Consider the following 56104-nt stretch of genomic DNA (forward strand, 5'->3'; position numbering starts at 1 on the left):
ACCACGCCGGTCAGCGGCAGGGCCTCGGCAAAGGCGCGGGCGGTGTTGACCGCGTCCTGGCCTTGCATGGCGTCGACCACGAACAGCGTTTCGATCGGCTTGACCAGGTCATGCAGGGCGCGGATTTCGCGCATCATGGCTTCGTCGATGCCCAGGCGACCGGCCGTGTCCAGGATCAGGACGTCGTAGTGGTGGCGGCGGGCATGGTCGACCGCGTTGCGGGCGATGTCTTCGGGCTTCTGGCTGGGGTCGGACGGCAGGAAATCGACGCCGACCTGGGCCGCGACGCTTTTCAACTGGTCGATAGCGGCCGGACGATAGACGTCGGCGGACACCACCAGGACCTTTTTCTTGCCGGTCTTGCGGCCATGCTGGGTGTGCTGGCCTTCGGACAGCCAGCGAGCCAGCTTGCCGGTGGTGGTGGTTTTACCGGCGCCCTGCAGGCCGGCCATCAGGATGACGGCGGGCGGCTGCACAGCCAGCGACAGTTCGCCGGAATCGGCGCCCAGGTCGCCGCCCATGAGAGCGGTCAGTTCCTTGTGGACCACGCCCACCAGGGCCTGGCCGGGGCTGAGGCTGCCGGCGACTTCTTCGCCCAGCGCCTTTTCCTTGACCCGGGCGACGAATTCGCGCACCACGGGCAGCGCCACGTCGGCCTCAAGCAATGCCATGCGCACTTCGCGCAGCATCTCTTGCGTGTTGGCCTCGGTCAGGCGGGCTTCGCCGCGCAGCGTCTTGACGACGCGCGAAAGGCGTTGAGTTAGGTTATCGAGCATGAGAGGCGTTTCCGCTTAAACTAGCTGATTGAACGGTGGCCGCAGGCGCGGATTCTGCGCTTTCCGGTGGTATGCACCCCAAGGCCCCATCCAGACAACGGTTTCTATGTCACTAGGCATTGTATTTCACACAGCGGCTGCCTTGGCGTACGCAGTGCTGGGAGGCTCCCTTTGGGTGCGCCTGGCGGGCGCCGGAGAAGTCGAGCACACGGGCAAAATCGCCCGGGCGTGCCTGCTGGGGGCCCTGGTTTTGCATGGAATCGGGCTGCAACAATCCATGCTGGGGGCCCCGCACCTGTTCATAGGGTGGGCACTGGCGCTGTCCGCCGCCGTGTGGCTGGGCCTGGTGGTGTTTTGGCTGGAAAGCCTGCTGGTGCGCATCGACGGCCTGCAATTGCTGCTGTTGCCCGCCGCCACCCTGGCCAGCGGCCTGGCGGCCCTGTTTCCCCAGGGGCAGTTCGTGCCCCATGCCGACAACCCCTGGCTGCGCGTCCACCTGCTGATCGCCCTGGCGGCCTACGGCCTGATCACCATCGCCGCCCTGCACGCCATGATGATGGCCCTGCTCGACCGCCATCTGCACCGCCCCCTGGACGCCCCCGCCGAACGCAGCATCATCGGCCGGGTGCTCGATTCCCAGCCGCCGCTGCTGGTGCAGGAACAACTGCTGTTCCGCATCATCTGGATCGGTTTCGTGGTGCTGACGCTGGCCGTGGGGTCGGGGTCGGTGGCGTCCATGAAGCTGACCGGCATGATCCTGCCGTTCGACCATAAAACGGTGTTCACCCTGCTGTCCTGGCTGACCTTCGGGGTGCTGCTGGCCGGACGCCACATCTGGGGCTGGCGCGGCCGCGTGGCCCTGCGCTGGACCCTGACGGGTTTCGGGTTCCTTATCCTGGCCTATACCGGCAGCCGGTTTGTGCTGGAAGTCATTCTGCATCGAGGCTGACGTGGGCAAGCTGCTGTTCTGGATAGTCGTCATCATCCTGGTGCTGTTCGTGGCCCGCATCGCCGGCCGCATGGCCGCCGCCCGCCAGGCCCCGCCCCCAGGCGCCAAGCCGCGCCCCGCGGCCGGCCAACCCGCCCCCGGCGCCCCCGAATCCATGGTCCGCTGCGCCCACTGCGGCATCCACCTGCCGCGCTCGGAAGCGCTGCTGCAAGGCGGCCACACCTGGTGCAGCGCGGAACACGCGCGGCTGGGGCCGGCAGCGAAATAGGACGGAAGGGGCTGGTTGGGGTCTGTGTGCGCTGTTTACGCAGGACCAAAACCGCTCCAACCGACCCGCTGCGCCGCGCAGGCATAATGCATGTTGGATACAACATGCATGCTTCCTTCCCATGGCCCTGCTTCTGGATCGACATGGCTGGCTGGCGCCGGCCCCTGGTGTTTCCCGCCTGCCCTCCCCCAACTGCGACGCGCGCCCGCCGGGCACGCAGGTGTCGCTGCTGGTCCTGCACAACATCAGCCTGCCGCCGGGGCAGTTCGGCGGCCCCGAGGTTGCCGGGCTGTTCCTGAACACGCTGGACTACGGCTCGCATCCCTGGCTGGAACGGCTGCGCGGGCTGCGGGTATCGGCGCACTTCTTCATCCGGCGCGACGGCCGCATCGTGCAGTTCGTGTCCACCGACGCCCGCGCCTGGCATGCCGGCGTGTCCAAGTTCGCGGGGCGCGAGCGCTGCAATGATTTTTCGATCGGTATCGAGCTGGAAGGCACGGACACCCTGCCCTACACTGACGAGCAATACGTGGCGCTGCGCAAGCTGACACCAGTGCTGCGCACGCGCTATCCCCTGGCGGCCGCCTGGGGCCACGAGCACATCGCCCCGGGCCGCAAGACCGACCCGGGGCCCGTATTCAACTGGACGCGCTTTTCGCGCGACAGCGGCTTTGCGCGGCGGCAATTGCCGCCCGCCTGACCCTTACAAGGATTCGTTATGTTGAAGATCTGGGGACGCCTGACTTCCGTCAACGTGCAGAAAGTCATGCTGGCGGTGCGCGAACTGGCGCTGCCGCACACATTCATCCAGGCGGGCGGCCCGTTCGGCGTGGTCGACACGCCGGACTACGCCAAGATCAATCCCAACCGCACCGTGCCCGCCATCGACGACGGCGGCTTCGTGCTGTGGGAATCGAACGCCATCGTGCGCTACCTGGCCTCGCGTTACGGCGCCGGCACGCTGTGGCCTGAAGACGCCTGCATGCGGGCCGATTCCGACCGCTGGATGGATTGGCAGACGACCGAATGGCAAGGCGCCATGGGCCCGGCCTTCCTGGGCCTGATCCGTACGCCCGAAGACAAGCGCGACCGCGCCGCCATCGACCTGTCGGTCAAGCGCAGCAACGCCCGCGCCCAGATCCTGGACCAGGCGCTGCAAGGCCGCGAATTCATTGCCGGCCGCCAGCTGACCATCGGTGACATCGCCCTGGTCTGTTCGGCGCATCGCTGGCTGGCCCTGCCCATCGACCGCCCGGACACGCCGGCCCTGTCGGCCTGGTACCGCCGCGTGATGATGCGCCCCGCGCCGCAGGGCGTGCTGACGCTGCCGCTGGAATAAGCCCGCTTATTCGACCCAGGGCGTCTTGGCCCAGATGGCCCGCAGGCGGGTGTCGTCGCCTTTCAGGCGCTCTTGCCATGGCGGGCCGTCCAGGTAGTCCATCTCGGTGAACTGCTGCTTCATCTGGGCCTGGAATTGCGGGTTGGCGGCAACGTTGCCCAAGGCCTTGCGCAGCTTGTCGGCCACGTCCGCCGGCAGGCCCTTGGGCGCCACGATGCCGCGCTCGGATGCAAACACCAGGTTCACGCCCAATTCCTTGAAGGTCGGCACGTCCGGCCCCAGCGGCGACCGTTCGGCGCTGGCCTGCGCCAGTACCCGCATGTTCTTGCCGTGATAGGGCATCACTTCGCCCAGGTTCAACCCGCCGATCACCGTATGGCCGCCCAGCACCGAACTGCGCAGCGGCCCCGCGCCGTTGTAGGGCACGTGGTTCAACTGGGTACCCGTCAGGTTCTGGAACAACACCAGGGCCAGGTGGTCGTCGGTACCCACGCCGGTGGACCCGTAGCTGATGGCGCCGGGCTTGGCTTTCGCCGCGGCGATCAGCGCGTCCAGCGTCTGGTAGGGGCTGTCCGCCGCCACGCTGAAGGCGCTGGGATCGCGCACCAGGTTCGCCAGGTAGGTGAAGTCGTCAGTGGTAAAGCCCGCTTTGCGCTCGATGGGCAGGGACACCAGCCCGGGCATGTTGGTCATCGCCAGCGTATAGCCGTCGGGCTTGGCACGGGCCACGTACGACAGGGCGATGGCGCTGGACGCGCCCGGCTTGTTCTGCACCACCACCGTGGCGCCCAATTCCTTTTCCAGGAACACGGCCAGCGAGCGCGCGGTCAGGTCAGTGCCGCCGCCGGGCGCAAAGCCCACGATCAGTTCGATCGGATGATCCGGCCAGGCCCATGCGGGCAACGCGGCGCACAGCCCCGCAACGGAAAGCGCGGCGCGCGCGACGGTCTTGTTCGAAAAAAACATGCTTGTCTCCTGGGTACTTTCTTGTTTGTGTTTATGTATTGGGGGGATCGGCCGCCAGGACCTTGCCCGGATTCATCAGCCCCTGCGGATCCAGCGCCTGCTTGATGCGTTGCATCAGCGCCAGTTCCACCGCCCCCTTGTAGCGTTGCAGGTCGTCGACGCGGCGCTGGCCGATGCCTTGTTCGGCACTGATCGAGCCGCCCGCCTGGTGCACGCGGTCGTGCACCAGACGCTGGATGTCGGCTTCCCGCGCACCCGGCGGGGGCAACAGGTTGTAGTGCAGGTTGCCGTCGCCCAGGTGGCCGAACACGCGCATCGCGACGCCCGGAAACGCTTGCGCCAAAGCCTGGTCCGTGGCCCGCACGAAATCGGGAATGCGCGAGGCGGCAAGCGAGATATCGTGTTTGACGCACGCATCGGCCTGCGCCAACGCCAACGTGATGCTTTCGCGCAGGTGCCAGAAGGCGTCGCTCTGCGCCTGGGATACCGCCACGACGGCATCGAGCGCTTCGCCGGCCTCCAACGCCGTCGCCAGCACGGTTTCAAGCAGCGTCTGCGCATGCTGTTCGTCTTCGCTGTCGGAGATTTCCAGCAGCGCGCACCAGGCTTTATCGTGCAGCGCCGGAAAAGGCAGGCGTTGCGCTGGAAACGCCCGCACCACCTCGTGCAGGCAGGGCGCCGCCATGACTTCGAATGCGGTCAGCGCCGCGCCGAAGCCCCCGCGGGCGCGTTGCAGCAGGCGCAGCGCCGCGTGCAGGTCTGGCACGACGATCAGGGCGGTGCGCTGCGCCCGCGGCAACGGAAACAGCTTGAGCACCGCGGCAGTGATGATGCCCAGCGTGCCCTCGCTGCCGATATACAGGTCGCGCAAGTCGTAGCCGGTGTTGTCCTTGCGCAGTCCGCGCAGCCCATGCCAGATCTCGCCTTGTGGCGTGACGACTTCCAGCCCCAGCGCCAGTTCGCGCGCATTGCCATAGCGCAGCACCTGCGTGCCGCCGGCGTTGGTGGCCAGGTTGCCGCCGATGGTGCAGCTACCTTCCGCCCCCAGCGACAGCGGGAACAGGCGGCCGGCTTGCCGGGCGGCGTCCTGCACCGCCTGCAACACGCAGCCGGCTTCGACCGTGATGGTGTCGCCATCCAGGTCGACGGCGCGGATGCGATTCAGGCGCACGAGCGACAGCACCACCGCGCCACCGTCCGCGCTCGGCGTGGCGGCCGCCACCTGGCCGGTATTGCCGCCTTGGGGCACCACGGGCACGCCAGCGGCGGCGCACAGGCGCACCACGTGCGCCACCTCGTCGCAGGACCCCGGCCGCAGCACGGCCAGCGCGCGGCCCGTGACGGCCCGGCGCCAGTCGGTCAGGTAGGGTTCGGCATCCGCGCCCGTCAAGACCTGAGCGGCGCCCAGGCAGGCGACCAGATCGGCCAGCAACGTCGCATGGCTTGGCACGCCGGGCGCGGTCATGACTGCCATTCCCGCGCGGCCACCGGCGTCAGCAGCTTGCCGCCTTCCATGAAGGCCGCCACGTTGTCCAGCACCAGTTGTGCCATGGCGGCGCGTGTTTCGCGGGTGGCGCTGCCCACGTGGGGCATCAGGGACACCTGATCGAGATCGGCGAATTCCGTGGCGGGTGTGGGTTCGCGTTCCAGCACGTCCAGGCCGGCGCCGCCCAGTTCGCCCGCGCGCAATGCCGCCAACGCGGCGGCCTGGTCCACCACGCTGCCGCGCGCGATGTTGACCAGAATGCCCTGCGGGCCCAGCGCGCGGATGACGGCGGCGTCGACCAGATGGCGCGTGGCGGGGCCGCCGACGCAAGCGACCACCAGGAAATCCGCCCACTCGGCCAGATCGACCAGGCGAGCCTCGTAGCCGTATGGCGCCTGAGGGCGCGACGTACGGTTGTGATAGCGCACGTCCATGTCGAACCCCGCGCCGCGCCGTGCGATGGCTTCCCCAATGCGGCCCAGCCCCAGAATGCCCAGCCGTTTGCCGGACACCCGCGTGGTCACCGGGAACTGCCCCAGGGTGCGCCACTGGCCGCCCTTCACGTAGCGATCGCCCACGGCCGTGCGGCGGGCGGCAGACAAGAGCAGCGCCCAGGCCAGGTCGGCCACGCAGTCGTCCAGGACATCGGGGGTGACGCTGACGCCGATGCCGCGCCGCGCTGCCGCCTGCAAGTCCAGTGTGTCGTGACCGACGCCCCAGCTGCATACCGCCTGCAAGGCAGGCAGCGCGTCGAACATGGCCTGCGTGAAACCGTGGCGCACCGAAGTGACGGCCACGCGCAGATCGCGCAGCTCGTCGCCGAATGCGGCCAGCCCTTGCGGTTCGCGCCAGGCGGGCAGGACCCGGTAGCGCGACGCCAGTTGCTGGTCAAATTCCGGCCCCAGCGATGCCACCTGGACGATGTCGTAGGCGGCAGTCACGCAGGCGCTCCGGCACGGGCTGGGATGTAGTTCGCGGCAGCGGCGGCTTCGGCGAACGACAGGCCGTCGCGAATGCCTTGTTCCACCCGCGCGTCGGTGTCCTGCGCCTGCTGCGCCGTGGCCAGCACCGCTTCCAGCTGCGCCCGCGGCACCACCACCAGGCCGGTATCGTCGCCCACCACCAGGTCGCCCTCGGCCACCGTCACGCCGCCGATGGTGACGGGCTGGCCCATGGCTTGCAGGCGCAGCCGCGTCTTGCCCGTCAAGGGCGTGACATGGCGAGCCGCCAGCCACAAGCCGGTGGCTTCGATTTCGTCGACATCGCGGCAGGCGCCGTCGATCACCACGCCCGTGGCCTCGCGCCTGGATGCGGCCAGCGAGGCAATGCCGCCAAAGGTGGATATGCAGGCGCCGCCCGCGTCCACCATCAGCACGCGGCCGGGGCCGGTGGCGGCCACCAGGCGTCCCACCGCGAAATCGGCGCGGTCGAAGTCGCCCAGTCCGCCACTGACATGGCGGGCCGTGACGGCAAAGCCGGCAATGCGGCCGTGCCCGCCGCGCCGCGGGATGCCCTGCACCACCCCGGCGATGCCCAGGGTATCCATGGCGTCGGCCCAGGTGCTGGTGCCATAGGCGGCGCAACGCGCCAGCAAAGCGTGTTCGGTAGTGCTCATCTTGCGGGTCTCCTGTCGGGATGGCGCGCTGGCCATCTCGGGATGAACGGGCGTTAATCGATCTGTGCGCCGGAAAGCTTGACGCCCTCGGCCCAGCGCTGCGCTTCGGCGTTGATGAAAGACTGGAACTGCTGCGGCGAAGAGTTGTTCACCTCGCCGCCCATGTCCTGCAGTTTCTTGGTCATCTCGGGCGTGGCGACGATCTTGGCGACGTCGCGATAGATCTTCTCGCGCAGGTCCGCCGGCATGCTCGCGGGCGCGAACAGCCCGAACCAGGTCGCGGCTTCGAAGCCCTTCATGCCGGCTTCGTCCAGCGTGGGCACCTGGCCGATGGCCTGTACCCGCCGCGGATGCGCCAGCGCAATCGCGTGCAACTTGCCCGACTGGATGTACGGCAGCGCCGCCGACAGGGTCACGAACGCCATCTGCACCTGGCCGCCGATCAGGTCAGTCAGCATCGGCGCGTCGCCGCGATACGGCACGTGCACCAGTTTCATGCCCGTCTTGGCCTTGAACAGTTCGCCCGTCAGGTGCTGGGGCGTGCCGTTGCCGGTGGACGCCATGCTCAGGCCCTGCGGCGCGGCCTTGCCGTAGGCGATGAGTTCGGCCAGGTTCTTTACCGGCAGCGACGGCGCCGTCACCAGCACCAGCGGAATCGTCGAGGTCAGCGTCAGCGGCGCGAAGTCCTTGAGCGGGTCGTAGTTCAGCTTCTTGTACAGGCTGGCGCTGATGGTGTGCGCCGCCGTCGTCATGTACAGCGTGTAGCCATCGCCAGGCGCACGGGCCACGGCTTCGGCGGCCACGGTGGTGCCCGCGCCCGGGCGGTTGTTGACGATGACCTGCTGCCCCCAGGCCGCAGGCAGTTTCTCGGCGATCAGCCGCGCAATCACGTCGGTGGCCCCGCCTGGCGGATACGGCACCACCAGCGTCACCGGCTTGTCGGGAAAGCCCGCGGCCGATGCCACGGCGCTGCCCAACGCGAATCCCAGGGCCAGCAGCGCCCCGCCCATGCTTTTCAGCTTCCTCATTGCCTTGTCTCCTTGTGGTGTGCCTGATCGGCACTTTTTTTAAGTGCCCGCGCTCTATGGCGCGGTGCACGGGACTGCACGGGCGCGGCTGGCTCGTAACGTCAGCCGTCGCCTTGCTGCTCGCGCCAGGCCAGAAGGCGCGCCACGCCCTCGGCCATGCCGACCTTGGGCTGCCAGCCGATGTGCTGGCCCGCCAGGTCGTGCGGAATGTGGAACGCGCCGCCCGAGGTCAGGCGCACGGTGCCCGGGGGGTCGGGCTTGATCTCGGGCTGCAGGTCGCTCTTGCAGTAGTCGAGCACCAAGCGCACCAGCTCACCCGTGGTGATGGGCGCGGGACCGGACACGTTCACGGCCACGTCGGTGGCCGCGCTCTGGAACGCCGCGACGTTGGCGCGCGCCACGTCCGAAACGTGCACGAAATGCTTGGTGTCGGTGCCGTCGCCCGGCAGCACGGGGCGTTCGCCCTTGCGCACGCGGTCGTAGGTTTCCATGATGTACAGCGAATTGGCGGCGCGGTAGTGCTGCCGTTCGCCGTACACGGTGGAATAGCGCAGCACCACGTAGTCCAGTCCGGCCTTCTGGTAGTACTGGCGGCACAGCTGTTCGCCCATGATCTTGGACGCGCCGTACAGGATGGCGGCGGGCGGCGCCCCCACGGAATGGAAGGGGCCGTTTTCCACCAGCGCGCCCGCGATACCCGTGCCGTAGCCATACACGGCATTGGACGAGGCGAAGACGAGCTTCCTGACCTTGTTCACGCGGCAGGCTTCCAGCATGTTCTGCGCGCCGCGCACGTTCACGTCGACCGCCTGCCACGGCGTCTGCGCAAAACCCAGCGTCATGTAGGCGGCCAGGTGCAGCACGCCATCCACGCCTTCGGTGGCGGCCAGCAGGTCGGGCAGGCGCATCAGGTCGCCGCGCACCACTTTCACGCGCGGGTTGTCCTGCAGGTGGGCGATGGCTTCGGGCGTGCCGAAGGCGAAGTTGTCCAGCAGGATCACCTCGCGCACACCCGCGGCCAGCAACGCGTCGGCGGTGTGCGAGCCCACCAGGCTGGCGGCGCCGGCGATCAGGATGCGGGAATCGGCCAGCGTCAGGGCCGCATTTTTCTTTTCAGTCGTCATGGTGTTCAGAGTCCCATCGGTTTGTCGTGCATGCCCCAGTACAGGCTCTTGACCTGGCTGTACAGGCGCAGGCCATGCAGGCCTTTTTCGCGGCCGATGCCGCTGGCCTTGAAGCCGCCGAACGGCGTGGCAATGTGCGATTGCTTGTAGGTGTTGATCCAGACCGAGCCCGCTTCGATGTCGCGGGCCACGCGCCAGGCGCGGGCGTAGTCGCCCGTCCACATGCCGGCGCCCAGGCCGAAGGGGATGTCGTTGGCCTGGCGGATCACGTCGTCTTCGTCTTCGAAGGGCAACGCCACCAGCACCGGGCCGAAGATCTCTTCCTGGCAGACGCGCGCCTGGTTGCCCAGGCCGTCGATGATGGTGGGCAGGTAGAACCAGCCGTTGGCCAGCGCGGCCTGCGACGGCGCGGCCCCGCCCACCAGCACCCGGCCGCCTTCCGCGCGGCCGATATCCACGTAACCCGCGACCTTGTCGCGATGGGCGCGCGACACCAGCGGGCCCATCTGCGTGGCAGGGTCGTCCGGCAGGCCGACGCGCACCTGCTGCGTACGGGTCACGAGTTCGTCCATGAAACGCTTGTAGAGGGATTTCTGCACGAACAGGCGCGAGCCGGCCACGCAGCTCTGGCCGGCCGAACCGAAGATGCCCGAAATCACGCCCGCCACCGCGCGGTCCAGGTCGGCGTCGTCGAACACGATGTGGGGCGACTTGCCGCCCAGTTCCAGGCCCACCGGAATCAGGCGCTGGCCCGCGATGCCGCCGATGATGCGGCCGGTTTCGGTGCCACCGGTGAACGACACCATGCGTACGCCCGGATGCTTGACCAGCGCCGCGCCCACGTCTTCGCCATGGCCGGGCAGCACCGTCAACAACCCTTCGGGCAGGCCGGCTTCACTGCACAGGCGTGCCAGTTCCAGCGCCAGCTGCGGCGTTTCCTCGGAGGGCTTGAGCAGCACGGCATTGCCGGCAGCCAGTGCCGGGGCGGCCTTCTGGGCTTCGTTCATGATGGGCGAATTCCACGGCGTGATCGCCGCGATGACGCCGAACGGTTCGGCCAGGGCCATCGAGAAATATTCGCCGCGCGGCGAGGTCATCTCGTTCTGCCAGGTCTCGCACACGGCGGCGTAATAGCGGAAATGCCCCGCCGCGCTGTCGACCATGTTCAGGCATTCTTTCCAGGGCTTGCCACTGTCTTGCATCTGCAAGCGCGCCAGCGGCTCGCGCTCGGCGGACAGGCGCCGCCCGATCTCATACAGGGTGGCGGCGCGCTGGTCGGGGCGCAGCTTGCGCCAGGGCTTGTTCTGGAACGCGTCCCAGGCAATGGCGACGGCGGCGTCCACGTCCTGCGCCGTGGCGCGCGTGACGATGCCGGCAATGCTGCCGTCGGCCGGATTGATGGAGGTGATGACGGCGTCGCCGTCTTGGCTTTGGCGCCAGTTGGCGCCCAAGCGGAAGGGCTTGTGGCTCGATGCGTCCATAACGTCTTGGGTCCGGGAGTTCTTCGGTAGGCGTCATCATCGGCCGGTCGATTATTAGACACAAATAGATATTTTTCTAATATTCTTAGTCTATGGCTATAAATATTAAATACCGGCCGCTCAAGGCCTTTCTGCTGGCGGTGGACTCCGGTTCATTCACGCACGCGGCCAATCAGCTGGGCGTCACGCAGCCGTCGTTCACGGCCCTGATCCAGGACCTGGAAGAAGTGCTGGGCCTGCGCCTGTTCGAACGCACGACGCGCAGCATCAGCCTGACTTCTGCGGGCCAGGACTTCTATGCCCGGGTGCAACGGCCCATCGCCGACCTGGAAGAGGCCTACCGCAGCCTGGCGGACCTGGCGGCCGTGCGGCGCGGCAGCGTTGCGCTGGGCGCCCTGCCGTCAACCGCCCTGGCCTTGCTGCCCGCGGCCGTGGGCACGCTAAGCCGGGCGCATCCGGCCTTGAAAGTGCGCGTCGTGGAAGCGCACAACGATGAGCTGATGGCCATGCTGCGCACCAACCAGATCGAGTTCGCGGTGGGCGCCCTGCCCGAGCCGGTGTCGGACCTGTCTTTCACGCCGATGGCCGAAGACTGCTTCTGCGCCATCTTTCCCGCCGGCCATCCGCTGGGGGATGCGCCGGGGCTGCTGCATTGGCGCGATGTGCTGCGCTATGACCTGGTGCTGCTATCGCAGGGCTCGAACGCGCGGCAGCAGTTCGACCGCGCGGTGCGTGATGAAGTCGGTGCGCCGGTCACCGCGCTGCGCTATGACGTGACCAACATGGGCACCGCAGCCAGCATGGTGCGCCAGGGCCTGGGTGTGAGCGTGCTGCCGCGCCTGGCGTTGCCGGAATTGAATCTGGCGGGGCTGCGTGCCGCCCCGCTGTGCGATGCATCGGCGCGCCGCTACATTGGCCTGCTGCACCGGCGCGATCGCTCGCTGTCGCCTGCCGCGCAGGCGCTGGTCGCGGAATTGGAAAGCGCCATGGAGAACATTGCGCGGCAGCTGTTGCCGCTGCCACCGCTGGCAGGGGCCGCCTGACCCCCGCGCGGCCATCAGCCGCGCGCCACCTTCCAGCCCAGTTCCGCCGAGATATCGGCCGCCGCGCCCTGCACCACGGCGACCATTTCCTGCATGCGGTCCAGCGACATGTACGGCACCGTGCTGGACACGCTGATCGCGGCGACGATGCCGCTGGACGCATCGCGCACCGGCGCAGCCACGCAGCGGATCGACGGCTCGTTGTCTTCCAGGTCGAACGCATAGCCGCGGGCGGCGTAGTCGCGCATGCGGTCGCGGAAGGCTTCCCAGGTCTGACGGCCGCCGGGCGCGCGCGACGACACCGGCGCGCCCACGCGGTGCAGCGCCTTCCATTGCGGTTCGTCGGCATCCAGTAGCAGCGCCTTGCCCACGCCGGTGGCGGCCAGCGGCATGCGATGACCCACGCGCGACCGCATTTCCAGGCCTTTCTTGCCGGGAATCTTTTCCAGGTACAGCACTTCGTCGTTGTCGCGCACCGCCAGGTGGATGGTGTCGCCCGTCTGCGCGGCCAGGCTGTCCAGATAGGGCCGCGCCAGCGTCGCCATGGGAAAGGCTTCACGCGCCTGGAAGCCCAGTTCGATCAGCTTGGGGCCCAGCACGTAACCCACGCCCGCCAATGACCGCAGATAGCGTTCCTGCACCAGGCAGCTGGCCAGCCGGTGCGTGGTGCTGCGCGCCACGCCGATGCGGGCGCAGATTTCCTTCAGGTCGCGCGCGCCGCCCGCCACCGCCTGGATGACGGCCAGGCCGCGCATGAGCGTCTGCGTGCCGGCGGGGGCCGCGGCATCGGGATCGATCGGGGAAGAAGAGGCGGGGGACGGCGAAGCGGTCATGGATACGGCAGATTCAAGAGACGGGCGAAGCGGGATGGCTGCCCGGTATCTTGCCACAGGCGCCTTCCCTATATGTGGGATTTAATTCTATATTTTGAGATTTTTCAAGCGCTGATCTAGAATTTTTCGCACTGCCCGCCCGGCGCGCCAAGACGCCGCCCGCGGGCTCGACGACAACAAGGCCGGCGCGCGCCGCTCCGCATCCCACACGCGGACCGGGCCACGCGGCGGCCCGAGACGAGACAGACACCTGATGACTTCCGGATCGCCTGCCCGCGCGGCGCTGATAGCGCTGGACTGGGGCACCTCTTCGTTGCGCGCCTATCGCCTGGACGGCGCCGGCCGCACGCTGGATACCCGCCACCTGCCCTGGGGCATCATGCGGCTGCCCCAGCCGTTGCAGGATGGCGCAGCCACCGCCAGCACCCAGTCGGGTTTCGAACTGGCTTTCGAACAGGCTTGCGGCGACTGGCTTCGTGCCGAGCCGGCGCTGCCCGTGATTGCCTGCGGCATGGTGGGCAGCGCGCAAGGCTGGCAGGAAGCCGCCTACCTGGACGTGCCGGTCGACCTGCCCCGCATCGGCACGCTGCTGACCCGCATCGACCGCGCGGACGCGACGCCGGTGCATATCGTGCCGGGCCTGATCCAGCGCCACGGCCTGCCCAATGTGATGCGTGGCGAAGAGACCCAGGTGTTCGGCGTACTGTTCGACCAGGCGGGCGGCGGCGCGGACGATGTGCTGATCGGCCTGCCCGGCACGCATTCGAAATGGGTCAACGCGCGCCGCGGCCGCGTCACCCACTTCGATACCTTCATGACCGGCGAGGTCTACGCCGCGCTGCGTGGCCACACCATCCTGGGCCGCACCATGACCGAAGCCCCCGCGCCCGACATGGCCGCCTTCGAGCGCGGCGTGAAAGTGGCGGGCGCCCCCGCTGGCCGCGCCGGTGTGCTGTCGACGATTTTCAGCACGCGTGCGCTGGGGCTGACCGGCGAACTGGCCGGCGCTTCGCAAGCCGATTACCTGTCGGGCCTGTTGATCGGCCACGAAGTCGCGGCTCTGGCCGAGATGCTGCGCCAGCAAGGCGACCTGCCGCGCATCGTGCTGTGCGGCGACGACGCGCTGTGCCAGCGCTACATCCTGGCGCTGCGCCACTACGGCCTGGGCACGCCCGAACAGGCCCGCAACGCCACCGAACGCGGCCTGTGGCACCTGGCGGTCTGCGCCGGGCTGGTGCCCGCCGCCCACGCGGCCCCCTCGACATCGCCTGCATCGAACAAGGAAACGCCATGATCCATCCCGGACTGCAAACCGCCATGGGCCACTGCGGCCTGATCGCCATCCTGCGCGGCATCACGCCTGCCGAGGCCGTGCCTGTCGCCCGTGAACTCTACGCCGCGGGCTTTCGCCTGATCGAAGTGCCGCTGAATTCGCCCGAGCCGCTGGCCAGCATCCGCGCCATGCGCGACGCGCTGCCGGCCGATTGCCTGGTCGGCGCCGGCACGGTGCTCGACCCCAACGACGTCGCCCGCATCAAGGACGCCGGCGGCGAGATCATCGTGATGCCGCACAGCGACCCGGCCGTGATCCGCGCGGCCAAGGCCGCTGGCCTCGCGTCCTGCCCCGGCGTGGCCACGCCCACCGAAGCCTTTGCCGCGCTGGCCGCCGGCGCCGACGTGTTGAAGATGTTCCCCGCCGAACAGCTCGGCCCCGTCGTGCTCAAGGCCTGGCGCGCCGTGATGCGCCCGCCGATCGCGCTGGTGCCGGTCGGCGGCATCACGCCCGACAACCTTTCCACTTACGCCCAGGCGGGCGCCAGCGGCTTCGGCCTGGGCTCCGCCTTGTACAAACCCGGCCTGTCGGCCGCCGAAGTCGGCCAGAACGCGCGCGCATTCATCGCGGCCTGGCAACGCGCCTATCCCGCCCAGGAGACCCAAGCATGAAGATCACCAAGCTCACCACCTACATCGTGCCGCCGCGGTGGTGCTTCCTGAAGATTGAAACCGACGCCGGCATCGTCGGCTGGGGCGAGCCCGTCGTCGAAGGCCGCGCCCACTCGGTGGCCGCCGCCGTCGAAGAACTGTCCGACTACCTGATCGGCAAAGACCCGCGCAACATCGAAGACCACTGGACGGTGCTGTACCGCGGCGGCTTCTACCGCGGCGGGGCCATCCACATGAGCGCGCTGGCCGGCATCGACCAGGCGCTGTGGGACATCAAGGGCAAACACCTGGGCGTGCCGGTGTCGCAGCTGTTGGGCGGCAACGTGCGCGACCGCATCCGCGTGTATTCGTGGATCGGCGGCGACCGGCCGGCCGATACCGCCGCGGCCGCCAAGAGCGCCGTCGAACGCGGCTTCACCGCCGTGAAGATGAACGGCACCGAAGAGCTGCAGTACATCGATTCGTTCGACAAGGTCGAGAAGTGCCTGAAGAACGTGGCCGCCGTGCGCGACGCGGTAGGCCCCAACGTGGGCATCGGCGTGGACTTCCATGGCCGCGTGCACAAGCCCATGGCCAAGGTACTGATGAAAGAGCTGGACCCGTTCAAGCTGATGTTCATCGAAGAGCCGGTGCTGAGCGAGCACTATGAAGCCCTGAAGGAACTGGCGCCGCTGACGTCCACCCCCATTGCGCTGGGCGAACGGCTGTTCTCGCGCTGGGACTTCAAGCGCGTGCTGTCCGAAGGCTACGTCGACATCATCCAGCCCGATCCGTCGCATGCCGGCGGCATCACTGAAACCCGCAAGATCGCGGCGATGGCCGAGGCCTATGACGTGGCGCTGGCGCTGCACTGCCCGCTGGGCCCGATCGCGCTGGCCACCTGCCTGCAGATCGACGCCGGCTGCTACAACGCGTTCATCCAGGAGCAAAGCCTGGGCATTCACTACAACGCCGCCAACGACCTGCTGGACTACGTCAGCAACCGCGAAGTCTTCGCCTATGAAGACGGCATGGTCGCGATTCCGCAAGGCCCGGGCCTGGGCATCGAGGTCAACGAGGAATACGTCAAGGAACGCGCCGCCGTCGGCCACCGCTGGCGCAACCCCGTCTGGCGCCATGCCGACGGCAGCTTCGCCGAATGGTAAGCCGCCGACCCGCACGCCGATAAAAGAGAGAGGAGACCCCCTTGACCACTGCCACCCACCCGGGCCTGCAAAGCGCCCAGCGGCCCACGCGCAGCCGCTATCTCATCATGGTGATGCTGTTCATCACCGTCGTCATCAACTACCTGGACCGCAGCAACCTGTCCATCGCCGCCCCCGCCCTGAAGGACGAGTTCGGCCTGGACACGGTGCATGAAGGCCTGATCCTGTCGGCCTTCGGCTGGACCTACGCCGCCATGCAGATCCCCGGCGGCTGGCTGGTGGACCGCGTGTCGCCGCGCGTGCTGTACGCGGCCGCGCTGATCCTGTGGTCCGCGGCCACGTTCTTCATGGGCTTTGCGGGCAGCTTCGTGATCCTGTTCGTGCTGCGCCTGGCCGTGGGCGCGCTGGAAGCGCCGGCCTATCCGATCAACAACCGCGTCGTCACGACCTGGTTCCCGGAAAAGGAACGCGCCACCGCCATCGGCTTCTACACGTCCGGCCAGTTCGTCGGCCTGGCGTTCCTGACGCCCGTGCTGGCCTGGCTGCAGCACCACTACGGCTGGCACATGGTGTTTGTCAGCACCGGCCTCCTGGGCATCATCTGGGGCGTGCTGTGGTACCTGATCTACCGCGAACCGCGCCAGTTCAAGGGCGCCAACGCGGCCGAGATCGAACTCATCCAGAAAGGCGGCGGCGTGGTCGACCTGGACCGCAATGTGAAGGAGAAGAAGGCCCCGTTCAACTGGAACGACCTGGGCCTGGTGATGACCAAGCGCAAGCTGTGGGGCGTGTACCTGGGCCAGTTCTGCCTGACGTCCACGCTGTGGTTCTTCCTGACCTGGTTCCCCACCTACCTGGTGAAGTACCGCGGCATGGACTTCATCAAGTCGGGCTTCCTGGCGTCGGTGCCCTTCCTGGCGGCCTTCGTGGGCGTGCTGTGCTCGGGCGTGCTGTCCGACTTCCTGATCCGCCGCGGCGCCACCGTGGGCCTGGCGCGCAAGCTGCCCATCATCCTGGGCCTCCTGATTTCGACGTCGATGATCGGCGCCAACTTCACCGATTCCACGCCCTGGGTCATCTTCTTTCTGGCCGTCGCGTTCTTCGGCAACGGCCTGGCCTCGATCACGTGGTCACTGGTGTCGGCACTGGCGCCGGTGCGGCTGCTGGGCCTGACGGGCGGGGTGTTCAACTTCGTGGGCAACCTGTCATCGATCTGCACGCCGATCGTGATCGGCTTCCTGGTGTCCAAAGACAGCTTCGCGCCGGCCATCGTGTACGTGTCGTCGCTGGCCTTGCTGGGCGCGCTGTCGTACATCCTGCTGGTGGGCAAGGTGGAGCGGATCGACGCCTGATCGTTCCTCTTGCCACCCTCAAGGGCGCCTGCAAAGGCGCCCTTTTTCATGCGCGGACGATTCGTGGACGGCATTATTGTTATGATATAACATAACTAATTACGAAGGACACCCCGTGCTTGAAGCCATCGGCCTGACCAAACGCTACGGCGACCAGATCGCATTGCATCCGCTGGACCTGCGTATCGAGCCGGGTGAAATCTATTGCCTGCTGGGCGCCAACGGCGCCGGCAAGACCACCACCATCAACCTGTTCCTGAACTTCATCGCGCCCGACGGCGGCCAGGCCCTGATCAACGGCCTGGATGCGGCGCGCGAGCCGCTGGCCACCAAGCAGCACGTGGCCTACATCCCCGAGCAGGTGAACCTGTACGGCACGCTGACGGGCCTGGAAAACCTGCGCTATTTCGCCGCACTGGCGCTGGGCGAAGCCCCGCCGCGCGCCCGCCTGCTGGAACTGATGGCCGACGTGGGGCTGGAAGCGGCGGCGGCCGACAAGCGCGTGGCCGCGTATTCCAAGGGCATGCGGCAAAAGGTCTGGATCGCGGTGGCCATGGCCAAGAACGCGCGCGCCCTGCTGCTGGACGAGCCGACCTCCGGCCTGGACCCCTCGGCGGCGGCAGAATTCACGCGGCTCCTGCAACGCGCCAGCGAACGCGGCGTGGCCATCCTGAACACCACCCACGACCTGTTCCACGCCCGCCAGACCGCCACCCGGGTCGGCATCATGAAGCGCGGCCGGCTGGTCGACAGCCTGGACAGCCGGCAGATCAGCGACACCGACCTGCAAGCCCTGTACCTGGCCCACATGAAGGCCGACGCATGATCCTGCTCATCGCCTTCAAGGACCTGCGCGAACGGTTGCGCGACGGCCGCCTTTACTGGGCCGGCGGCATCGTGGCCGTGCTGCTCCTGACCGCGCTGGCGGTCGGCTACCTGCACCAGCAGGAAGCGCGCGCCGAGCAGGCCGCCGCCCAGAACGCCGACTACGGCGACTGGCTCAAGCAGGGCGCGCGCCATCCGCACGATGCCGCGCACCAGGGCATGCACGTCTTCAAGCCCGACACGGCCCTGGCGCTGCTGGACGCCGGCATCAACCCCTACATCGGCAGCACCGTGTGGCTGCAAGCGCACCGCCAGAGCGAAGTGAAATTCCGGCCGGCGCAGGATGCCACCGGCCTGCAACGCTTTGGCGACCTGTCGGCCGCGTGGATCCTGCAAGCGCTGGGGCCGCTATTGGTGATCGTATTGGGCTTCAACGCGTTTTCGGGCGAACGCGAACAGGGCATCCTGCGCCAGACGTTGAGCCTGGGTGTCGCGCCCTGGCGCCTGCTGTGGGGCAAGGCCTGCGCGCTGGGCATGAGCCTGGCGCTGCTGCTCGTGCCCGCAGCCATCGCCGCAGGCCTGGCCGTGTGGTTGGCCGGCGGACGCGCCGACGCGCTATGGCGCCTTGTCGCGCTGGGCGCCGGCTATGCGTTGTACCTGGCCACCTTCGTCTTCATCACGCTGGGCGTCTCGGCGGCCGCGCGGTCATCGCGCGTGGCCATTACGGTGCTGCTGGCGCTATGGATCGCCAACACCGTGGTCGCCCCGCGCGTCATGGCCGAGCTCTCGCGCGGCGTGCATCCCAGCCCCACCCGGCTGGAATTCAACCAGGCCTTGCAGGACGACCTGAAAGCCACGTCCGACCGCGTGTGGATGCAGGCTTTCGGCACCACCGAACGCTGGAGCCGCGACGTGCCGCTGAATCAATGGGGCCTGGCACTCAAGCTGGACGACCAGTCCAGCTACGCCGTCTACGACCGCCACTTCGGCGGCCTGTGGGACACCTGGGAAAGGCAGCAGGCCGTGCAGGAATCCGCCGGCTGGCTGATGCCGCTATTGGCCATCCGCGCATTCTCGGCCGCGATGGCCGGCACCGACTTCGCGCACCATCGCGACTTCACCGTGGCCGCCGAACGCCAGCGCCGCGTGATCCAGGACATCGTCAGCGCCGACCTCGTCGCGCACGCCGACACGCTGGACCACCAGCACTTTTCATATCAGGCCAGCCCGTCGCTGTGGGCCCGCGTGCCGCCCTTCCAGTACCAGCCGCCCGCGGCCGGCTGGGCGCTGCACGAAGCCCGCCTGAGCCTCTTGATGCTGGCCGCGGCGCTGCTGCTGAGCCTGGCCTTTGCCTGGCGCGCCGTAGCTCGCCAGACCGCCCTGTAGGAGACCCCTGGTGCACGCCCGACAATCCCGCCGCTACGCCCTGGTGCTGCGGCACGAACTGCGCCTGTTGACCCGCGAGCGCGCCCTGTGGCTGTGCGGACTGCTGTTCCTGCTGCTGGTGGCCTATGCCATCTTCAACGGCCTGTGGCAGACCTCGCTGCGCGACGAGGCCCAGGCCGCGCTGGTGCGCGCCGATGCGCAGGCCCGCGCCGGCCAGCTGGCGCAGCTGAACCGCATCATGGATGGCCGCGAAACGCCCACGCCATTCGGCAACCCGGCCAGCCCCGCCAACATGGGCGGCGGCCTGGGCGCGCACTACGCCGTCATGCCCAGCGTGGCCCTGGCGCCGGTGGCGTTGGGCCAGACCGATCTGTTTCCGTCGCAATTCAAGGTGACCTACCAAAGCAAGGTCAACTTCATCCACAACAACGACATCGAAAACCCCTGGCACCTGCTCAGCGGGCATTTCGACCTGGCATTCGTGGTGGTCTACCTGCTGCCGCTGCTGATCTTTGCGCTGAGCTACAACCTGCTGTCGGGCGAGAAAGAAGACGGTACCTTGCGGCTGCTGTTGTCCCAACCCCTGACGCTGCTGACGCTGATCGCCGGCAAGATCTCGCTGCGCGCCGCCGTGCTGCTGGGGGCCGCGGTGCTGTTGCCCATGGCGGCCCTGCTGCTGGTGCGCCCCCAGGCCCTGCACGCGGCCGGCACGACACTGTGGTGGGCGCTGCTGGTCGGCGCCTATGCGCTGTTCTGGTTTGCCGCCGTGGTGGCCGTCAATGCCTTCGGCAAATCGTCGGCAGCCAATGCCATGATCCTGATGGTGGGGTGGGTGCTGCTGGTGCTGGTGGCGCCGGTGCTGCTGAACCTGGCCGCCGCCTTCGCCAGCCCCGCGCCGTCACGCGCCGAACTGGCCACCCGCACCCGCGTCGCCACCGCACTGGCCATGCGCGACAACGCCGCGCTGCTGTCCACCGACTACCAGCACATGGACAAGCCCGACGTGCTGATCCCCCACGACGGCCGCCTGGAGATCACCGGCCGGCCCATGGGCCAGGCCCGCGTCGAGCGCCAGGTGGACGAGGCCATGCAGCCCGAGCTGGACCGCTTCGACGCCCAGCTGGCCCGCCAGCAGGCGCTGGTGGCGCGCTACAGCGTACTGTCGCCCGCGGCGGTGGCCTACGAGGGCATCACCGCCCTGGCCGGCACGGGCCAGCGCCGCCATGCCCATTTCATGAAACAGATCGACGCCTACCACCAGGCCTGGAAGGACTTTTTCCTGCCCCGCATCGAAGCCGGCCGCGCCATCGCGCCCGCAGACTTCGCGGCCATGCCGGTGTTTCGCTGGCAGGAAGAAGACCCCGGCATCGTACGCACCCAGGCCCTGCGAGCGCTGCTGCAGCTGCTGGCGCCCACGGTGCTGCTGCTGGCCCTGGCCAGCTGGCGCCTGCGCCGCTACCGGGTCGTCTAGCGCCGGCCACCGCCCAAGACACGCTGTACCCCCCTTCAAGCCCAACGGGAAAGAGTCATGAGGAAAGTCGTATCCACCGCCGCCTTCGCGGCGTGCGCCGCCGTGCCCGGCGTCCAGGCACAGGAACCCGAGCTGCCCGCCATCCGCGTGGAAGCCGCCAGCGAGGCCGACGGCCTGCGGCTGGATTCGCGCAGCAGCACCGCGTCGCGCCTGGGCCTGACCCTGCGCGAAACGCCCGCATCCGTCGAAATCCTGTCGCAGCAGACGCTGCGCGAGCGCGGCGCCAGCACGCTCAGCGATGCCCTGCGCGGCGCCACGGGCCTGGCCGGCGGCGGCCCGCCGTCCTCGCCCACCACGCTGTCTTCGCGCGGCTTCACCGACATCCTGTACCTGTACGACGGCCTGCGCATGTCCGGCGCCGGTTCGACCAACCGGGTCGAAGACACCTGGAACTACGAACGCATCGAAGTCCTGAAAGGCCCCGCGTCGGTCTTGCAGGGCGACAGCGCCATCGGCGGCATCGTCAACTTCCAGACCAAGCGCCCCGACCGCGACAACCCCAGCCGCGAAGCCATGTTCTCGTATGGCAGCTACGGCAGCACGCGCACCGGCATCGGCCTGGGAGACAACTTCGGCGAGACCGGCGCCTATCGCATCGACTACAGCCACAACGACTCGCGCGTCGGCACCATCGACCGCAACAGCAACAAACTGGACCACCTGACCACCGGCATCGCGTTCGACGTGGCGCCCGCCACCCGCCTGGACCTGTCGTTCGACTACTCGCGCGACACCGGCCACGCCTACTGGGGCACGCCGCTGGTGCCGCGCAGCGTCGCCCGCGATCCGACCGGCGTGGTCAGCACGCCCGACGGCCGCGTGCTGGACCGCAGCCTGGCCCGCAACAACTACAACGTGCTGGACGACCGCAACGAAGCCGAAGCCTACTGGCTCCGCGCCCGCGTGACCCACGCGCTGACGCCCGCCTGGACCCTGCACAACGAATTCGCGATGAACAAGGTCGACCGCCTGTGGAAGAACTCGGAATCCGCCACCTACAGCGCCCCCGGCTTCATCGACCGCGACCAGACCATCATCACGCACCACCAGCGTTACCTGATCGACCGCTTCGACGCCACCCACAGCGGCACGATTGCCGGGCTGTCGAATAAATTCGTGGTGGGCGGCGAGCTCAGCAAGACCAGCCTGGACAGCGAACGGCGCTTCTCCAACCGCAGCGCGTCCACCGCCGATGCACTGCGCGTGTCGCTGCGCAACCCTGCCGTCGGCTACTTCAACGACGACCCGGCGCTGATGAGCGGCCCCGGCAACCGCACCGACTTCACCACCGACGTGCGCGGCGCAGCGTTCTTTCTGGAAGACTCGCTCAAGCTGGCCGAGCCCTGGACGGTGGTGGCCGGCTACCGCTATGACCGCATCCGCGTCGATCGCAGCGTGACGGACCTGAACGTCGGCAGCCGCAACGAATTCGGCACCCGCTATTCCGCCAACTCGGCACGCCTGGGCACCGTCTTTGACCTGACGCCGTCGTCGTCGGTGTATGCCCAGTACACCAACGCCACCATTCCGGTGGGCTCGCTGTTCCTGCTATCGCAGGCCAACGCCTCGTATCCGCTGGCCAAGGGCGAACAATGGGAAGCCGGCTTCAAGCAGACGCTGGAAAACGTCGAATGGACCGCGGCGGTCTATCACATCAAGCTGGAAAACGTGTTGTCGCGCGACCAGAACGATGCGCGCCTGACGGTCAACAACGGCCGCCAATCGTCGCGCGGCGTGGAACTGTCGGCCGACTGGCGCGTCACGCCCCAGTTCACGCTGTCAGGCAACGTCGCGGTGCTGAACGCGCGCTTCGATTCCCTGACCGAGGCCGATGGCGCATCACGCGTGGGCAACACCCCGCCCAACGTGCCCGAGCGGGTCGCCAACCTGTACGCCAACTACCGGCTGGCAGACCTGCCGATGAACCTCTTCGTGGGCCTGAACCACACCGGCAAGATCTACACCGACAACGCCAACCAGATCCGCATCAACAGCCACACTACGGTCGATGCGGCGATCAGCTATCGCATCCGGCCCGCCCTCTTGACCTTCCGCGTGCGCAACCTGACGGACCGGCTGTATGCCTATTACGGCGGCCGGGCCACCAGCCAGGTGCTGCTGGCGCCGGGCCGCACGTATGAGCTGGGGGCTACGTTCGAGTTCTGACCGATCAGTAGCCTTGCACCGCCAGCCTGCGGCGCTGGTTGGCGGCGCGCTGCACCAGCACCAGGGCCAGGCCGGCCGTGGCGATGACCGCTCCGGCGATCGGCACGGCGGCATAGCCCAGGCCCGCCGAAATCACCGCGCCGCCCGCAGCCGCCCCCACCGCGTTACCCAGGTTGAAGGCGCCCACGTTCACCGACGAGGCCAGGCCCGGCGCATCCGTCGCGGCGCGCATCACGCCCATCTGCAACGGCGGCACCACCGCGAACGTCGCCACGCCGAAGATCAGCAGCGAAATCGCCGCGCCGACCGACGTCTGGCCGATCCACGGAAACGCCAGCAGGTCGATGATGACGATCACCAGGAACGTGATCAGCGTGCCGTCCAGCGAGCGGTCGGCCATGCGGCCGCCCAGGCCGTTGCCCAGCGTAAAACCCAGGCCGATCAGCACCAGCATCCCGGTAATGAAGGCGGGCGATGCGCCGGTGATGTCCGCCAGCGTCGGCGCAATATACGTGTACAGCGTGAACATGGCGCCCGCGCCCAGCACCGTGGTCAGCAGCGCCAGCAGCACGACGGGGCTCTTCAGCACGGCCAGCTCATGGCGCACATTGGGACGGCGGCCCGCTTCACCCGAAGGCAGCGCGAACCACAGGGACAGCATGGCCACCAGGCCCAGCACGGCGGTCGCGGCAAACGACATGCGCCAGCCGATCACCTGACCCAGCCACGTCGCGGCGGGTACGCCGCCCACGTTGGCAATCGTCAGCCCCATGAACATGGTCGCCACCGCACTCGCCTGTTTGTGGCGCGGCACCACGCTGGCCGCCACCAGCGAACCCAGGCCGAAGAACGCGCCGTGGTTCAGGCTGGTGACCAGCCGCGCGAGCAGCAGCGTCGTGTAATTGGGCGACAGCGCCGACAGGATGTTGCCGAGGGTGAAGATCGCCATCAGCAGGATCAGCGCCTTGCGCCGCGACCAGCGCGAAAACGCCAGCGTCATCAGCGGCGCGCCCACCATCACGCCGATGGCGTAGGCGCTGATCAACATGCCGGCGCTGGGAATCGACACCCCCACGCCGTCGGCAATCACGGGCAGCAGGCCCATGGGGGAAAATTCGGTCACGCCGATGCCGAAGGCGCCGACGGCCAGCGCCAGCAACGGCAAGCCGGCTTTCACCGGCGGGGATTCATGGGTAGACATGCGGGTTCCTTGGATGGATTGCGCCGACCGGACGGTTCAGGGGCGATCCAGCGGAGCCAGTCGGCACCTAGGGAAAACCCGATCGGAAGACAGGCGCCCAGTATGCCGGGGATACCCTTGCGGAAAAAGCGACTAAACGGGGAAACACTTTTGACCTGGAGTCATGAATGACGGGGCCCGCGCGTCGCTCGCCTATCGCCGCCCGACGCGCTTGGGCCGAATCACCACCTCCAGGGCCATCAGATCCAGCATGTCCAGCACCTTCTGCAATTGCAGGGTGGGCTTGCCCCGCTCCAGATCCACGACGAAGCGATTGCCAGTACCCGCCAAGCCCGCCAGGTCCGTCTGCAGCAAGCCCTGCTCGCGCCGCATGCTTCTCACCAGCTCGCCCAAATCGGCAGCAGTCCGGATAGTGGCAAGAACATCGCTGGATGGGGACTGCGTCGACATGGGCTGCTCCAAAATTACCGTTCGGTAATTTTATTGCCATTTGGGGGCAGAAACCCATGAAAAATTCCCGATCGGGAATATTCGCAACAGAACCTCCTCCGAAGGCGCGAACCACGGTTCACCCGTGCTGATACCGCCACTCCTGCGTCACGCCCCCATACCCATAGGCCGTTGGCCGGCAGTCCGCGACGTGGATGCTTGAATGCGGGTGCACGTTGCCCAATAAGCCGGCCAGCAGTTCATAGGCCGCCTTGTGATAGTCCGCCTTTTCACTGCGGGTATTGGTTTCGCCCGTGATCGTGACCTCAAGCTGGAACGAGTTCCTGCCCTCTTCGGCCAGCGACCGCCCTGCCACGAACCATTGATCGGCCGGCACGTACTGCACGATGACGCGGGTACGCGAGCGCTCTTTCTTCAGCACGTCGCAGGTGAGTTGGGTCAGTTGTTCCACCAACTGGCGGGTAAGCGCCTCGTTGGGGTGGCCAGACACGATGACATTGATACCAGGCATGTTTGCTCCTTGTTGAACCGTGAGCCGCCAGTGTCGGATGCCTCTTGTTCACGGAAAAGCGGGAAGTTATGCTGACATCTATCGGAAAAACAGGCAGATAGATGTCACGCCTTCTGGATCTGGAGCTTCTCAACACCCTCGTGGTGGTTGCCGATGCGGGCAGCCTGTCGGCCGCGGCGCCCCGGCTGTACCGGTCCCAATCGGCGATCAGCGACCAGGTGCGCAAGCTGGAACAGCTATGCGGCGTCTCGCTGCTGGTGCGCGCCAAGACGGGAACCCGCCTGACCCCGGCGGGCGAACGGCTGGTGGCGCATGCGCAAAAGCTGCTGTCGCTCAGCGACGCGGCCTGGCGCGACATGCAGGGCGCCCAATTGACGGGCGACCTGCGCCTGGCCATCACGGATTATTTCCGGCCGCACGCGTTGCCGATCATCATTCGGCACATCCGCGAACAGTTTCCGCAGTTGCGCCTGCATGTCGGCATTCGCAAGAGCGCCTGGATCGAGCAGGAGGCCAATGCCGCCAGTTTCGACATCGGCGTCTCGATGACGATTCTGCACAACGGCCATTCACCGAACGACGCCTCACCGGAACGCATCAAACTGCGCCGCGAACCCCTGCACTGGATCGCCGACAAGTCGTTCGCCCTGCCGCCCGCTGGCCAGACGCTGGGCCTGATCGTGTTGCCGGACACCTGCTCGCTGCAACGGTTTGCCGTGCACACCCTGGACGCGGCCGGCGTTGCCTACAACGTCGAACACACGGCGTCCGATATCGGCGGCCTGCATCTGGCGCTGGCAGCGGGATTGGGAATCGCCTGCCTGAATGCCTCCGCGGTTCCCTCTACCGCGATGGCGGTGGAAGATGACCCCCGGCTGCCCGCGCTGCCGGATGTCGAGTTCAGCCTGGCGCCGCCGCGCAGGCAGGAGCCGGCTTTCATTTCCGACGTCAGGGACATGCTCGCCGCGCATCTGCGCTGAACAAGCCCATGCCGTGCGCAGCAATAAAAAATGGCGCCCGGACTCGGGCGCCATTTCCGGGCAGGCTGCCGCTTACTTCAGCAGCAACGCATTCAACCGCTTCACGAACGCCGCCGGGTCAGCGATCTGGGCGCCTTCGGCCAAGAGCGCCTGGTCGAGCAGCAGGCGGGCCCACTGGTCGAACTCGCCGTCGTCGGCCGCACGGATGCGGGCCAGCAGGGGGTGTTCCGGGTTGATTTCCAGCACCGGCTTCACGTTGGGCGCTTCCTGGCCAGCCGCCTTGAGCATGCGCAGCAGGTGCGGGCTGAGTTCGTTCTGGCCCACCACCACGCACGCCGGCGAATCCACCAGACGCAGCGTCACGCGCACTTCCTTGACCTGGTCTTCCAGCGTCTTTTGCAGGCGCTCGACCAGCGGCTTGAAGTCTTCGGCGACTTCGGCCTGGTGCTTCTTTTCTTCTTCGTCGGCCAGTTCGGCCAGGTCCAGGCCGCCCTTGGCCACCGACACCAGCGACTTGCCGTCGAATTCGCGCAGGTACGACAGCATCCACTCGTCGACGCGGTCGGACAACAGCAGCACTTCGATGCCCTTCTTGCGGAAGATTTCCAGGTGCGGGCTGTTGCTGGCCGCGGCGAACGTGTCCGCCGTGACGTAGTAGATCTTGTCCTGGCCTTCCTTCATGCGCGCCACGTAGTCGGCAAACGACACGGTCTGCGCCTGGTCACCACTGTGGGTCGATGCAAAGCGCAGCAACTTGGCAATGCGTTCCAGGTTGGTATGGTCTTCGCCCGCGCCTTCTTTCAGCACCTGGCCGAATTCCGACCAGAACGTGGCGTAGTCTTCCGGCTTGTTCTCGGCCAGGTCTTCCAGCAGCGACAGGATGCGCTTGGCCGACCCTTCGCGAATGGCGCGCACGTCGCGGCTTTCCTGCAGGATTTCGCGCGACACGTTCAGTGGCAGATCCGCCGAATCGATCACCCCGCGCACAAAGCGCAGGTACGACGGCAGCAGCTGGTCGGCGTCGTCCATGATGAACACGCGCTTGACGTACAGCTTCACGCCGCGGCGGCCGTCGCGGTCCCACAGGTCCATCGGTGCGTGCTTGGGCACGTACAGCAGCTGGGTGTATTCGCTGCGGCCTTCGACGCGGTTGTGCGTCCAGGCCAGGGGATCGTCGTAGTCGTGCGAGACGGTCTTGTAGAACTCGCGGTACTGATCATCCGAAACATCCGACTTGCTGCGGGCCCACAGCGCATTGGCCTGGTTCACCGTTTCCAGTTCGTCTTTCTTGACCTGCTCGCCCTTCTCCGCGTCCCATTCTTCCTTGGCCATGCGGATCGGCAGCGAGATGTGGTCGGAATAGCGGCGCAGAATCTCGCGCAGCTTCCAGCCGTTGAGCAGTTCATCTTCGTCGGCGCGCAGGTGCAGCGTCACGTCGGTGCCGCGCGTGGCTTTTTCGGCGGCGGCAATCGTGAATTCGCCCTGGCCGTCGGATTCCCAGCGGATGGCGTCCGACGCACCGGCGCGGCGGCTGATCACCGTGACCTTGTCGGCCACGATGAACGACGAATAAAAGCCCACGCCGAACTGGCCGATCAATTGCGCGTCTTTCTGCTTGTCGCCGGTCAGTTGCGAGAAGAATTCACGGGTGCCGGAACGGGCGATGGTGCCCAGGTTGGCCACCGCCTCGTCGCGCGACAGGCCGATGCCGTTGTCGGAAATCGTGACCGTGCGCGCGTCCTTGTCGTAGCTGACCGTGATGGCCAGCTCGCTGTCGCCTTCGAGCAGCGCCGGCTGGTCGATGGCTTCGAAGCGCAGCTTATCGCAGGCGTCAGAGGCGTTCGACACCAGCTCGCGCAGGAAGATTTCCTTGTTGCTGTACAGCGAATGGATCATCAGGTGCAGCAGTTGCTTCACCTCGGCCTGGAATCCCAGGGTTTCGGACGGGGACGACGCGGCGTTTTGGCTCATAGTTCTACGTGAAGGTCTAAGAAATTAGGGACAAAAGAATCGGATAACCGGGGCAACAGCCCGCGCGGTATCCGGGAAACCCTACTGTGATGGGGGCCATCGGCAACATTTCAAGGCCGATCAGAAAATGCCCCAGGATTTGCGGTAGCGCGTCTTGGCTTCCAGTATTTCCTCGCCCTCGATCGCGGCCATTTTGCCGTCGCGGATCAGCTTGCGAATATCGTCCGCCCGAATCTGCAGGGTCTGCTGCGAACGCACCAGAAAATCGGCCGCGGCAGGGTCCAGGATGCGGTACATGGGGCTGAAGACCAGCTGGGTCGCACCCAGCTCGTCAAAATAATAAAGCGCGTCGCCATGGCGCCAGACCGAACCGAAGCGGTGATATACGTCGCCCACTTTCTGCCATGGGCCGCCCGGCGCTGGCGTCATCCGGTAGATCAGAGTCGACCGCGAAATCAGCCCGCCGCGGCTGCGGCCCTTGTACCAGGATTCCTTGCCCCGCAGAAACAGCACCTGGTTGCCATCCGTGAACACGTATGGCGACAGCGCGGTGAATGCCCCCGACGCAAACGGATCATCGCCGGCCCGTTCGACCTGCCGGGCCTGGCTGTTATAGAAATAGATGCCATCTTTGCCGGCGAACAAGGCCTGATTTACATGGCGGCCTTTATCGCTGAGCAAACGGTAAGGGGCATGCGCCGCATCGAAAGCCTGCGCGCCCACGTACATCATGCCGTCGCGCGGGTCGGACAGATACAGCTGCCGATCCAGGCCCTCCAGCTGAAACGAATACAGCCTGGGATCATCCGACAGTGGCAGCAAGGTCTCGCGGAAATACACGTGGCGGCCATCGGCAAAGAACTGGTCGCCCGGCCGCGATTCGCCGTCCTGGATCGCCGCGACTCGCCGCAACGCCTGCGGGTTGGCCTGCGGCATCTCCATGCCCTCGTAGAACACCCGCGCGCCGTCGGTGGCGAGTTCCCAGTCCAGCAACGGCCGATAGGGCTGCGCGCTGGCCGGCAAGGCCCGGAAGGGATACAGATAGGTTTGCGGCTTGGGGCCCCGATCCATCCTGTACAGAATCTTCTGCCAGACCTCGGGCAAGGCATCCAGCTCGTCATTCAACACGGAATAGAACGCGCAAAAATACGTCATCGACCCGTCGCTGAAATAGCTGTTGCCCAGATACCGAGTCGAAGCGGGTTGCAAGTCGGGCAAGACCCGATTGCCGCAATACACATGGCGGCGGTCCCGGCCCGCCTGCCTGCCATCGATAGACTTGGTATCGAACGCCTCGAAACTGGCCGTGTCTGCCTCGTCCATCCGGTAATAGCCATTGCTGGGCACCAGGGCATAGACGCCGCCCTGGTAACGCTTGTAGATACTGTTTCGATAGGACTCGCCGCGATCGACCGCCGAAAAATTGTCGCCGTCCATCACCATGATCAGCAACGCCAGCGGCAGGATGGCGATAATCAACACCAGAACAATCACGATCCATTTAGAGCGTGTGCGCATTTATTTTTGGCTTCAAGCCCCTCGGCGACGCCGCGTTATCGGCAGGGAATTCTAGCAAGCGGGTATCTCACGTATCGCCCCTCTCGGACCGCGCCGGGACGCATTGCCACCTTCCCCGCTAAAATCCCGCACTTTCTCCCATCCCCCCACCTTGCCGGCCCCTCCGCCATGCAGCTCGCCTCCCTGACCCAACCCGCCTCCCACGGCGCCGCCGACGACGCCGAGCCCAGCCACGACCTGGTCTATGGCCCCGACGACCGCCCCGCCGCCCCCGTCGCTTTCGTCGCCGCCTTGCAGCACCTTCTGGCCATCCTGGTGCCCATCGTCACCCCCGGCCTGCTCATCTGCCAGGCGCTGGGCGTCAGCAGCCGCGACACCACCCTGATCGTGTCCATGTCGCTGGTCATCTCCGGCATCGCCACGTTCGTCCAGTGCAAACGCTTCGGCCCCCTGGGCGCCGGCCTGCTCATCGTGCAGGGCACCAGCTTCAACTTCGTCGGCCCGCTGATCGCCGGCGGCTCGGTGATGGTCAAGCAAGGCACCCCGGTCGAAGCCGTCATGGCCGCGATCTTCGGCGTCGTCATCGCCGGGTCCTTCGTGGAAATGGGCATCAGCCGCATCCTGCCCTTCGTCAAACGCCTGATCACCCCGCTGGTCACCGGCATCGTCGTGCTGCTGATCGGCCTGACCCTCATCAAGGTCGGCCTCATCAGCATGGGCGGCGGTTTCGGCGCCATGGCCAGCGGCACCTTCGCCAGCGCCGAGAACCTGACGCTGTCCGGCCTGGTGCTGGGCACCATCATCCTGCTGAACCGCGTGCCGGTCGTCTGGATCCGCAGCACCGCCCTGGTCCTGGCCTTGGCCGTGGGCTACATCGCCGCCGCCTACATGGGCCGCCTGGACTTCACCGGCGCGCGCGAAGCCGCGCTGTTCCAGGTCCCCATGCCCCTGCACTTCGGCCTGGGCTTCTCGTGGGCCCTGTTCGTGCCCATGCTGATCATCTACCTGGTCACGTCCCTGGAAGCCATCGGCGACGTCACCGCCACCAGCAAGGTGTCCAAGCAGCCGGTCGAAGGCCCGCTGTGGATGCAGCGCATCAAGGGCGGCGTGCTGGTCAATGGCGCCAACTCGCTGCTGGCAGGGGTTTTCAACACCTTCCCCAGCTCGGTCTTCGCGCAGAACAACGGCGTCATCCAGCTGACCGGCATCGCCAGCCGCCACGTCGGCGTATGGATCGCCGGTATGCTGATCCTGCTGGGCCTGTTCCCGTCGGTGGCCGGCGTGCTGCAAGCCGTGCCCGAACCCGTCCTGGGCGGCGCCGCCATGGTCATGTTCGGCGCGGTGGCCGCATCGGGTATCAACATCCTGGCCGGCATCCACCTGGACCGCCGCGCCCTGCTGATCATTGCCGTGTCCCTGGCCCTGGGCCTGGGCGTGTCACAAGTGCCGGAAATCCTGTCGCACCTGCCGCATGCCGTCAAAAGCGTGCTGGAATCCGGCGTCGCCACCGGCGGCATCTGCGCGCTGGTGATGAACTGGTTCCTGCCTGAGAAGAAGTAAGCGGTGGCGGGCCGGCGCCTGACAATTTTTTCCAGACCGCATATAATCGCGGTCTTCGCTTCTCCCGCAGCCGTCCTCAAGTAACACCGGACGCGTTCGCGACCCCCTTTGCCCGGGTGGTGAAATTGGTAGACGCAGGGGACTCAAAATCCCCCGCCGCAAGGCGTGCCGGTTCGATTCCGGCCCCGGGCACCATCAAAATTCTTTCCACCATTGCCATACGGACGTATTCGGCAAGTGGAGTACCACTCATGAATGCAGCAAGCCCCGATTTGATAGAGGTGGCCCGTAGCTACGCGGAATTCCGTGCCATTGCTGGCGTAGGAGCGGTCCGCAGTGAGGCGGACTACAGCCGCACATTGGCAATGGTCGAGGCGATTCTGGACGAAACGCGCAACCAGCCAGCACGGGAAGATGCAACACATCCTCTGGCTGACTTGTTGGACCTGCTCTCGGCGAGCTTGCGCAGTTACGAAGCCGACCACTACCCGATCCCGGCACAGAAGTCGCACTAAGGCACGTCAAGGGCAGTCCTGCACCCCCACCTGCGGCGCAGGACTGCCTTCCTCAATGCCGCCCCCACCTACCCTCGTAATACACCCAGTGCCCATGCCGCTGGCGCCATTCCGGGCCGTGGTACACGTACCCGCGCCGCGCCGGTAGCCATACGCCGCCGACCCAGGCGTGGCGTCCGCCGACCCATTCCCAATGGCCGGGCGCCCAGACGTAACCCACGCGGGGAGGCGGCACGACCTCGACCCGGGGTGGCGGCGGCGCCACGTCGATGCTGATGGCCACGCCGGCCTGCGCGACGCCCGGCACGCTCAGCGCCCCCAAGGACAACATCACCGCGGCGCCCGCGGTCATCGCGGCTTTGATGAGGCTTTTCATAACGGTTTCTCCCTTGCAATCGCCGCGCTCGACGAGGCGAGCGCGGTGAGGCTAGTGTGCGCGGCGGGAATTATCGAAACGGTTACGCGGCGAGGGCTGCTGGTTTCAGGCGGTTTCGACGGCGGGCCAGGCCCGGTGCGGTTCTGCCGCCCGCCCCCCATAAATTCCGCCCAGTGGATTTAAGGGGAATTCCCCGATTCTCCGCCCCCAGCCCGGCCGATACCATTCGGCGCACTTCCGCCGGCTGGCGGGATGAAATCCATACGTTGCGCCCCTCGCGCGGAGACACCATGAAAACTTTGACCACTGTCGCGGCAGGCGCCGCGTTGCTTCTTTCGTCGTGGGGCGCCAGCGCGGGCGTGACGTTCGAAAGCGTCAAGAACAAGGGCTTCGTCCAATGCGGTGTGTCCACGGGCGTGGCGGGGTTTTCGGTCAATGACAGCAAGGGCGGCTGGATGGGCCTGGACGTGGACCTGTGCCGCGCGCTGGCCGTGACCATGTTCGGCGACGCGTCCAAGGCCAAGATCATGGCCGTCAGCGCCGTGCAGCGGTTTACCGCCCTGCAGTCGGGCGAAGTGGACGTCCTGCCGCGCAACACCACCTTGTCCCTGACGCGCGACACCACGCTGGGCCTGATCGGCGTGGGCGTGAACTACTACGACAGCCAGGGCATCATGGTGAACAAGTCGCTGAACGTGAAAAGCGCCAAGGAGCTGGACGGCGCCACGGTCTGCGTGCAGCCGGGCACCACCACCGAACTGAACCTGGCCGACTGGTTCCGTTCGCAGAACATCGTGTTCAAGCCCGTCGTCGTCGAACGCCTGGACGAGATCATCCGCGCCTTCGCCGTGGGCCGCTGCGACGCCTTCACGGGCGACAAATCCCAGCTGGCGGCCGCGCGCAGCAACCTGGCCAACCCCGAGCAATACGACATCCTGCCCGAGAACTTCTCGAAGGAACCGCTGGGCCCGATGGTGCGCCAGGGTGACGAGCAATGGTTCAACGTGGTTCGCTGGACGATGTTCGCGATGCTGGAAGCCGAAGAATATGGCGTGACGTCCAAGAACGTCGACGAGATGCTCAAAAGCACCAATCCGAACGTGCAGCGCCTTCTGGGCGTGACGCCGGGCATGGGCAAGAACCTGGGCGTGGATGACAAGTGGGCCTACAACGTCATCAAGACGATCGGCAACTACGGCGAAAGCTTCGAGAAGAACCTGGGCGAAACCAGCCCGCTGAAGCTGGCGCGGGGCCTGAATGCGTCTTACCGCAATGGCGGGTTGATGTATGGGTGGCCGGTCCGTTAAGGCCGCCTTCCCCCGAGAAACGAGCGCCCGGTGCGCTCGTTTTTTTTGCCTGGCGCGTCGGTGACGCATGGCCTTGCGGGGCACCGCGCCCGGATTTCACTTACGTAGTATCGTTGACGACCCCGGCCTTTCCCCTTCCCTCAGGTACATGACCCCTTCATCGATCTCCGTTCAATTCATCCCCACAGGTTTTGTTCCGACCGACGAACAGAGAAAGATCCAGGCGTCCCGCCATCGCATCAATCTGGTCCTGGCCAACGCGGGCGCGGCCAAGACCACGACGCTGGCGCTGCGCATTGGCGAAGCCATCAGCAAGGGAACCGCACCGGAAGAGATCCTGGCGCTGACGTTCACCGACGAAGCCAGGCAGGTCCTGCAGGCACGCCTGACGGCCGTGGGCATCGCCTACAACACGGCCCGGCGGGTTCGCGTGCAGACAGTGGAGGAATTTGCGCGGCAGGTGCTGGCCGGGATGGAAGATGCCGTGCCGAGCGCGCTGGCGTCGGTTCGCGAGCAGAAGGCCTTCGCGCTGGACGCCCTGGAAAACGTCGGCCCCAATAATCCCGACCGGGGCGATGTGCTGGATATCCGCACGCACAACACGGCGGTCAGCCAGTTTCTGGACAATCTGCTCAAGCTGAAAGCCACCCTGACGCTCATGCGTGGCGGCGACGGCATGGACCCGGAATTCGCGGCGGAAGGCCTTGCCGTGCCGCTGACCGATTATCTGTGGGCCATCGAGTATGAAAAACAGCGCATCGACCTGTTCGGATATGTCGAGGCGCGCGGCTTTTTCGATGCCACGTATGACCTGGCCTGCGCGCTGCGCACGACGCCTGAACTGCACCAGGCGCTGCCCGCATACAAGCTTGTCGTCTGCGACGAGCTGCACGACATCAACGAAGCGTCTTTCTGCATCATCGAAACCCTGCTGAATGTCCACCAGCCCTACTTTGTAGGCGTGGGGGATAAGGACCAGGTGATTTATTCGCACCTGGGCGCCGACGACGCCTTTCTGCAATATCGAATTGCAGCCAGTTTCCCGGACTGCGCGACGTTTCCGCTGTCGATGACTTACCGCCATGGCCCGCATCTGGCCTATGCCATGGAAGCGTTCAAGAACAAGGCCGTGGAATCGAATCTGCCGCTGCGCACGGAAATCCACGAGGCGCCCTATGCCGACCAGCCCGGCGCGTGCGGGCAACAGGTTGTAGAGGCCGTTCGTCAATGGCAGCAAGACGGCAAGCCGCTGGATGCGTGCTGCATTCTGTTTCGCGATCAGCATCAATCCATCGACATCGAAAACGCGCTGATGCAGGCGCAGATTCAATATCGCACGCTGACGATGCACAGCTATCTGCAACGCGACGAAATACTGTTTCTGCGCGGGATGCTGGCGATTGCGCTGGGCGATTTTCATCATGTGGCCTCACCTGAAACCCGGGCCGCCATCGTGGAAGCGCTGGCGACGTTTGCCGAGGTGCCGCTGACCCCGCAAGAACTCAGCGAAGCCAAGACGACGATCGCCAGGGACCCCGCCACGCTGGAGTATTTCTTCGAAGGCCAGATCAAGCGTGTCGGCAATCCTGCCGCCCGGGCACGCATCGAAAAGGCGGTGGAATATCTACGCAGCCTGGAACCGGCTGCCCCCGCCCATGCCGCGCTGGCAGCGGTCTGCGACTTCGTGGAAATGGAAAAGCTGGCGCAGCGCCTGTATGTCCACCCCTACGAGGCCTCTGTCGTGACCAAATGCGTAAACGGCTTCATCGGCACGGCGCGCAACTTGAACCAGAACCTGACCGACTTTTCCGCATGGATCGGAACCGCGGAGAAAGTCGCCGGGGCACGGCCCGGCAAAGCCACGGTATTGCTGGACTGCGTGGCCAACGTCAAGGGCAAGGAATTCGAACACGTGATCCTGCCCTTCCTGGATCAAGGCGAGTTTCCGAATCCGCTGCGCACGCTGTCGGAAGAGGAAAACCTGTTCTATGTGGCGGCCACCCGGGCCAAGTCCCGCCTGACCCTCATCCCGGCGCAAGATCCCGCGCGGCGCAGCCCGTTCATTGCCCGGATGCAACTGGCTGGCACGCTCAACCGCGCCAACAACGCCGTGCGACGCAATCTGGCCGTGCCCACGGCCACCGCCGGCCGCCGCGACCTGAAGGTGGCGTATGCCAACAAGGATGCGGTGAAATCGCTGGGCGCCCAGTGGGACCGCACCCGCAAAGTCTGGTATGTCCCCGACCACCTGGACCTGGAACCGTTCAGGAACTGGCTGGCCGAGCCGTGATCCGTCCCCGCCATGGCTTTTTGCTTGGCCCGTTTATGATGTCGGGGTAGCGAGTCCGTGCAAATGCGGTACTCTCCCCTCCCCAATCATTCCCCCCGCAAGGAGCCCAACATGGCACAAGCCTCCGCCCGTCACATCCTGGTCTCGACCGAAGCCCGCGCCAACGAACTGAAGACCGCCATCGCCAACGGCGCTGACTTCGCTCAAGTCGCCAAGGAAAACTCCAGCTGCCCGTCCAGCCGCGACGGCGGCAACCTGGGCACGTTCGGCCCGGGCCAGATGGTCAAGGAATTCGACACCGTGGTGTTCAGCGCCCCGGTCGGCGAAGTCCAAGGCCCGGTCAAGACGCAGTTCGGCTATCACCTGGTTGAAGTGACCAGCCGCAACGACTAAGTCCCCGCTGCTGCACGCAAAAAAGGCCGCCGCCAGGGTTTCCTGGCGGCGGCCTTTTTCATGGGTGGAACGCTTGCGATGCTAGCAGCGCCCGCCCGGCCACACAGTGGCACCGCGGGCGCCCTACCCTTACAGCAGATACAACCTGAACGGATACGCGTAGTAGATCTGCTCGGTCCGGTTCACCCGGCCTTCGAACTCTTTGTAGAGCTGCCTGCGGGTCTGGTACAGGGCATCCATCGGCGCCACGCCCTTGTTCAAGTCGCCAAAGAAGTAGCGCAGCGTGAGCGTCGAAGAATGCCCCGCTTCATTGCTGATGAGGGGCGCCACGTAATGGCGCGCGCCACTGCGGCGGGCCGCGTCGATGAAGGCCTTGCTCATGGCGAGTTGGCTGGCGTCCAGGTAGACCAGCTTGAAAGCGGCGCCTTGCAGGTCCTTGGGATACATGTCGTCTTCGCCCAGGCCGATGGCGTCGTTCTCGTCTTTTTCGGGCTTGCCCCAGGTAGGGCTGACGACGCCTTCGCCGCTGATCAGCAGGAAGTCGTAGCGGCTGCGCGCGAACATGTCCGGCGTGGCGCCGCTGATGAGCTGGAACTTGGAGCCGGGATAGAGCTTCTGCACTTCGCCGGTGCCGTCATCGGGATCCGTCTCCAGGTCGCGCAGGATGAGGCCCTTGGCGTGCGGCCCAAGACCCGCGGCCGGCGTGGCGGATTGAACCGCCGCTGATTGATCCTGAACCACGGGCGTGCCCCCGGCATCGGCGAAGCTGAAGGCGACCGGCTTCTGCACGAACAGCGGCACGCCATCCAGGGGCAACAGGTCCAGCGCGAAGTGCATGGACGCAGGTTCGATCTGGAAGATGACGCAGGGCGCTTTGCGCAGGCCCGGCAACATCGGGCCGAACAGTTCGTGGGACAGGATCGCCATGCGGGCATCGAAGCGCGCGTCCAGCCGCCGGTTCTCTTCGAGCATGTCGTAGACGCGTCGAAATTCCTTGGACAGGATGCCGGCGGAACGCTCGGGGCTGACGGTTTGCGTGGCGGTTTCGAAGGAAGATTGCAGCGTCAGGCGGTCGTCCTGCTGGTGCACGCCGATGCGCATGCAGCGTTCCGGCGAGACGGTGCCGGCGGCCGTCGTGGTTTCGACGGCTGCGGCCGCCATGCCAGAGGCGATTGACGCGAAGGCCAAGAGCGCCGCGCAAGTGCGGCGGCGTGCGGTACGGTGAGCAAGCGCGCGTTGAGGGAGCAGCCCGGAGTGGAAGGCGGCGGTGGGGGGCATGTGAGACGTCTCTCGGAAACCAGACCCGCCAATGCTACGCACGATCCTTGTGAAGGTCTGTGAAGTTTGCCGCTGACTTTGTCTGTGACGCGAGCCCCGAATGGCCCTGCCTGTTGGCCGGTCGCGACTGCCAGCTGCGCGACATCGACGAGCCGCGTGGCAACGCGTCACATGCCGGCTACGCCTTCCCCGTCATCACCATGTGGGCCAGGGCATCGGCATCCAGGCCGGCCACATCCCGCTCGATGACCTTGGCGCCGCTTTTCAGGATGGCAACGCGATCGGCCAGCGCCACCACGTCGGCCATGTTGTGGCTGATGAGAATGACGGTGCGCCCTTCTTCGCGCAGCTTGCGCACCAGGTTCAGCACCAGGGCGGTTTCCTTGACGCCCAAGGCCGCGGTGGGTTCATCCATGATGACGACGCGGGCGTCCCAACGCAGGGCGCGGGCGATGGCCACCGCCTGGCGTTGGCCGCCGGACATGCGCTCGACGGGCCGATCCATGTCGTCGATGGGCACCGACAGGCGTTGCAGGTAGCCGCGCGCTTCCTGGGCCATGCGGCGCTTGTCCAGCACGCGCAGCGGTCCGATGCGGCGCACCAGTTCGGCGCCCATGAAGACGTTTTCCCAGATGGACAGGCGCGGGGCCAGCGCCAGGTCCTGATAGATGGTGGCAATGCCTTGCACCAGGGCGTCGTGGGGCGAGCGGAACACGGCGGGCTTGCCGCGCAGGCTGAGCTCGCCGCCGCTGGGTTCCTGGGCGCCGGAGATGATGCGGATCAGCGTGGACTTGCCGGCGCCGTTGTCCCCGCAGATGGCCATGACGCGGCCTTCCGGCACGTCCAGGTCGACGCCCTTCAGGGCCTCGACGGCGCCGTAGGATTTGCGGACTTGGCGTAGCGACAAGGCGATGGACGGGGCAGCGGTCATGGCAAAACCATCAATCAAGGAAAATCAGCGCGTCACTTCGCGGGCGCGAGGAACTTCTGCACATTGCCGGCATCGACCAGCACCGAATCCATGAACAGGTACGGCCCGGACGCGATCTTGTCCTTGGGTTCCTTTTTGACGACGATGCGGTCGATGGCGTCGATGGCGGTCACGCCCAGCTGCTCGAACGGGATCATCATCGTGGCGGTGATGAGGCTGTTGGGGTCGGCGATGCGGCGGTACGTCTCGGGGCCACCGTCCACCGACACCAGGGTGATGTCGCCCTTCTTCAGACCCTGAGCCTGCAGCAGGTCGTCGATGACGTAGGCCTGGCCGTCGAACGAGGCCCACACGCCCTTGAACTGGCCCTGGTGGCGCAGGAGCAGCGCCTGCATGCCGTTGCGCACGTCGTCGCGCCAGCTTTGGGTGCGGGCCATGCTGAACTTGGCCAGGTCCTTGACGGCGGTGTTTTCCGACAGCACGGCATCGAGCATCTTGCTGCGGATGCGGGTGCCGGAATTGCCGTCGAAGCGGGCGGACAGGATGTTGCCCTGATAGCCCATCTTGCCCAGCAGGTACAGCACCGATTGCGCGCCGGTGGCGTATTCGTTGACCTCGACGTCGAACAGCATGTGTGGGCTGGCGCCGGACATCACGCCCACGACGGGAATGCCCTTTTCCTTGGCGGCCTGCAATTGGGCGTCGGTTTCCACCGGCTTGCCCATGGCGACGACAATCGCGTCGACCTTCTTGTTGACCAGGGTATCCAGCTGTTCAGCCAGTTTGGGCAGCGAGCCTTCGGCGTTCAGCTGGGTCACCGTCCAGCCCTTGGCGCGGGCCGCGTCCGAGGCAGCGTTGGCCGCGCGGGCATGGGTTTCCGAAGACATCTGGAAGGCGATGACGCCGACCTCGAAGGCGTGGGCGGCGCCGGCCGCGGCCAGCGCCTGCACGGCAAAAGCGCCCAGCAGCAGTGTGCGCGTGATGAGTCGGTTCATGGCGTTTCCCCTTGCTTATCCGAATTTGAAGGCCGCTTTCTTGAGCACGGCCGATGACACCGCGACGGACGCGATGATGATGAACCCCAGGACGATGTCCTGCACGTAATAGGCCGCCCCCATCAGCACCAGGCCGTTGCCCAGCACCTTCAGGATCAGCGCCGCGACCAGGGTGCCGGGTATGTTGGCGTGGCCGGGGTTGAACATGGTCATGCCCAGCAGCACGGCCGCGATGGCGTACAGGAAGTAGTCGCCGGCCATGTTGGGCGCGGCCGACGACAGGCTGGACGTGAGCAGCACGGCGGCCAGGCCGGCGCACAGGCCGGACAGCGCCAGGCCGATGCCCTTCATGGCATGGATGTTGATGCCGGCCAGGCGCGCGGATTCACCGGCCTCGCCGGTGGCGGTCATGCGGGCGCCGGTGCGGGTCCACTTGACCAGGAAGAAGGCGAACAGCACGGCGCCCAGCATCCACAGCACCAATGCCGGAATGCCAAAGGGCTTGGCGCGGGCCAGATCGGTAAAGGCGGTGGGCCAGCGGCCCACGTAGGACACGCCGTCGGTCAGCATGAAGGCAAAGCCGCGCGCCATGGCGGCCATGCCCAGCGTGGCGATCAGCGACGGCACCCGCAGCCGCGTGACGGCCATGCCGTTGACCAGGCCGCACAGCAGGCCCACGCCCAGCCCCGCGGCAATGGCCAGCACGACAGGCTGGCCGGTGTGCACCAGCGCGCCGGTGACCACGGCAGCCAGGCTGGCAACGTCGGCTACCGACAGGTCCAGCTCGGCCGTGACCAGCGCCAGCGTGAAGCCGATGGCGATGATGGCCAGGAAGCTGGTTTCCTTGGCGATGTTCAACAGGTTGTTGGGGGCAGCGAAGTTCGGGGCGGCGATTGCGAAAAAAACCACCAGGGCCACCCCTGCGATGGCCGTACCGTACTTTTCCAGGATGCCGCGCATCGACTCGACCCTTGCTGCGTTTGATGATGGCAGGGCGGCTGCGCCCTGCCGACCGGGTCTATGCCCTGGCCTGTGGCGTCGTAGTTTATACCCGGCGATGGGGCGTCGGCGCGGCTAGGCGCGGCCGGACGCCTAGGGTTTTACCCCAGCCGGGCAGCCGCCAGCGCGTGCGAGACCGGCGCCAGCGCGGCCTCGGCAGCGCGGAACTGGGCGTAAAGGCCGCGATAGACGTCGACGCGCGCGGCCTGGGGCTCGTAGCGCCGCGCCTCCTGCACCAGGGCGTCCTGCGCCGCAGCAAAGCCGGAAAAGCGGCCCAGGCCCGTCCACGCCGTGACCGCGGCGCCCAGGATGCCGGGCTGGTCGGCCTGCCCGACGACGACGGGGCGTTCGCAGATGTCGGCCTTGAGCTGGCACCACTCGGGGCTGGAGGCCGCCCCGCCGCCAAAGCGGATCTGCGCCACAGGGTGCCCCAAGGCGCCTTCGGCGCGTTCGAGCACGATGCGGTTCAGGAAGGCCACGCCTTCCAGCACGGCCCAGGCGAGGTCGCCCGGGCCATGGCGGCGGTTCAGGCCCAGGAAGGCACCGCGCAGGTCCGGGTCCCAGTACGGCACGCGCTCGCCCTGCAGGTAAGGCAGGAACAACGCGGGCTGCGGGTCGCGCGGGGCGGCCAGCAGCGTGCTCAGGGCGTCGCCCACGCCGGCCATGCCTTCGTCGCCCAGGCGGCCCAGCAGGGGCAGCAGCCAGGCAAGCGTGTCGGCGCCGTTCTGGCCAGGCCCGCCGATCTGGTGATTGCCGCCGCCCCAGTCCACGGTCATCAGGCCCTGAGCCTGCACGGGTTCGGCGCCGATGGCGCCGAATACTTCTGTGGTGCCCGAAATGTTGTAGGCATAGCCCGGCCGCAACGCGCCAAGGCCCGCGACAGCGGCCCAGGTGTCGTTGGCGCAGGCGATCACGGGGCGGCCCGCCAGGCGGGCCAGTGCGCCGGGCAGGCCGGCTTGCACCGGGCCGACGGTATCCAGGGGGTCGAGCAAGGCCGGCACCCAGGCGGGATCGGCGCCGATGGCGGTCAGCAGGTCGGTGGCGGACGGGGCCGCCTGCGCGGCGGATGCCTTGGCCGCAGCGGCCGTCGGGGCGGGCCGCGCCGATGCCGCCAGGCGGGCCATCGACACGGTGTCGCTGGCCGCCCGGCCCGTCAGGCGCAGGTTCAGGTAGTCCTTGGGGTCCAGCACGGTCCGCACGCGGGCGGCCTGGTCGGGTTGTGCACGCAGCAGCCACGCGATGCGGGCCCAGGGATGAAAGGCGTTGATCTGGCGGACTTCCGGATGATCCGAAGGCAAGGCCTTCAGCCATTGGCCCACGTCCGCTGCGGCACGCGTATCGCGCCAGGTGATCGCGGGCCGGATGGCCGCCCCCTGCGCATCCACGAACACCTGCGTGCGCGTGACGCCGCACAGGGCCAACGCTTGCACGGCATCGAAGGCCGGGCCGGCCTGCACCGCCAAGGTGTCGCACAGCACCTGCAGGCCTCGCCACCAGGCATCGGCGTCGATCTCGTCCCACCCCGGATGCGGGCCGGCGCCGGGCGGGCTGTCGATGGCGCAGGCATGGGCGGTGGCGCCCGACTCGTCCACCAGCGCCGCGCGAAAGCGCGTGCCGCCCAGGTCCACCGCCAGCACGTAGCTCATGGCAAGGCCTCGGCCAGACCGACGGCGCCGCGCGGGGCCATGACATCAGGGAGTGAGAAAAAATCGGACTTCAGAGGCACGGTCGCGTATCCAATCGCCCTGCCAGCGCCGGCAGGCTAAGCGTGCAACGATTGTATTTCAGGGGTGCGCTGCATCGCAGCACCGGATTCCCTATCAATTGATAATTTCTGTTCAGGTGACAGCCCCGATACCCTGCGACAGAATGGCCTGCACCCGGAGGAGACAACCGGGCCCCTGCAAAAAAACCAGAAGGTGCCAGGCCATGAAGCAGTCCAGGAACAAGGTCATCATCACCTGCGCCATCACCGGCTCGGTCCATACGCCGTCGATGTCGCCCCACCTGCCCGTCACGCCCGACCAGATCGCGCAATCGGCGATCGAGGCGGCCGAAGCGGGCGCGGCCATCGTGCACCTGCACGCCCGCCAGCCCGATACCGGCCAGCCCACGCAAGACCCGGCGCTGTATGCGCAATTCCTGCCCCGCATCAAGGCGGCGAGCGACGTGGTGATCAACATCACGACCGGCGGGTCGCCCGTCCTGCCGCTGGCCGACCGCATGGCGCCCGCGCTGCAGTTCAAGCCGGAAGTGGCCTCGCTGAACATGGGGTCGATGAACTTCGGCATGTATGAGTTGCTGGAGCGCTTCAAGGAATTCCAGCACGCCTGGGAACGCCCCTACCTGGAAGGCAGCAACGACCTGATCTTCAAGAACACATTCAAGGACATCGAGCACATCCTCAGGTCGTGCAACGACAACGGCACGCGCTTCGAGATCGAGTGCTATGACATCGGCCACCTGTACACGGCGGCGCATTTCGTGGACCGCAAGCTGCTCAAGCCGCCCTTCCTGATCCAGTCGGTCTTCGGGATACGCGGCGGCATCGGCACGCACCCCGAAGACGTGATGATGATGAAGCGCACGGCCGACCGGCTGTTTGGCGAGGACTACACCTGGTCGGTGCTGGCCGCCGGCCGCAAGCAGATTCCGCTGGCGACCCAGGCGGCGACGATGGGCGGCAATGTGCGCGTGGGGCTGGAAGACTCGCTGTGGGATGGGCCGGGCGAACTGGCGAAGTCCAACGCCGACCAGGTGCGGCGCATCCGCAAGATCCTGGAAGGGCTGTCGCTGCAGGTAGCGACACCGGACGACGCGCGCCAGGCCTTGCAACTGAAGGGCGGCAGCAACGTCGCGTTCTGAACGCGCTGGGCAAGCCTGCGCGGGCGCCGGCCAGGCGTGCGCGACAACAACATCCAAGGGATCAAGGAGACACCATGAAAAAGACATTGTGCGCGGCCGCGCTGGCCGCGGCGCTGGGCTGGGGCGCAGCCGCCCAGGCCGATGACGGCGTGATCCGCATCGGCTTCATCACCGATATGTCCGGCCTGTCGGCGGACGCGGACGGCCCGGGCGGTGCCGAAGCCATCAAGATGGCGATTGCCGATTTCGGCGGCTCGGTGGCCGGCAAGAAGATCGAGGTGCTGGTGGCCGACCACCAGAATCGCGCGGACATCGCGTCGTCGCGCGCCCGGGAATGGCTGGACCAGAAAGGCGTGAACATGCTGATTGCCGGGGCCAATTCGGCGGCGGCGCTGGCGATGGCCAAGGTGGCCGAAGAAAAGAAGACGCCGTTTTTCGTGGTGAGCGCGGGCGCGTCGGAACTGACCAATTCGCAGTGCACGCCCTACACGGTGCATTACGTGTACGACACCGTGTCGCTGGCGCGCGGCACCGCGCGCGCCATGCTCAAGGAAGGCAACAAGGACTGGTTTTTCCTGACGGTAGACCACGCCTTCGGCCAGGCGCTGGAACGCGATGCGTCGGCGGTGGTGACGGCCGACGGCGGCACCGTCAAAGGCCGCGTGCGCCATCCGCTGAACACAGCCGATTTCTCGTCGTTCATCCTGCAGGCGCAGGCATCCGGCGCCACGGTGCTGGGGCTGGCCAACTCGGCCAGCGACACCAGCAATGCCGTCAAGGCGGCCGCGGAATTCGGCCTGACACCCAAGATGAAGATCGCCGGGCTGCTGGTGCTGATCACCGATATCCACGCCCTGGGCCTGCAAGCCGCGCAGGGCATGTACCTGACCACGGCGTGGTACTGGGACCAGGACGACGCCTCGCGCCAGTGGGCCGCGCGCTTCGAGGAACGGATGAAGAAAAAGCCGTCGATGCTGCAAGCGGGCGATTATTCGGCTGCTACCACCTACCTGAAGGCCGTGGCCGCCACCAAGACGACGGACGGCGACACGGTGATGAAGTGGCTGAAGGCCAACCCGGTGAACGACTTCTTCGTCAAGGACGGCAAGATTCGCGCCGATGGGCTGATGCAGCACGACATGTTCCTGATGCAGGTGAAGACCCCGGCCGAATCCAAGGGGCCGTGGGACTACTACAAGCTGGTGGCGCGCGCCCCCGGCGACCAGATCTACACGTCGCCCGCGGAATCGACCTGCCGGCTGATGAAGCCCTGACCCGATACAAGGAACCTGAATGGCTGAGAAGCATCCTGTCCCCGGCGAGATCGGCGCCCTGCCCGTGGACCTGGCCGGCAAACGCGTGATCGTGACGGCGGGCGCCGGCGGCATCGGCGCCGCCATTGCCGGCGCGTTCGCGGCCCGCGGCGCGCGGGTCCATGTGTGCGATGTCGACGAGCAGGCCCTGGCGGCCTGCCCCCATCCCTGGCTGCGCGCCGACGTCAGCCGCCGCGACGAAATCGACCGCTACATGCAAGAGGCCCTGTCGCACCTGGGCGGCCTGGATGTGCTGGTGAACAACGCCGGTATCGCCGGCCCCACGGCGGGCATCGCCGACATCGCGCCCGACGCCCTGGACGCAACGCTGGACATCAACCTGGCCGCGCAATTCCATACCGTGCGGCATGCGCTGCCGGCGCTGCGCCAGGCGGGCGGCGGCAGCATCATCAACATCAGTTCGGTCGCGGGCCGCATGGGCGTGCCGATGCGCACGCCCTACGCGGCCACCAAATGGGGCGTGGTGGGCCTCACCCGCTCGCTGGCGGTGGAGCTGGGCGGCTACGGCATCCGCGTCAATGCGCTGCTGCCCGGCCTGGTGGCGGGGCCGCGCATCGATCGGGTCATCGAAGCCCGCGCCAGGAACATGGGATTGACGGTGGAAGAGGAAACGCGCCTGGAGCTGGCCGGCGTCAGCCTGGGCCAGTTCGTCCGGGCGGCCGACATCGCCAACATGGCGCTGTTCCTGGCTAGCCCGTTTGGCGCGATGATCAGCGGCCAGGCGATCAGCATCGACGGCGACTTGCAGTCACTGCCGTGGCAGCCGCCTGCGGATTGAGGCGCCGCCTAGTCCAACAGCTGGATCGTATCGGCGTACACGCCCTGCCGGCGCGCCTGGGCGCCGGCATGCAAGGCTTCCAGCAGGCGCTCGGCCACGTCTTGATTGGCGCTTTCCTTGCGGGTGATCAGCAGAAAATCGAACCACTGGCGCGACGTCAGCGGCAAGGCGACCAGATCCGGATAGGCCGACACGATGTCGGACGCCGACAACGCATTGACCAGGCTGATGCCGCGCACCGCCCTGACCGTACCCGCCAGCAATGTCATGTGCGCCTGCATGCCGGACCGCAGCTGCAGCGTATCGGCAATGTCGCCCTGCGGCATGACGTAGTCAGACCACAAAGGCTGCACATACGTGTCCGGCGCGATATCCACCACGGCCACCGCACTGGCGCCTGCCAACGGATGATCGCGATGGGCAATCGCCATGACCTCGGTGCGCAGGAACGGCCTGAAACTCAGGCGCGCGCTGTCTTGCGACACAGCGCCCAGGCCGACATCGGCGCGCATGGTTTCCACCGCACTGATGAGCTGCACGGACGATTCCAGGTCGATCGAGAATGGCCGGGTGCCGTTGGCCTGCACGTAGCGGCGCACGGCGTCGGACGCGTAGTCCAGCGCCAATGCGGGCGACGTCGCGATGCGCAGGCTGCGACCGCCGAACTGCTCGATGCTGTGCAGGGCTTCGTCGATGCGCACCAGTTCGTCCAGCACGAACTTGGCCTCGCTGTACAGGTACTGGCCGGCCTCGGTGGGGCGCAGCGTCTTGTGGGACCGGTCGAACAGCAGCACGCCGGTGGCGGCTTCCAGCCGCGAAATGGCGTGGCTGACGGCCGGCTGCGTCAGGTGCATGGCCTGCGCGGCCTGCCGGGTCGACCCCGTCATGACCACCGTATAGAAGATACGCAGGTCGTGGATATTGAAGTTGCGCTTCATGCGAGATCGCGGCTCCCGGTAGAACACGGCCGGCGGGGCCACGCCCCGCCCGGTTCCTGATTCTAGGGGGTATCGCCGCGGATCCACCCGCTGCCGCACGGGAAATCCGTCCGGCAACGGGAAAGCCCCTGGCGTTACGCCTGATCTTCTGAATAGATGCCGGCCGAAATGGTGGAACTGCCCACGATCAGCTCGCCGTACAGCAGCGGCACGGGATTACCCTGTGCCGTCGTGTTGACCGGGCCGTTGAAGTTGTACGACGCGCCGTTGTTGGGCCCGTCCTTGGCGCTCAACGCCCGCTGCTGGGGGCTCAGCATCTGCACCAGGCCTCCCAGGGCCATGGCCATGCCCATCGACGCCATGGCGCCCGAGAGCGTCATGGAGCCCCAGGCGATGGCGTTCAACCCGGGAATGAAGGACGCGACGATCAACGCCACCCCCACCACCACCTGCATCAGGCCGCCACGCTTGGCGCCCGTCGGCATGGGCGCGATGCGGATGTCTTCGTTTCCCGCCGGCCGCGCAAGCTCGTCTTCACCCAGGTTGCGCCGGCCGAGGAAGCAGGCGTAGCGCACCCCCTTCGATTCGCTGTCGAGCAGGCGGTTTTCAAAACCGGGCAGCAAGACGCACAACGCACGGATCGCCTCGGAAGTGCTGGACACGGCCAGCCGGTGCAACCGGCCGAATTCCGCGCCCAGCCTGCCGTAAAGGCGGATGGTTGTCAGTTGTTGGGTCATGGTCTGCTCTCGCTAGGCGGCCGGCAGCGGTTCGGCGCCGCTGTCCGCAGTCTTCGGAAAGCGTTGCTTGACGTGGTTGCATTGCGCCACCCACTGCGCCACTTCGTCGGGCAAGACCTGGCCCGACGTTTGCAGGTGCTGGGCGAACTTCATGATCGCGTCCAGCTGGTCGCCGATGGCGGGGTAGGCGCGTGCGCGCAGCGGCGCATACGGTTCATAGTGCCGGATTTTCAACGGTGAACTCCTTGTTCAGATAGGGCCAGGCCTCGATCGAGACCTGAAAGATTCCGGGGTGGGAAAACTCCAGCTCCACCACGGGTTCCGCGTACGGGTAGTCGACATCGCCAATCCTGATGATGCAGGGAACGGGAAGTCCGGAAAGCGTTCGTCCTGCCAACGTTGCCGGCAATTCTGGACGTGGTACGAGCGCCCCTTCCAGCACGTATTGCCGATCCGGATCACCCTCACCAACGACAAAAGGATTCCCGGTGACCAGAGCGGTTGCCTCGACGCTCTCGCGGGGCCCGCTCATGACACCGACGATTTGGCCACTCGCGTCATAAAACGTTGCGGTATACATGCTCATTACCTCTTCACCATCAAGGCGACGACCCGAACGGTCGCACCGTTGTTTCCTGAACCCGCCGAATCAACGACAATCCTGGTATTGCCGACGATCGCAGAACCCACCGCCATGGCAGTCAGCGGCATGCTGGTATAGACCCACGGCATCGTGCCTTCGCCGCTTCCACTCTGCCAGGCCGAATGGCTGCCCGCCGCCCGCTCCATCAATTCATCATTGACGTAGATGCGCAAGTCTGTCGCTTGACCGTCGTAGCCCGATCTGTACGCGATAACCACCACGGGTCCCGCCACGTTGCTGTTGACGACAACCGTCGCGGATCCCTTTGCGGTCATGGATACCGGTATCGTCACCGCATTACCGGCGATGGCCAGCGTATCCACCTGCGCGTCGATGATGTGCGCGCGCTTGATGTAGGCCTGACCGATATTGGCCACCTTGGCGTTGAACGACCCGGTATCGATCCGATCCGCGCTCATGAACCCCGCATTGATCTTGTGGGCCTCCAGGCTATGGATCATTGCGTTGGTGATGCGACCCGTACCAATCACGGCATCATTGATGAAGGTCTGCCCTCCCTGGATCACGAAGGGCGTGGTGGTCTGGCCGTTCGCCAGGTTCAACAGCGCCAACCGGTCCGCCAGGAAATACACCGAACTCTGCACCGTGCCGTCGGGTTGGGCGTAGGCGCCCATCGACATGCCGGCAGCGTAGATATCGCCGCCCTGCGTGATCTGGGCGCGGATGCTGTAGGTGGCCTTCAGTTGGCCGTCCACGCCGACCAACGCGGAGCGGGTCTCCTGCACCCCGGCAGCCGCCCCATTGGCGGTCGCCATCACCGTGTCCACCCGCGAGGACAGCGCGCCATCCTCATCGGCGCGCTTGATTTCCTCGGCCGTGATCGCCGCCCGGGTTTCATCCAGGCCGTCGGTCAGGCCGTCGATGGTGCCGACCAGTTCCTTGGCCAATTCATCGCGGCTGATCTGGCCGTTCAGGTACTCCAGGATCTCGCTGGCCTGCCAGCTGGCCTCGCCCATCACGCCCTGCTCGCCCGGATACCAGGCGCCGATCTCGCCGTTCAGCGCAACGATGCGCCCCCAGAAGTAGAAGCGCTTGCCGGCCGACAGCCCCATCAAGGTGTGGGCGCTTTGCGGGAAGGCATAGTCGCCCAGCTTGATGGCGCTGGCGCGATCGTTGGACGCGCTGTACCAGATCTCGGTGCGCTGCGCCGTGAAGCGCCCTTCCGGAAAGGCCCAGCGCAGGTCGATGCCGAACACCAGCGATTTAGCAGCCAGCAACGCCAGCGCAGGCGGCGGCGCAATGTCGCCTTCCAGCTGCGTCTCGGTGGAATTGACCCAGACCGACGAGACGTCCGCCACGTTGATGGCGCGGATGCGCGCAATGTAGCCGCCGGCGCGGATGTCCGGCAGTTCCAGCGTCAACGCGCCGGTGCGGCCCGCTTCGACCCAATCGGACCGGTCGCGCCGCCATTGCACCTGGTAGGCCACGGCCGACGGCGCCGCATCCCAGCTGATCACGCCGACGTGGCGCGCCATGCCCTGGTCGATCACCGAACGCGAGGCCAGGCGGATGTTCGTCGGCGCGGGCTGCACCGACGGCGGCACCACCGTGATGGGCTTGGGATCCAGGCGGGTGCCGAAGTCCACGTTGTCGAACTTGCCGGGCTCGTGCTGCACGGCCGAAATTTCGGCCAACAGGCCTTCCTTGCGCTTCACGCTGAGCACGCGGAAGGTCTGGGCCGACAGCACTTCGGATTCCAGCGTCCAGACGCAATCCGCTTCCGGTGCCTGGGAGAACGGCGTGGCGACGGTGATGTGCAGCACCGTGCCAGGCAGGCCTACCAGGTCGGCCGTCAACTCAGTGGAATCCACCGTGAAGACGGTGTTGTCCGCCGTCAGGCCGGTGCCCACCGCCTTGGCGACCACGCGGGTTTCGGACAGGCCGTTGGGCAGGTTGACCGTCAGGCGGTCGCCCGGGCGCACGCCCAGTTCGGCATCCACCGTGATCTTGCTGGCGCTGCCTTCGTGAATGCGGCCGCCGATGCGGCGGCCGGCCAGGTGCTGGTCTGCGACGCGGATGACGCTGCCCGGCCGCACGCGGCAGGCGTCCAGGCCCACCGAGAACGTCACCGAACGGGTTTCCATGTTGGACGTCAGCAGCATCCACTTGCCGATGCGATGCGCCTGGCCACGCGAGGTGCAGCCAAAGCCCGTCACCTCGATCTGCTGAATGCCGTAGCGCGCGATGCCTTCGCGGTTCTCGACGTATTCGACCTTCTGGCGGCCCATTTCGGACATGTCGTTCCAGGACACCAGTGCCACGGTGTAGCGAGTGGTCAGTGCGGACCCGACGTAGTTGAATTTGCCTTCGACCACGTTGGCCGACGAGAACGTATAGACCGGATCGCCCGGCATGTCGGCCGACGCAAACACCGCGGCGTTCGCCCAGTACGCCATGCCGCGAAAGATCGACGCGAAGTCCTGCACCACGCGGTAGGCATCCGCCGCCTGCTGCAGATAGACGTTGCAGGTGAAGCGCGGTTCCTTGCCGCCAAAGCCGTCGTCGACCATCTCGTCGCAATAGCGGCCGATCTGGTACAGGCCCCACTTGTCCAGCCAGCCGGCGGGCACGCGGGTGCCCAGGCCATAGCGGTCGTTGCTGATCAGGTCGTAGAACACCCAGGCCGGGTTGTTGGTCCAGGCCAGCTTGAAGGTACCGTCCCATACGCCGTCGTAGCTGCGCAGGTCCGTGTGGTAGTTGGATGGCACCCGGATGATGCGGCCACGCACGTGGTAGGCGCGGGTCGGAATGCTCTGGAACTGCGACGCATCGATCTTGATGCCCACCACGGCCGACATCGGATAGCGCAGCTTGGCATCGATGATCTCGGTCACCGTATCCACCACCGTGCGGTCGGAAATGGTGTTGCTGTTGGCGTTGGGCGTAATGCGGCGCACGCGGATGTTCCAGCCCTGGCGTGCGCGCGGCAGGTCGATGCGGTGCGAGCGGGTATAGCGCTGCGTGGTCTTGCCGTCGAACGCGGTGGACAGCACCACCTGGTAGCCGGCGCCGTCGGTGTTCACCTCGATCAGGTATTCAACGCGATAGCCGTTGATGTCGCCGTTCTTGGTGTCCGCCTGGCTCAGGCCTTCGACGGCCAGCGTGATGCGCACGGCGGACGCCTGCAGATTGGTGAACAGGCGGTTCCACGGCTGGCCGGACTTCAGCTCGGCATTGATGCCGATGGTGCTTTCCGACGCGGGAAAGCCGGGCAGCGGGTCCTGCCACTGCGTGCCCGTGCGAAAGTCGATGGACGCGCCGGTGAAGTTCAGCGAGCCGTCTTCGTTGGCCACGGGCGTGCCGTTCAGGTAGACGTCGCGCAAGGCGTTGTCCAGCCCGTGCACGGGGCCGTAGATCTCGCCCTCGCCCAGCAGGTCGATGACCCGCGCATAGGCGGTGCTGTGCAGGCTGTCCGGCGATTCCACCGGAGCGCGCCCGCCGCCGCCGCCCTTGCCCTTGTGGCCGATAAGCTCCTGGCTGCCGGCCGCCCGCTTGCCGCCAAAAGCAAAGGCGCCCGCGGGCGCCTTGTTCCTGATGCGATGTCGTTGTTTCATACGTGGTCTTCCGAATAGATGCCTGCGGAGATCGTGGCGCTGCCGACGAACATTTCCCCGTACAGCAGCGGCACGGGGTTACCCTGCGCCGTGGTGTTCACGGGGCCATTGAAGTTGTAGGACGCGCCGTTTTCCGGGCCGTCCTTGGCGCTTAGCATGCGTTGCTGCGGCGACAGCATCTGGGCGACGCCGCCCAGCATCATCGACAGGCCCAGCGTCGCCGTGGCCTGCACCATGCCCCCAGCCTGGAAGGCCGCCGCCAAGCCGCCGCTGTACCACGCCGCTGCCGCAATCAGCACAGCGCCCAGCACGGTCTGGAACAAGCCGCCGTTCTTGGCACCTGCCATCACCGGCGCAATGCGGATGGCGTCGCCGCCCACCGGATACGCCAGCTCGTCTTCCGACAGGTTGCGCCGGCCGGCAAAGCAGGCAAAGCGCACGCCACGCGCGTCGCTATGCGCCAGCGCTTTCTCGAAACCGGGCAACAGCGCACACAGCGCCCGTACGGCTTCGGCCGGGCTGGCCACCGCCAGCCGGTGTTCGCGGCCAAAGCGCGCGCCCAGCCAGCCGTACAACCGCACCAACCGTAGTTTCTCGTTCATGCCGTTCCCCTGTGACGCAACACGACGCGCGTCGCCTCGCGCCAGAAGCCGCCGTACACCACCCGTTCGGAATCGCGTCCGTACAGGTGGTGCAGCATGGCATCCGGCAACGGAAACAGGCCCGGCGCTTCGGCCAGCGGTTCGGCGCCAAGGAAGACGCCCGCATGGTTGGCCCGGTCGGAGCGCACCTGCATGATCACCACGTCGCCGGGCGCCAGGGTTTCATCCGACGCCAGCGGCCGAAAGCCCGCTTCGGCGTAGTGGTCCATGTACAGATCGCCCGCCCGGCCGGGTTCCCACCAGCCGTCCTCGCGCGCAAAGTCGCGCAGGCGAATGCCGCGTTCCCGCGCGTACCAGTCGCGTACCAGCGAATAGCAGTCCAGCACGCCATGGGCGAATTGACGGCCCAGCAGCGGCGCCTGAAAGCCCTCGGGCGTGAAGCCGCGGATTTCCGCCGCGCTGACCTTGCCGTCCAGGCTTTTTTCCACCGCCACGATGTACCAGGGCAGGCCGGAGGCCTCGCAGGCCACCCGATCGGCTTCGCTGGGCACCGCCGCGGCATCCGGATGCGAATGCACCACGGCCGCGATCTTGCCGGTTTCCTCGGCCGCCGCGTAGTCTTCGGCCGACATGACGAAATGTTCTTCGCTGGCGGCCGTATTGCGGCACGGCACATACCATTCGCGGCGGCCGGCCTTGACCACCAGCCCGCAGCATTCCTGCGGATACGTCGCCACGCCATGGTCGCGGATGGCCTGCATCGTGCTCTTGCGCATGCTTATCCCCTGACCAGGTCGGCGGACGGAAAGCCGCCGAAGTTGATGATTTCGTATTCGCCAAAGCGCTTCTTGCAATCCGACATCAGGCCCGAACAGCGGTCCAGCGTCGGATCGTTGACGGGCTTGCCGTCCAGGTCGAACATCCGGCTACCCGTGTAGCCGCAATACGGGCCGCGATAGCCGCCCTTGCGCAACCACGAGCACACGCCTGCAATGATCGGCCGGTCGGGCAGCTTCTGGCCGTTGAAGTCCAGCGCGCTGGAGAGCGAGAATTCCACCACCTGGGCGGTTTCCGCGGTCTTTTGCTGCACGATCCACACCTCGGGCGGCAGCTCTTCCTGCGGGTCCGCCGTCGGGTTGCCTTCCGGGAAGTTGGCCGCATCCAGGTACTTGCCCAGCGTGCGACGCACCACCACCCGCGCACCCACCAGATCGTCCAGGTGGATGCACAGCGCCGAGATCACTCCGGCCAGCGGGTTGCCCTTTTCGTCCTGGCCGATGTTGCCCACGCGCAGGGTGGGCGACGGCTGCTGGCCCTCACCCACCTGCTCGAAGCCTTCGGCCTGGATGGCCCAGGGGTCGTACTGCTTTCCTTGCCAGTAGATCGGGCCCGTCTGCGCATAGCCATGAAAGCGCTGCACGACGCCACCGATCTCGCTGGCGTCCAGCTCGAACAGTTCGACCAGGGCGCCAGGTTCCAGCTTTTGTACATCTGCGTTGATAGTCATTCTTCAAATCTCCTTCCGTGTTGCGGAAATGGCCTGACGCCTTACCAATAGAACTTGGCAAAGCCGCCTGCGCCGGCCCCGCCCGCGCCGCCACCGGCTTGTGCCCCCGCCGGGGTCGTGCCACCGCCGCCGCCAGCGCCGTGGCCATAGGCGGGCATGCCCGCCATGAGTTCAAAGCGGTTGGCGCGCGCGCCGCCTCCGCCGCCGAACGGGCCGCTGGCCCCCGCACCAGAGGTCACCCACGAGGCCACGCTGGTCACGTCACCCGCGGTTGCATCCCCGCCTACGGGATAGCCGGCTCCGCCCAGCGCGGGGCCGCCCGCGGAGCCTCCCTGACCGCCTTGGCCCGGATCCAGTGTCACCACCGTATTGCCGTTGACCTTCACCGTGGTCGGGCCGCCCGGCAAGCCGCCTCCCCCCGCGCCCGATACACCGCCGCCAGTGCCCCCCGCACCACCCGCGCCGATGGAGACCGTGACGGTGGAACCAACCGGTGCGGAGATCGTCCAGCCCAACACGGGCAAGCCCGCGCCGCCTCCGGCGCCGTTCAGCCGCACGCCCGTGCCGACGTACCCCGACCCGCCGCCGCCGCCCCCGCCGCCCGCACAACCATCCAGGTACACCGTCGGCGCCGGCATGGCGAAGGTGTAGGTGCCGGGCTGCCGATACACCAGCGCTCGAACGCCGTTCTTGATCGCATCCAGCTGATCGCGCGTCACCATGTCGACCCGGGCATAGGCCGTGCCGTTCCAGCGATGCCAACCCACGCCGTCGACATACACGTCACCCGCATCCTGGCGCGGCAACTGCGATACCGCCGACACCGCTCCCAGTGCCAGCCAGCGGCTCCATTGGCCTGTGGACGGGTCTCCGCTGCGGACATAACGTGCATTGCGCAAGGAAGTGTCCTGCTCATGCACCTCTGCCGTCTGCATGACGACGGCAGCAGATATGCGCAAACTCCACAGAGCGCCCGGACGATTCGCCGGGTGTGGGGGAAAGTGCGTGCCGCCCGCCATGGTGGCCGCGGCGTCCCAGGTGTAGCAGGTCGGGCCTGCATGCAGGGCATCAAGATCCACCCCGGGGCCCGTCAAGGCCACGCGGTCGACCTTGCGGTCCAGGGCCGCCTGTACCTGCCCGACGCCGGCCAATTCCGCCCAGGGCCCCCACGTACCCAGGTAGCGCGTGCGCAGGAATTCGCGCGGCTGCTCCAGCGTATAGACGCGATAGCGCTGGTACACGAAATCACCCTGCGTCGAGACGTCGCGGCTCCAGGGCGTGGCGGCCACCGCCAGATGCCCGGCCAACGGTACGGGATAGTTGTGCCCCGCAGCGGCCGCCTCGTTATTCAACTGGAAGTAGTCGCCTGGCACGTCCAGGGAATTCAGGTCCGTCTCAGGCGGCATCAGGAGGGTGCCGTAGAGCGGGGGGACCTGAGATTCGGGTATGGTGGCGCCGGCCCCGAGCGTAGCGACGCCATGCGGGATGCCCTTCTGCGCCAAGGGCACCGCCATGTCCGCCGTGGTCTGCGCGGCGGCGGCGGCCAGGCCGGCCGTGGTTGCCGTCGTCTGTGCACGCGTTGCCGCCGTCACGGCCGAGTCCGCAGTGGCCTGCGCCGTCGCGGCGTCCGCGCCCGCTCGATCAGCCTGGTGCTGCGCCTGCGCGGCGGCAGACGCGGCGCCGTCCGCGGTCGACTGGGCCTTGATGGCAGCCGTGTGTGCGACGACGGCTGCCGCCTGTGCCGCATCCACGCCGGTCTTCAGCTTTCTGTCGTTGGCGTTCACCTTGGCGAACGCGTCACGATTTGGGTCGCCCTGCCGGTCGTTGGGCATGGCGCCGATGTTGATGAGGTCAAGATTTTCCATAGTGCCTTCCGTGTTTGTCCGGTCAGGGCCGGCGCTGGCGATCAAGGGATCGCCGTCTGTTCCAACGTGACCGCGACGGTGTACATGTCAGCGCCCATCGGCTGCACTGACAGGGACCGCGCCTTGTAGCGGCCTTCCTCGCCCAGCGGCGGCGTCCACGCGAAAGATCTGCCACCGGCATGCCGGTTGATGAAGTCAAGGATGGGCCGCACGTAGGTCTCGTTGCCCACGAACTGCAGCGGCCACGACTGCGACACGGTATGAATGCCGTCCGCCACTTCCTGCTCGTAGCCATCGCCGAACTGCACCCGCAGGGTGCGGTCCTTGAACGTGCCGACGGGGTTGGGCCGCGGCGACCAAGTGAAGGTTTCGATTGCCATGCTCATGCCCCTGCTAAACGGTTGTTGCTGGCCTGCCATGCGAGGCCGCCCTGGCGGTACGACTGCGTCATGCGGCGGTCGACCAATTGGTTGACGTATTCGCCGATCTGCTGGCCGAACTGCTTCCAGCCGCCTTCGCCCGACTCGGTCTCGGAATTCACGTTGCCGTCCTGCACATAGACGTTGACGGATACGCCGCCGCCCATCTGGCCGGTGTCCCCCGCTACGTTCGGGAAGGCCGCACGGATGCCCAGCGAGCCGTCAGCGCCGCGATGCAGCGGCATGATGGCCTCGGGGCCGGCTTCGCCCATGACGCCCATGGGGAAGGCCACGGGGCTGGTGACCATG

Annotated in this window: 53 protein-coding genes and 1 tRNA gene (2 of these 54 running past the window's edge); 23 read left to right on the forward strand and 31 right to left on the reverse strand. The window is 66.7% G+C overall.

The window, feature by feature from the left end:
- Positions 1 to 776 carry the 5' portion of a signal recognition particle protein gene (gene ffh, locus U858_RS0116060; protein WP_025138166.1) on the reverse strand. The gene continues 631 nt to the left of window position 1, outside the view, so only the first 776 of its 1407 coding nucleotides appear in the window; the start codon lies at positions 774 to 776; its stop codon lies off the left edge, out of view.
- A gap of 106 nt (positions 777 to 882) precedes the next feature.
- Between ffh and U858_RS0116065 the strand changes: the two genes are divergently transcribed.
- The 4 genes from U858_RS0116065 (at position 883) to U858_RS0116080 (ending at position 3332) form a co-directional block, all read left to right on the forward strand.
- Positions 883 to 1725 carry an inner membrane protein YpjD gene (locus U858_RS0116065; RefSeq protein ID WP_025138167.1) on the forward strand — a complete coding sequence of 281 codons (843 nt, stop codon included), beginning with the start codon at positions 883 to 885 and terminating at the stop codon, positions 1723 to 1725.
- A gap of 1 nt (position 1726) precedes the next feature.
- Positions 1727 to 1993 (forward strand): PP0621 family protein, encoded by a 267-nt coding sequence (locus U858_RS0116070; protein ID WP_025138168.1) that lies wholly within the window; start codon positions 1727 to 1729, stop codon positions 1991 to 1993.
- Positions 1994 to 2114: 121 nt separating this feature from the next.
- Positions 2115 to 2693, forward strand: coding sequence for a 1,6-anhydro-N-acetylmuramyl-L-alanine amidase AmpD (ampD, locus tag U858_RS0116075; RefSeq protein WP_025138169.1), 579 nt, complete (start codon positions 2115 to 2117; stop codon positions 2691 to 2693).
- A gap of 18 nt (positions 2694 to 2711) precedes the next feature.
- Positions 2712 to 3332 carry a glutathione S-transferase family protein gene (locus tag U858_RS0116080; RefSeq protein ID WP_025138170.1) on the forward strand — a complete coding sequence of 207 codons (621 nt, stop codon included), beginning with the start codon at positions 2712 to 2714 and terminating at the stop codon, positions 3330 to 3332.
- A gap of 6 nt (positions 3333 to 3338) precedes the next feature.
- Here the strand turns inward: U858_RS0116080 and U858_RS0116085 are convergent, their stop codons facing one another.
- The 7 genes from U858_RS0116085 to U858_RS0116115 all read right to left on the reverse strand — a co-directional run bounded on the left by U858_RS0116085 (position 3339) and on the right by U858_RS0116115 (position 11032).
- Positions 3339 to 4298, reverse strand: a complete 960-nt coding sequence (locus U858_RS0116085) for a tripartite tricarboxylate transporter substrate binding protein (RefSeq protein ID WP_025138171.1) — start codon at positions 4296 to 4298, stop codon at positions 3339 to 3341.
- Positions 4299 to 4329: 31 nt separating this feature from the next.
- Positions 4330 to 5763: an FAD-binding oxidoreductase gene (locus tag U858_RS0116090; protein WP_029953957.1), complete on the reverse strand. Its 1434-nt coding sequence runs from the start codon at positions 5761 to 5763 to the stop codon at positions 4330 to 4332.
- Positions 5760 to 6725, reverse strand: a complete 966-nt coding sequence (locus tag U858_RS0116095; protein WP_025138173.1) for a 2-hydroxyacid dehydrogenase — start codon at positions 6723 to 6725, stop codon at positions 5760 to 5762. Before U858_RS0116095 ends, U858_RS0116090 begins: the two co-directional genes overlap by 4 nt.
- On the reverse strand, positions 6722 to 7399 hold the full coding sequence (locus U858_RS0116100; protein WP_025138174.1) for an RraA family protein: 678 nt from the start codon (positions 7397 to 7399) through the stop codon (positions 6722 to 6724). Before U858_RS0116100 ends, U858_RS0116095 begins: the two co-directional genes overlap by 4 nt.
- 53 nt (positions 7400 to 7452) lie before the next feature.
- Positions 7453 to 8427 carry a tripartite tricarboxylate transporter substrate binding protein gene (locus U858_RS0116105; protein WP_025138175.1) on the reverse strand — a complete coding sequence of 325 codons (975 nt, stop codon included), beginning with the start codon at positions 8425 to 8427 and terminating at the stop codon, positions 7453 to 7455.
- 101 nt (positions 8428 to 8528) lie between these two features.
- Positions 8529 to 9551, reverse strand: coding sequence for an NAD(P)-dependent oxidoreductase (locus U858_RS0116110; RefSeq protein ID WP_025138176.1), 1023 nt, complete (start codon positions 9549 to 9551; stop codon positions 8529 to 8531).
- Between the two features lie 5 nt (positions 9552 to 9556).
- Positions 9557 to 11032: an aldehyde dehydrogenase gene (locus tag U858_RS0116115; RefSeq protein WP_025138177.1), complete on the reverse strand. Its 1476-nt coding sequence runs from the start codon at positions 11030 to 11032 to the stop codon at positions 9557 to 9559.
- Positions 11033 to 11124: 92 nt separating this feature from the next.
- Between U858_RS0116115 and U858_RS0116120 the strand changes: the two genes are divergently transcribed.
- Positions 11125 to 12075 (forward strand): LysR family transcriptional regulator, encoded by a 951-nt coding sequence (locus U858_RS0116120; RefSeq protein ID WP_025138178.1) that lies wholly within the window; start codon positions 11125 to 11127, stop codon positions 12073 to 12075.
- A 14-nt stretch (positions 12076 to 12089) separates the two neighbouring features.
- Here U858_RS0116120 and U858_RS0116125 read toward each other — a convergent pair whose 3' ends face one another.
- Positions 12090 to 12908 carry an IclR family transcriptional regulator gene (locus tag U858_RS0116125; protein ID WP_025138179.1) on the reverse strand — a complete coding sequence of 273 codons (819 nt, stop codon included), beginning with the start codon at positions 12906 to 12908 and terminating at the stop codon, positions 12090 to 12092.
- Between the two features lie 253 nt (positions 12909 to 13161).
- On the opposite strand from U858_RS0116125, the gene U858_RS0116130 reads away from it, so the two are divergent.
- The 8 genes from U858_RS0116130 (at position 13162) to U858_RS0116165 (ending at position 23257) form a co-directional block, all read left to right on the forward strand.
- Positions 13162 to 14202 carry a 2-dehydro-3-deoxygalactonokinase gene (locus U858_RS0116130; protein WP_025138180.1) on the forward strand — a complete coding sequence of 347 codons (1041 nt, stop codon included), beginning with the start codon at positions 13162 to 13164 and terminating at the stop codon, positions 14200 to 14202.
- Positions 14199 to 14852: a 2-dehydro-3-deoxy-6-phosphogalactonate aldolase gene (locus U858_RS0116135; RefSeq protein WP_025138181.1), complete on the forward strand. Its 654-nt coding sequence runs from the start codon at positions 14199 to 14201 to the stop codon at positions 14850 to 14852. Before U858_RS0116130 ends, U858_RS0116135 begins: the two co-directional genes overlap by 4 nt.
- Positions 14849 to 15997 carry a galactonate dehydratase gene (dgoD, locus tag U858_RS0116140; protein WP_025138182.1) on the forward strand — a complete coding sequence of 383 codons (1149 nt, stop codon included), beginning with the start codon at positions 14849 to 14851 and terminating at the stop codon, positions 15995 to 15997. Before U858_RS0116135 ends, dgoD begins: the two co-directional genes overlap by 4 nt.
- A gap of 41 nt (positions 15998 to 16038) precedes the next feature.
- Positions 16039 to 17349: an MFS transporter gene (locus U858_RS0116145; RefSeq protein WP_025138183.1), complete on the forward strand. Its 1311-nt coding sequence runs from the start codon at positions 16039 to 16041 to the stop codon at positions 17347 to 17349.
- A gap of 115 nt (positions 17350 to 17464) precedes the next feature.
- Positions 17465 to 18175, forward strand: a complete 711-nt coding sequence (locus tag U858_RS0116150; protein WP_025138184.1) for an ABC transporter ATP-binding protein — start codon at positions 17465 to 17467, stop codon at positions 18173 to 18175.
- Positions 18172 to 19560, forward strand: a complete 1389-nt coding sequence (locus U858_RS0116155; protein ID WP_025138185.1) for an ABC transporter permease subunit — start codon at positions 18172 to 18174, stop codon at positions 19558 to 19560. The genes U858_RS0116150 and U858_RS0116155 overlap by 4 nt, the downstream gene beginning before the upstream one ends.
- Positions 19561 to 19570: 10 nt before the next feature.
- The gene (locus U858_RS0116160) at positions 19571 to 21031 is read left to right on the forward strand and encodes an ABC transporter permease subunit (RefSeq protein WP_025138186.1); all 1461 of its coding nucleotides are present in this window, start codon (positions 19571 to 19573) and stop codon (positions 21029 to 21031) included.
- Between the two features lie 57 nt (positions 21032 to 21088).
- Complete coding sequence (locus U858_RS0116165) at positions 21089 to 23257, forward strand: TonB-dependent siderophore receptor (RefSeq protein WP_025138187.1); 2169 nt, start codon at positions 21089 to 21091, stop codon at positions 23255 to 23257.
- Between the two features lie 4 nt (positions 23258 to 23261).
- Here the strand turns inward: U858_RS0116165 and U858_RS0116170 are convergent, their stop codons facing one another.
- From U858_RS0116170 to U858_RS0116180, 3 genes are all read right to left on the reverse strand, one after another.
- Complete coding sequence (locus U858_RS0116170; protein ID WP_025138188.1) at positions 23262 to 24458, reverse strand: MFS transporter; 1197 nt, start codon at positions 24456 to 24458, stop codon at positions 23262 to 23264.
- Between the two features lie 192 nt (positions 24459 to 24650).
- Positions 24651 to 24908 carry a helix-turn-helix domain-containing protein gene (locus U858_RS0116175; RefSeq protein WP_025138189.1) on the reverse strand — a complete coding sequence of 86 codons (258 nt, stop codon included), beginning with the start codon at positions 24906 to 24908 and terminating at the stop codon, positions 24651 to 24653.
- A gap of 118 nt (positions 24909 to 25026) precedes the next feature.
- Positions 25027 to 25419 carry a 4-oxalocrotonate tautomerase family protein gene (locus tag U858_RS0116180; RefSeq protein ID WP_025138190.1) on the reverse strand — a complete coding sequence of 131 codons (393 nt, stop codon included), beginning with the start codon at positions 25417 to 25419 and terminating at the stop codon, positions 25027 to 25029.
- Positions 25420 to 25520: 101 nt separating this feature from the next.
- Here U858_RS0116180 and U858_RS0116185 point away from each other — a divergent pair, with 101 nt between their 5' ends.
- On the forward strand, positions 25521 to 26399 hold the full coding sequence (locus U858_RS0116185) for a LysR family transcriptional regulator (RefSeq protein WP_025138191.1): 879 nt from the start codon (positions 25521 to 25523) through the stop codon (positions 26397 to 26399).
- Positions 26400 to 26471: 72 nt separating this feature from the next.
- Here the strand turns inward: U858_RS0116185 and htpG are convergent, their stop codons facing one another.
- Positions 26472 to 28370 carry a molecular chaperone HtpG gene (gene htpG, locus U858_RS0116190; RefSeq protein WP_025138192.1) on the reverse strand — a complete coding sequence of 633 codons (1899 nt, stop codon included), beginning with the start codon at positions 28368 to 28370 and terminating at the stop codon, positions 26472 to 26474.
- A 120-nt stretch (positions 28371 to 28490) separates the two neighbouring features.
- Positions 28491 to 29888 (reverse strand): DKNYY domain-containing protein, encoded by a 1398-nt coding sequence (locus U858_RS0116195; protein WP_025138193.1) that lies wholly within the window; start codon positions 29886 to 29888, stop codon positions 28491 to 28493.
- A gap of 168 nt (positions 29889 to 30056) precedes the next feature.
- Here U858_RS0116195 and U858_RS0116200 point away from each other — a divergent pair, with 168 nt between their 5' ends.
- The 3 genes from U858_RS0116200 (at position 30057) to U858_RS0116210 (ending at position 31963) form a co-directional block, all read left to right on the forward strand.
- Positions 30057 to 31448, forward strand: a complete 1392-nt coding sequence (locus U858_RS0116200; RefSeq protein ID WP_025138194.1) for a nucleobase:cation symporter-2 family protein — start codon at positions 30057 to 30059, stop codon at positions 31446 to 31448.
- Positions 31449 to 31558: 110 nt separating this feature from the next.
- A tRNA-Leu gene (locus tag U858_RS0116205) sits at positions 31559 to 31643 on the forward strand.
- A gap of 56 nt (positions 31644 to 31699) precedes the next feature.
- On the forward strand, positions 31700 to 31963 hold the full coding sequence (locus tag U858_RS0116210; RefSeq protein WP_025138195.1) for a hypothetical protein: 264 nt from the start codon (positions 31700 to 31702) through the stop codon (positions 31961 to 31963).
- A 52-nt stretch (positions 31964 to 32015) separates the two neighbouring features.
- Here U858_RS0116210 and U858_RS0116215 read toward each other — a convergent pair whose 3' ends face one another.
- On the reverse strand, positions 32016 to 32339 hold the full coding sequence (locus tag U858_RS0116215) for a YXWGXW repeat-containing protein (protein ID WP_025138196.1): 324 nt from the start codon (positions 32337 to 32339) through the stop codon (positions 32016 to 32018).
- Positions 32340 to 32629: 290 nt separating this feature from the next.
- Here U858_RS0116215 and U858_RS0116220 point away from each other — a divergent pair, with 290 nt between their 5' ends.
- From U858_RS0116220 to U858_RS0116230, 3 genes are all read left to right on the forward strand, one after another.
- Positions 32630 to 33646, forward strand: a complete 1017-nt coding sequence (locus U858_RS0116220) for an amino acid ABC transporter substrate-binding protein (RefSeq protein ID WP_025138197.1) — start codon at positions 32630 to 32632, stop codon at positions 33644 to 33646.
- A gap of 148 nt (positions 33647 to 33794) precedes the next feature.
- Complete coding sequence (locus tag U858_RS0116225; RefSeq protein ID WP_025138198.1) at positions 33795 to 35936, forward strand: ATP-dependent helicase; 2142 nt, start codon at positions 33795 to 33797, stop codon at positions 35934 to 35936.
- 111 nt (positions 35937 to 36047) lie between these two features.
- Positions 36048 to 36329, forward strand: coding sequence for a peptidylprolyl isomerase (locus tag U858_RS0116230; RefSeq protein ID WP_025138199.1), 282 nt, complete (start codon positions 36048 to 36050; stop codon positions 36327 to 36329).
- Between the two features lie 129 nt (positions 36330 to 36458).
- Here the strand turns inward: U858_RS0116230 and U858_RS0116235 are convergent, their stop codons facing one another.
- The 5 genes from U858_RS0116235 to U858_RS0116255 form a co-directional block, all read right to left on the reverse strand.
- Positions 36459 to 37490: a hypothetical protein gene (locus U858_RS0116235; protein ID WP_025138200.1), complete on the reverse strand. Its 1032-nt coding sequence runs from the start codon at positions 37488 to 37490 to the stop codon at positions 36459 to 36461.
- Positions 37491 to 37785: 295 nt separating this feature from the next.
- Positions 37786 to 38538, reverse strand: a complete 753-nt coding sequence (locus U858_RS0116240; RefSeq protein ID WP_025138201.1) for an ATP-binding cassette domain-containing protein — start codon at positions 38536 to 38538, stop codon at positions 37786 to 37788.
- Between the two features lie 32 nt (positions 38539 to 38570).
- The gene (locus U858_RS0116245; protein WP_025138202.1) at positions 38571 to 39533 is read right to left on the reverse strand and encodes a substrate-binding domain-containing protein; all 963 of its coding nucleotides are present in this window, start codon (positions 39531 to 39533) and stop codon (positions 38571 to 38573) included.
- A 15-nt stretch (positions 39534 to 39548) separates the two neighbouring features.
- The gene (locus tag U858_RS0116250) at positions 39549 to 40493 is read right to left on the reverse strand and encodes an ABC transporter permease (RefSeq protein ID WP_025138203.1); all 945 of its coding nucleotides are present in this window, start codon (positions 40491 to 40493) and stop codon (positions 39549 to 39551) included.
- A 140-nt stretch (positions 40494 to 40633) separates the two neighbouring features.
- Positions 40634 to 42178 carry an FGGY-family carbohydrate kinase gene (locus U858_RS0116255; RefSeq protein ID WP_025138204.1) on the reverse strand — a complete coding sequence of 515 codons (1545 nt, stop codon included), beginning with the start codon at positions 42176 to 42178 and terminating at the stop codon, positions 40634 to 40636.
- 283 nt (positions 42179 to 42461) lie between these two features.
- Between U858_RS0116255 and U858_RS0116260 the strand changes: the two genes are divergently transcribed.
- The 3 genes from U858_RS0116260 (at position 42462) to U858_RS0116270 (ending at position 45509) form a co-directional block, all read left to right on the forward strand.
- Positions 42462 to 43397: a 3-keto-5-aminohexanoate cleavage protein gene (locus tag U858_RS0116260; RefSeq protein ID WP_025138205.1), complete on the forward strand. Its 936-nt coding sequence runs from the start codon at positions 42462 to 42464 to the stop codon at positions 43395 to 43397.
- Positions 43398 to 43471: 74 nt separating this feature from the next.
- Entirely contained in the window at positions 43472 to 44671 is a 1200-nt protein-coding gene (locus U858_RS0116265; protein ID WP_025138206.1) for an ABC transporter substrate-binding protein, read from the forward strand.
- A gap of 19 nt (positions 44672 to 44690) precedes the next feature.
- A complete protein-coding gene (locus U858_RS0116270; RefSeq protein WP_025138207.1) occupies positions 44691 to 45509 on the forward strand; it encodes an SDR family oxidoreductase in 819 nt (272 codons plus the stop codon).
- Positions 45510 to 45517: 8 nt separating this feature from the next.
- On the opposite strand, the gene U858_RS0116275 is transcribed toward U858_RS0116270, so the two are convergent.
- The 11 genes from U858_RS0116275 to U858_RS0116325 all read right to left on the reverse strand — a co-directional run.
- A complete protein-coding gene (locus U858_RS0116275; RefSeq protein ID WP_025138208.1) occupies positions 45518 to 46447 on the reverse strand; it encodes a LysR family transcriptional regulator in 930 nt (309 codons plus the stop codon).
- A 134-nt stretch (positions 46448 to 46581) separates the two neighbouring features.
- Complete coding sequence (locus U858_RS0116280) at positions 46582 to 47184, reverse strand: tail assembly protein (RefSeq protein ID WP_025138209.1); 603 nt, start codon at positions 47182 to 47184, stop codon at positions 46582 to 46584.
- 12 nt (positions 47185 to 47196) lie between these two features.
- Positions 47197 to 47418, reverse strand: coding sequence for a hypothetical protein (locus U858_RS0116285; protein WP_025138210.1), 222 nt, complete (start codon positions 47416 to 47418; stop codon positions 47197 to 47199).
- A complete protein-coding gene (locus tag U858_RS34290; RefSeq protein WP_025138211.1) occupies positions 47399 to 47770 on the reverse strand; it encodes a hypothetical protein in 372 nt (123 codons plus the stop codon). The genes U858_RS0116285 and U858_RS34290 overlap by 20 nt, the downstream gene beginning before the upstream one ends.
- On the reverse strand, positions 47770 to 51402 hold the full coding sequence (locus U858_RS0116295; RefSeq protein WP_025138212.1) for a host specificity protein J: 3633 nt from the start codon (positions 51400 to 51402) through the stop codon (positions 47770 to 47772). Before U858_RS0116295 ends, U858_RS34290 begins: the two co-directional genes overlap by 1 nt.
- A complete protein-coding gene (locus U858_RS0116300; RefSeq protein ID WP_025138213.1) occupies positions 51399 to 52004 on the reverse strand; it encodes a tail assembly protein in 606 nt (201 codons plus the stop codon). The genes U858_RS0116295 and U858_RS0116300 overlap by 4 nt, the downstream gene beginning before the upstream one ends.
- Positions 52001 to 52780 (reverse strand): C40 family peptidase, encoded by a 780-nt coding sequence (locus U858_RS0116305; protein WP_025138214.1) that lies wholly within the window; start codon positions 52778 to 52780, stop codon positions 52001 to 52003. The genes U858_RS0116300 and U858_RS0116305 overlap by 4 nt, the downstream gene beginning before the upstream one ends.
- 2 nt (positions 52781 to 52782) lie before the next feature.
- Positions 52783 to 53511 carry a phage minor tail protein L gene (locus U858_RS0116310; protein WP_025138215.1) on the reverse strand — a complete coding sequence of 243 codons (729 nt, stop codon included), beginning with the start codon at positions 53509 to 53511 and terminating at the stop codon, positions 52783 to 52785.
- Positions 53512 to 53552: 41 nt separating this feature from the next.
- On the reverse strand, positions 53553 to 55376 hold the full coding sequence (locus tag U858_RS36380; RefSeq protein ID WP_025138216.1) for a pyocin knob domain-containing protein: 1824 nt from the start codon (positions 55374 to 55376) through the stop codon (positions 53553 to 53555).
- A 41-nt stretch (positions 55377 to 55417) separates the two neighbouring features.
- Positions 55418 to 55756 carry a phage tail protein gene (locus U858_RS0116320; protein WP_025138217.1) on the reverse strand — a complete coding sequence of 113 codons (339 nt, stop codon included), beginning with the start codon at positions 55754 to 55756 and terminating at the stop codon, positions 55418 to 55420.
- Between the two features lie 2 nt (positions 55757 to 55758).
- Positions 55759 to 56104: the final stretch of a phage tail tape measure protein gene (locus U858_RS0116325; protein WP_025138218.1), read on the reverse strand. 962 nt of this gene lie beyond the right edge of the window; only the last 346 of its 1308 coding nucleotides appear in the window; its start codon lies off the right edge, out of view; its stop codon occupies positions 55759 to 55761.

It is taken from the genome of Achromobacter sp. DH1f, from assembly GCF_000633435.1.
Classification (GTDB): domain Bacteria; phylum Pseudomonadota; class Gammaproteobacteria; order Burkholderiales; family Burkholderiaceae_B; genus Achromobacter; species Achromobacter deleyi.

What these genes read in the sequence shown, in the direction of transcription:
- U858_RS0116100 (WP_025138174.1), bottom strand. Translation starts at nt 7,399, where the DNA reads ATGAGCACTACCGAACACGCTTTGCTGGCGCGTTGCGCCGCCTATGGC.
- U858_RS0116310 (WP_025138215.1), bottom strand. Translation starts at nt 53,511, where the DNA reads ATGACTATCAACGCAGATGTACAAAAGCTGGAACCTGGCGCCCTGGTC.
- dgoD (WP_025138182.1), top strand. Translation starts at nt 14,849, where the DNA reads ATGAAGATCACCAAGCTCACCACCTACATCGTGCCGCCGCGGTGGTGC.
- U858_RS0116080 (WP_025138170.1), top strand. Translation starts at nt 2,712, where the DNA reads ATGTTGAAGATCTGGGGACGCCTGACTTCCGTCAACGTGCAGAAAGTC.
- U858_RS0116185 (WP_025138191.1), top strand. Translation starts at nt 25,521, where the DNA reads ATGTCACGCCTTCTGGATCTGGAGCTTCTCAACACCCTCGTGGTGGTT.
- U858_RS0116235 (WP_025138200.1), bottom strand. Translation starts at nt 37,490, where the DNA reads ATGGCGGCCGCAGCCGTCGAAACCACGACGGCCGCCGGCACCGTCTCG.
- U858_RS0116260 (WP_025138205.1), top strand. Translation starts at nt 42,462, where the DNA reads ATGAAGCAGTCCAGGAACAAGGTCATCATCACCTGCGCCATCACCGGC.
- U858_RS0116155 (WP_025138185.1), top strand. Translation starts at nt 18,172, where the DNA reads ATGATCCTGCTCATCGCCTTCAAGGACCTGCGCGAACGGTTGCGCGAC.
- U858_RS0116170 (WP_025138188.1), bottom strand. Translation starts at nt 24,458, where the DNA reads ATGTCTACCCATGAATCCCCGCCGGTGAAAGCCGGCTTGCCGTTGCTG.
- U858_RS0116200 (WP_025138194.1), top strand. Translation starts at nt 30,057, where the DNA reads ATGCAGCTCGCCTCCCTGACCCAACCCGCCTCCCACGGCGCCGCCGAC.
- U858_RS0116125 (WP_025138179.1), bottom strand. Translation starts at nt 12,908, where the DNA reads ATGACCGCTTCGCCGTCCCCCGCCTCTTCTTCCCCGATCGATCCCGAT.
- U858_RS0116195 (WP_025138193.1), bottom strand. Translation starts at nt 29,888, where the DNA reads ATGCGCACACGCTCTAAATGGATCGTGATTGTTCTGGTGTTGATTATC.
- U858_RS0116255 (WP_025138204.1), bottom strand. Translation starts at nt 42,178, where the DNA reads ATGAGCTACGTGCTGGCGGTGGACCTGGGCGGCACGCGCTTTCGCGCG.
- ampD (WP_025138169.1), top strand. Translation starts at nt 2,115, where the DNA reads ATGGCCCTGCTTCTGGATCGACATGGCTGGCTGGCGCCGGCCCCTGGT.
- U858_RS0116245 (WP_025138202.1), bottom strand. Translation starts at nt 39,533, where the DNA reads ATGAACCGACTCATCACGCGCACACTGCTGCTGGGCGCTTTTGCCGTG.
- U858_RS0116165 (WP_025138187.1), top strand. Translation starts at nt 21,089, where the DNA reads ATGAGGAAAGTCGTATCCACCGCCGCCTTCGCGGCGTGCGCCGCCGTG.
- U858_RS0116065 (WP_025138167.1), top strand. Translation starts at nt 883, where the DNA reads ATGTCACTAGGCATTGTATTTCACACAGCGGCTGCCTTGGCGTACGCA.
- U858_RS0116215 (WP_025138196.1), bottom strand. Translation starts at nt 32,339, where the DNA reads ATGAAAAGCCTCATCAAAGCCGCGATGACCGCGGGCGCCGCGGTGATG.
- U858_RS0116280 (WP_025138209.1), bottom strand. Translation starts at nt 47,184, where the DNA reads ATGACCCAACAACTGACAACCATCCGCCTTTACGGCAGGCTGGGCGCG.
- U858_RS0116275 (WP_025138208.1), bottom strand. Translation starts at nt 46,447, where the DNA reads ATGAAGCGCAACTTCAATATCCACGACCTGCGTATCTTCTATACGGTG.
- U858_RS0116115 (WP_025138177.1), bottom strand. Translation starts at nt 11,032, where the DNA reads ATGGACGCATCGAGCCACAAGCCCTTCCGCTTGGGCGCCAACTGGCGC.
- U858_RS34290 (WP_025138211.1), bottom strand. Translation starts at nt 47,770, where the DNA reads ATGAGCATGTATACCGCAACGTTTTATGACGCGAGTGGCCAAATCGTC.
- U858_RS0116230 (WP_025138199.1), top strand. Translation starts at nt 36,048, where the DNA reads ATGGCACAAGCCTCCGCCCGTCACATCCTGGTCTCGACCGAAGCCCGC.
- U858_RS0116105 (WP_025138175.1), bottom strand. Translation starts at nt 8,427, where the DNA reads ATGAGGAAGCTGAAAAGCATGGGCGGGGCGCTGCTGGCCCTGGGATTC.
- U858_RS0116270 (WP_025138207.1), top strand. Translation starts at nt 44,691, where the DNA reads ATGGCTGAGAAGCATCCTGTCCCCGGCGAGATCGGCGCCCTGCCCGTG.
- U858_RS0116250 (WP_025138203.1), bottom strand. Translation starts at nt 40,493, where the DNA reads ATGCGCGGCATCCTGGAAAAGTACGGTACGGCCATCGCAGGGGTGGCC.
- U858_RS0116305 (WP_025138214.1), bottom strand. Translation starts at nt 52,780, where the DNA reads ATGCGCAAGAGCACGATGCAGGCCATCCGCGACCATGGCGTGGCGACG.
- U858_RS0116090 (WP_029953957.1), bottom strand. Translation starts at nt 5,763, where the DNA reads ATGACCGCGCCCGGCGTGCCAAGCCATGCGACGTTGCTGGCCGATCTG.
- U858_RS0116180 (WP_025138190.1), bottom strand. Translation starts at nt 25,419, where the DNA reads ATGCCTGGTATCAATGTCATCGTGTCTGGCCACCCCAACGAGGCGCTT.
- U858_RS0116210 (WP_025138195.1), top strand. Translation starts at nt 31,700, where the DNA reads ATGAATGCAGCAAGCCCCGATTTGATAGAGGTGGCCCGTAGCTACGCG.
- U858_RS0116130 (WP_025138180.1), top strand. Translation starts at nt 13,162, where the DNA reads ATGACTTCCGGATCGCCTGCCCGCGCGGCGCTGATAGCGCTGGACTGG.
- U858_RS0116225 (WP_025138198.1), top strand. Translation starts at nt 33,795, where the DNA reads ATGACCCCTTCATCGATCTCCGTTCAATTCATCCCCACAGGTTTTGTT.
- U858_RS0116110 (WP_025138176.1), bottom strand. Translation starts at nt 9,551, where the DNA reads ATGACGACTGAAAAGAAAAATGCGGCCCTGACGCTGGCCGATTCCCGC.
- U858_RS0116320 (WP_025138217.1), bottom strand. Translation starts at nt 55,756, where the DNA reads ATGGCAATCGAAACCTTCACTTGGTCGCCGCGGCCCAACCCCGTCGGC.
- U858_RS0116120 (WP_025138178.1), top strand. Translation starts at nt 11,125, where the DNA reads ATGGCTATAAATATTAAATACCGGCCGCTCAAGGCCTTTCTGCTGGCG.
- htpG (WP_025138192.1), bottom strand. Translation starts at nt 28,370, where the DNA reads ATGAGCCAAAACGCCGCGTCGTCCCCGTCCGAAACCCTGGGATTCCAG.
- U858_RS0116135 (WP_025138181.1), top strand. Translation starts at nt 14,199, where the DNA reads ATGATCCATCCCGGACTGCAAACCGCCATGGGCCACTGCGGCCTGATC.
- U858_RS0116220 (WP_025138197.1), top strand. Translation starts at nt 32,630, where the DNA reads ATGAAAACTTTGACCACTGTCGCGGCAGGCGCCGCGTTGCTTCTTTCG.
- U858_RS0116300 (WP_025138213.1), bottom strand. Translation starts at nt 52,004, where the DNA reads ATGAACGAGAAACTACGGTTGGTGCGGTTGTACGGCTGGCTGGGCGCG.
- U858_RS0116175 (WP_025138189.1), bottom strand. Translation starts at nt 24,908, where the DNA reads ATGTCGACGCAGTCCCCATCCAGCGATGTTCTTGCCACTATCCGGACT.
- U858_RS36380 (WP_025138216.1), bottom strand. Translation starts at nt 55,376, where the DNA reads ATGGAAAATCTTGACCTCATCAACATCGGCGCCATGCCCAACGACCGG.
- U858_RS0116295 (WP_025138212.1), bottom strand. Translation starts at nt 51,402, where the DNA reads ATGAAACAACGACATCGCATCAGGAACAAGGCGCCCGCGGGCGCCTTT.
- U858_RS0116085 (WP_025138171.1), bottom strand. Translation starts at nt 4,298, where the DNA reads ATGTTTTTTTCGAACAAGACCGTCGCGCGCGCCGCGCTTTCCGTTGCG.
- U858_RS0116265 (WP_025138206.1), top strand. Translation starts at nt 43,472, where the DNA reads ATGAAAAAGACATTGTGCGCGGCCGCGCTGGCCGCGGCGCTGGGCTGG.
- U858_RS0116240 (WP_025138201.1), bottom strand. Translation starts at nt 38,538, where the DNA reads ATGACCGCTGCCCCGTCCATCGCCTTGTCGCTACGCCAAGTCCGCAAA.